The organism is Bradyrhizobium sp. 17 (assembly GCF_023073515.1).
GTDB classification, from domain to species: Bacteria; Pseudomonadota; Alphaproteobacteria; order Rhizobiales; family Xanthobacteraceae; genus Bradyrhizobium; species Bradyrhizobium canariense_D.
In genome coordinates this window covers 1-57,188 of record NZ_JADPJQ010000040.1, presented here as the reverse complement: position 1 = coordinate 57,188, position 57,188 = coordinate 1, and the positions used below count along the sequence as shown (strand labels likewise).

Sequence of the window (57,188 nt, the reverse complement as noted above, 5' to 3'; positions counted from 1 at the left end):
CAGCGCCCGGATGTGGCGCATCGTCTCCAGGCCGTCCATGCCGGGCATGAAGATGTCGAGAAAGAGAAGGTCGAACTGGCCGGCCTCGAACAGCGCAAGTCCCTTGCGGCCGTCTCCGGCGACGGTGATTTGATGACCGGCCCTCTCCAGGAGCAGCCGAATCGTCATCTGCACGGCCGGATCGTCATCCACGATCAGGATGTTGGCCACGTCTGGTATCCTCCCGGGCCGGATGGGGTGTCCCAGCGACCGCAAATCAAACCATCAACTCTGAAATTGTTGCGCGGATTGCATCTGGCCTGCAAGCACTTCGCCATCGATCCCAAGATTGCTCGCAAAAGGCGAACTCGGTTGCGTCAATTTATGCACGGTGACGTGCACAAGCGCTCGCGACAACCGCGCGCCATATGCCTAGTCGGTCAAATATTCCGGATAGTGGCTTCGGATCGTGTCGAGCTCGCTCAACGTGCCCGACAGGTGCTTGCGCAGATGCTGTTGCGCAGCATCGGCGTCGCCGGCCTCGATCGCGCGCGTGATCAGCTTGTGGTGGCGGACGATGTTCTGGGCCTTGCCGGGTGAGGGCAGATGCATCCGGCGCAGCCGGTCGATATGTCCGCTACGGCTGCGCACCAGCGTCCAGAGTTCCTGCTTGCCGGCCGCGGCATAAAGCTGCGCGTGAAAATCATTGTCGCCAGCGATGAAGCTCTCGAAGTCTCCGGCCTTGGCGAATTGCTGCTGGAGCGCGATCGTGTGGTCGAGGCGTATGACCAGGGCTTCGCCGTGCTGCTGCGCGAGCAGCCGGACGATTTCGAGCTCCAGCGCCTGGCGCAGGAAATGGGCCTGCTCGGCCCGACCGACGTCGACGCGGCTGACGACGGTGGCGTGCTGCGGAAACACGTCGACCAGCCCTTCTTCCTCGAGCCGCATCAAGGCGTCGCGGATCGGCGTCGAGCTGACGCCGAATTGTGCGGCGAGATCCGTGCGCGACAGCGGCGAGCCCGGCGGCAATTCGAGCGCGAGAATGGCATTGCGCAGCCGCTCGAATACTTGCGGTGCGGCCTGCCGGGCCCGGTCGAGCCGCGCGCCGGGGCGGGGGGCTACGCGGGGCGCGGGTTCGGCTGGTTCCATGCGAAGCGCTCCGGCCAGCTTGCCTTTGATACACTAATGCATTAGTGCATTAGCAAGATCGCTCGTCAATGGCGGCCGGAGGAAACGAACAACAATGATCAAGCAATTTCAGTGTGGCCTCACGGCCGTCGCCCTGATCGCCGCAGCGGCGCTGACGGCTTCGCCAGCAAAGGCGCAGCAGAAGTCCGAGATCTCGCTGTCTCGCCAGCCCGGCATTTTCTACATGCCGAGCCACATCATGGAAAAGCAGAAGCTGATCGAGAAGCACGCCGCTCAGCTCGGGGTGGCCGGCGTCACCACCAAATGGGTCACCTTCTCCGGCGGCGGTGCGCAGACCGATGCGCTGCTCGCGGGCGGGGTCGACATCCTCAACACCGGCACCGGCAATCTGCTGCTGCTGTGGGACCGCACCCGCGGCGGCGTCAAGGGCATCGTCGCGACCTCGGCGCAGCCGATGACGCTGATCAGCCGCGACGCCAACATCAAGTCGATCAAGGATTTCGGCCCCAACGACAAGATCGCCGTGCCGACCGTAAAAGTCTCGACCCAGGCCATCGTGCTCCAGATCGCCGCCGCCGAAGCCTTTGGTCCCGACCAATGGTCGAAGCTGGACGTCAACACGGTGCAGCTCGGTCATCCCGACGCCTATGCGGCGCTGTCCAACGCCAAGCACGAGGTGCACACCCATTTTTCGATTCCGCCGTTCACCTTCCTCGAGCTGAAGAACGTGCCGGGCGCGCATGTCGTGCTGTCGTCGCCTGACGTGATGGGCGGCCCGCTCAGCCAGGCGCAGTTCTTCACCACCACGAAGTTCGCTGATGCCAACCCGAAAATCATCCAGGCCGTGCGCGATGCGACCAAGGAAGCTCAGGATCTGATCCGCAGCGACACCAGACAGGCGGTCGAGATCTACAAGGAGATCACCGGCGACAAGACCTCGGTGGAAGAGCTGCTCGATCTCCTCCAGGAGCCCGGCATGATGGAGTGGAATCTCGAACCGCAGGGCACGATGAAATTCGCCGCCCATCTGTTCAAGACCGGCACGCTGAAGACTCAGCCCAAGGCCTGGACTGATTATTATCTGCCCGTCGCCCACGATCTGAAGGGCAACTGATGGCGCTGCTCGACGTCAGCTCCGTGACGCTGCGCTACAAGACCTCCAGCGCCGTCGTCACGGCGACCGAACGGGTCAGCTTCACAGTCGACAGGTCCGACCGCTTCGTGCTGCTCGGGCCGTCCGGCTGCGGCAAGTCGACCCTGCTCAAGGCCGTCGGCGGCTACATGGCGCCGAGCGAAGGCCGCATGACCATCAACGACCGCGAGATTCGCGGTCCCGGCGCCGATCGCATGATGATCTTCCAAGAGTTCGACCAGCTGCTGCCTTGGAAAAGCGTGCTGGCCAACGTGATGTTTCCGCTGCTGACCGCGCGAAAATTGTCGCGCAAGGATGCCGATGCGCGGGCGCGGGCCTATATCGAGAAAGTGGGCCTCACCCGCGTGGTCGACGCTTATCCGCACACGCTCTCCGGCGGCATGAAGCAGCGCGTCGCGATCGCGCGCGGCATGGCAATGGAGCCCGACATCCTACTGATGGACGAGCCGTTCGCCGCGCTCGACGCGCTGACGCGGCGAACCTGCCAGGACGAGCTGCTCCAGCTCTGGAGCGAGACCAAATTCACCGTGCTGTTCGTGACCCACTCGATCGCGGAAGCGATCCGCATCGGCAACCGCATCCTGCTGTTGTCGCCGCATCCCGGCCGCGTCAAGGCCGAGGTGGTCGACGTCGACAAGGTCTCCAATGACGATGGCAGTGCCGGCCGGCTGGAGAAGGAGATTCACGATCTCCTGTTCGCCTCCGAAGCAACGGCGCATTGAGGGAGCCTCTCATGGGCGAAGCGAGAATAATGCTGCGTGACGCGCCGGTCGTCGGCAGCGCAGCCGAGGTCGAGCGCAAGCTGAGCGTGCCCGAGCTGTTGTGGAACGACGGCTTTGTCCGCAAGACCGTCATCATCCTGTTCCTCGCGGCGGTCTGGGAGGCCTACGGCCTCGCCCTCGACAATCCCCTGCTGTTTCCGACGCTGCACGACACGATCCTCACGCTCTACGATCGCGTCAAGGACGGCACGATTCCCATGCGGGCCTGGGCTTCGCTAAAAGTGCTGTTCATGGGCTATTCAGCCGGCATCGCGCTCGCCGCGATCTTCACCGTGCTCGCGATCTCCACCCGCATCGGCACCGATTTCCTTGAGACGGTCACGGCGATGTTCAATCCGCTGCCGGCGATCGCGCTGTTGCCGCTCGCTTTGATCTGGTTCGGTCTCGGCAACGGCAGTCTGGTGTTTGTGCTGATCCATTCGGTGCTGTGGCCGGTCGCGCTCAACACCCATTCGGGCTTCAAGAGCGTGTCCAACACGCTGCGCATGGTCGGCCGCAATTACGGCCTTCGGGGATTGCCGTACGTGGCGAAAATCCTCATCCCCGCCGCGTTCGGCTCGATCCTGACCGGCCTCAAGATCGGCTGGGCCTTTGCCTGGCGCACGCTGATCGCGGCCGAGCTGGTGTTCGGCGTGTCGTCGGGGCAGGGCGGGCTCGGCTGGTTCATCTTCGAAAACCGCAACCTGCTCGACATACCTGCGGTCTTCGCCGGCCTCTTGACGGTGATCATCATCGGGCTTTTTGTCGAAAACCTGATCTTCCGCGCCATCGAGCGGAACACCGTGCAGAAATGGGGCACCCAATCATGACCAAGAAGAAACTAACGCCCGACCAGCTCCGCAGCGCGCGCTGGTTCGCACCCGACGATCTCCGCTCGTTCGGCCATCGCTCCCGCACCATGCAGATGGGCTACGCGCCGGAGGAGTGGAAGGACCGCCCGATCATCGCGATCCTCAACACCTGGTCGGACGCGCAGCCCTGCCACATGCACTTCAAGTCGCGCGTTGACGACGTCAAGCGCGGCATCCTGATGGCCGGCGGCCTGCCGCTGGAGCTGCCGGCACTGTCGCTGTCGGAATCGCTGCTCAAGCCGACCACCATGCTCTATCGCAATCTGCTGGCGATGGACGCCGAGGAGCTGTTGCGCAGCCATCCCGTCGACGGCGTGGTGCTGATGGGCGGCTGCGACAAGACCACGCCGGCGCTGCTGCTGGGTGCGACCTCGATGAACATCCCGGCGATCTATCTGCCGGCAGGTCCGATGCTGCGCGGCAATTGGAAGGGCAAGACGCTCGGCTCGGGCTCGGACGGCTGGAAATACTGGGACGAGCGGCGCGCCGGAAAAATCTCCGACAAGGACTGGCTCGACATCGAGGCCGGCATTGCGCGCAGCTACGGCACCTGCATGACCATGGGCACGGCTTCCACCATGACCGCGATTGCAGAGGCGATCGGCATGACGCTGCCGGGCGCGTCCTCGATTCCCGCCGCTGATGCCAACCATATCCGCATGGCCTCGGAATGCGGGCGCCGTATCGTCGAGATGGTCTGGGAAGATCTGACGCCGAAGACAATCCAGACCCGCAAGGCGTTCGAGAACGCGATTGCAGTGGCGATGGCGATGGGCTGTTCGACCAACGCCATCATCCATCTGATCGCGCAGGCCCGCCGCGCCGGTCTCGACATCGGCCTCGACGATTTCGAGATTGCGAGCCGCAAGGTGCCCGTCATCGCCAATGTGCGGCCGAGCGGCGATGCCTATCTGATGGAGGACTTCTTCTATGCCGGCGGCCTGCCGGCGCTGATGGGGCAGATCAAGCCGCATCTGCATCTCGACTGCATCACCGTCACCGGCCTGACGCTGGGCGAGAATATCGCGCATGCCGAGGTCCACAATGACGATGTGATCCGCTCGATCGACAATCCCATCTACAAGGAAGGCGCCCTCGCGGTGCTCAAGGGCAATCTCGCACCCGACGGCTGCGTCATCAAGCCGTCGGCCTGCGCGCCGCGCTTCCTCAAGCACACCGGGCCGGCGCTGGTGTTCGACGACTACCCTTCGATGAAGAAGGCGGTCGACGATCCCGATCTCGACGTCACCGAAGACCACATCCTCATCCTTCGCAACGCCGGGCCGCAGGGCGGGCCGGGCATGCCGGAATGGGGCATGCTGCCGATCCCGACAAAACTCGTGAAGCAGGGCGTGCGCGACATGGTGCGAATCTCGGATGCGCGCATGAGCGGCACCAGCTACGGCGCCTGCATTCTGCACGTCGCCCCCGAATCCTATGTCGGCGGACCGCTCGCGCTGGTGCGGAACGGCGACCGCATCACGCTCGACGTCGCCACCCGCACCATCAATCTCGACGTGTCGGAAGCCGAGCTCGACAAGCGTCGCGCCGCCTGGAAGCAGCCCGAGCGCCGCTTCGAGCGCGGCTATGGCTGGATGTTCACCAAGCACATCAAGCAGGCCAATGACGGCTGCGACTTCGACTTCCTCGAGACCGATTTCGGCGCGCCGATCGGCGAGCCCTCGATTTACTAGAGAGCGTGACATGACCAAACTTGCCGAGGCCACCCGCAACAAGCTCAAATCCGTCTCCACCGCCACCGTCGCAACCGCGTTGTTCAAGCGGGGCCTGCGCATCCAGATGATCCAGGATGTGCACCCGCTCAGTGCCGACCAGCCGACCATGGTCGGTGAAGCCTTCACGCTGCGTTATATGCCGGCGCGCGAGGATCTCAACACCATCGAGGTTTTCAAGGACCGCTCCCATCCGCAGCGCAAGGCAGTCGAGGATTGCCCGGCGGGCCACGTGCTGGTGATGGACAGCCGCAAGGACGCGCGCGCCGCGTCCGCCGGTGCAATCCTGGTCACGCGCTTGATGAAGCGCGGCGTCGCCGGGGTCGTCACCGATGGCGGTTTTCGCGACTCGGCCGAGATCGCCAAGCTCGGTATCCCCGCCTACCACCACCGCCCAAGCGCGCCGACCAATCTGACGCTGCATCACGCCATCGAGATCAACGTGCCGATCGGCTGCGGGGATGCGCCGGTGTTTCCCGGCGACGTCATTCTCGGCGACAGGGACGGCGTGATCGTGATCCCTGCGCATCTCGCTGAGGAGATCGCCAACGAGACCTTCGAGATGACCGCGTTCGAGGACTTCGTCACCGAGGAAGTCAACAAGGGCCGCGGCATTTTCGGTCTCTATCCGGCAACGGACCCACAGACGCTGACCGACTTCGCCGCATGGCGGAAGGCGAACGGAAGGTAAAGGCCGCGCGCCGACACCAAGCATATCAAGAAACAGGCCGGCCGCAGCAAGCGCCGGCCTTAAATCACCCAGGGAGGACTCCATGAATTTCACGCGACGCAACCTCTTGGCCGGCGCCGGCGCTGCGGCCACCTCCGCGCTCCTCGCCCACGCCGCCGGTGCCCAGTCGTTTCCGTTCGCGCCGAACCAGCGCTACCCCGATCCCGCCGTTCAAATCCTCGATCCCAGTTTTGGAAAGTACCGGCTCTATTCCTCGACGCTCGAGCAGGTCGCAACCGGCATGCGCTGGGCGGAAGGCCCCGCCTATTTTCCCGAAGGCGGCTATCTGCTGTTCTCGGACATTCCCAACAACCGGATCATGAAGTTCGACGAGAAGACCGGGCAGACCAGCGTGTTCCGCGCCAACGCGAACTACGCCAACGGCAACGCGCGCGACCGCCAGGGTCGCCTCGTCAGCTGCGAGCACTCGGTGACCCGCCGCATCACCCGCACCGAGAAGGACGGCAAGATCACCGTGCTGGCCGAGAAGTTCGAGGGCAAGCGGCTGAACGCGCCGAACGACATCGTGGTGAAGTCCGACGACAGCATCTGGTTCACCGACCCGCTGTTCGGCATCAACGGCGAGTGGGAGGGCAAGAAGGAAAAGGCCGAGCAAGCCACCACCAACGTCTACCGCATCGCTAAGGACGGCAAGCTCAGCGCTATGCTGACCGACCTCGTCAATCCGAACGGCCTCGCCTTTTCGCCTGACGAGAAGAAGCTCTACGTGGTCGAGTGGAAAGGTACGCCCAACCGCAGCATCTGGAGCTATAGTGTCGGTGACGACGGTTCGCTCAGCGGCAAGACCAAGCTGATCGACGCGGCTGACCAGGCCTCGCTCGACGGTTTTCGCGTCGACCGCGACGGCAATCTCTGGTGCGGCTGGGGCTCCAACGGTGCGCTGCAATCCGAGCCGACCGACATCGCCGGCCGCAAGGTTTATCAGCTCAAGGCCAAGTCGGAGGATCTCGACGGCGTGATGGTGTTCAACGCAGAGGGCAAGCCGCTCGCCTTCATCAAGCTGCCCGAACGCTGCGCCAATCTCTGCTTCGGCGGGCCGAAGAACAATCGCCTGTATATGGCAAGCAGCCACTCGGTGTATGCGCTGTATGTGGAGGCGCATGGGGCCGTGTGAGGCTTCGCCTCTCTCGAGGCCGTAGCCCGGATGGAGCGCAGCGCAATCCGGGGCTGTGATGTCGTCTGCACTAATCCCGGATTTCGCTGCGCTCCATCCGGGCTACGAAGTCACGCCTCCGCCATCCCCGCCGCCCACAGCGCGAACGCATAGACGATCGCGACTTCATCGAGCCGGTTGAAGCGTCCCGATGCGCCGCCGTGGCCGGCGCCCATGTTGGTGCGGAGCAGGACCGGGCCGCCGCCGCTCATGGTCGCGCGCAGGCGCGCGATCCATTTGGCGGGCTCCCAATAGGTGACGCGCGGATCGGTCAACCCGCCCATCGCCAGGATCGCGGGATAGTCTTTCGCCGCGACATTGTCGTAGGGCGAATAGGACAGGATGGTGCGGAAATCCTTCTCGCTCTCGATCGGGTTGCCCCATTCCGGCCATTCCGGCGGCGTCAGCGGCAGCGTGTCGTCGAGCATCGTGTTGAGCACGTCGACGAACGGCACTTCGGCGACGACGCCGGCGAACAATTCGCCGGCGCGGTTCGCCACCGCGCCCATCAGCATGCCGCCGGCCGAACCGCCGTGGCCGACAATGCGCTTTGCACTGGTGTACTTCGCATCGATCAGCGCGCGTGCGCTGGCGGCAAAATCGTCGAACGAATTGGTCTTCTTCTCGCGCTTGCCGTCGAGGTACCAGCCCCAGCCCTTGTCGGCGCCGCCGCGGATATGGGCGATGGCATAGACGAAGCCACGGTCGACCAGCGACAGGCGGTTGGCGCTGAACGAAGCCGGCATCGCCATGCCGTAGGAGCCGTAGCCGTAGAGCAGCAGCGGCGCCGCGCCGTCGAGCGTGAGTCCGCGGCGATGGAGGATCGAGACCGGCACCTCGGCGCCGTCATGCGCTTTCGCCATGATGCGGGTGGTGACGTAGTCGCTCGCATTGTGGCCGGACGGGATCTCCTGCCGCTTGCGAAGGGTGCGCGTGCGCTTGACCATGTCGTAATCGTAGACTTCCGACGGCGTCGTCATCGACGAATAGGCGAAGCGCAAATTGGTCGTCTCGAATTCGTAGGAGCCCATCGTATCCAGCGAATAGGCCGCTTCGTCGAACGCGATCGCGTGCTCCTCGTTCGAGGCGAGGTCGCGGATCACGATGGACGGCAGCGCGTTGGCGCGCTCCAGCCGCACCATGTGGCCGGCATAGAGATCGAGGTCGATGATGTAGATGCCCGGGCGATACGGGATCAGATCGCGCCAGTTCTTGCGCTCGGGTGAGGCGAGCGGCGCGGTGACGATCTTGAAGTCGATGGCATGGTCGGCGTTGGTTAGGATGAAGAGTTCGTCGCCACGGTCGGCCAGCGAATATTGCACGCCTTCCTTGCGTGCCGCGACCAGGCGCGGCGGTGCGTCGGGGTGGGCGAGGTCGATCAGCCGCTGCTCGGAGGTCTCGTGGTCGCCGCCCGCGATCACGCAGAAGCGGCCACTGGTGCTCTCTTGCAGATGGGTGAACCAGCCGGAATCCTGCTCCTCGTAGACCAGCGTGTCGTCGGCTTGCCCAGTGCCGAGCTTATGCCGCCACACCTGCATCGGGCGGTGGTTGTCGTCGAGCTTCACGTAGAAGAACGACGTCGCATCCTTGCTCCAGACCACGCCGCCGTCGGTCTCCTCGACGACGTCGTCGAGGTCCTTGCCGGTCGCCCAGTCGCGCACGCGGATGGAGAAATACTCCGAGCCCTTGGTGTCGGCGCTCCAGGCCTGCAGCCTGTGGTCGTTCGAGTGCCGGCTGCCGCCGAACTTGAAGTATTCATGGTCCTTGGCGAGCGCATCGCCGTCGAGCACGATGTGGCCCTCGCCGCCGTCGCGCGGCATACGGCCGAACAGCTCGTGCTGACCGCCCTCGCGGAATTTGCGGAAATAGGCGAAAGGACCATCCGGCGACGGCACGCTGGAATCGTCCTCCTTGATCCGCCCCCGCATCTCGCGCACCAGCGTTTTCTGGAGCGCCGCGGTATGGCCGAGCAGGCTCTCGGTGTAGCCATTTTCTGCGTCGAGATATTTGCGGATGTCGGGATCGAGCACCGCGGGGTCGCGCAGCACCTCCTGCCATTTCTCGTCCTTCAACCAGGCATATTCATCCGTCACGGTGATCCCGTGTCGCGTGAAGGAATGCGGCCGGCGCGGCGCGAGGGGGGGCAGGGAAGGTGTTTTGGCTTGTGTCACTCGATCCTCATTCAGATGCGTGTTTCACCTTATATCGTCCCGCTTCCGTGAATTGCCAGCGTCGCTGCGGGCGTCGTCGCCGGGTTGTTGACGGGCCGCTTGTATGCTTTAGGGGCCGGGTCTTTAGTCCTGCCGCCGGTCCAGCCTGATGTTGTTCAATTCCTACCCGTTCATCCTGCTGTTCCTGCCGGCCGCGCTGGCTGGCTATTTCTGGCTCGGGCGGCGCAGCAATCTGGCCCCGGTGATCTGGCTGGCGGCGGCCTCGCTCACCTTCTATGCCATTGGCAACTGGCAGTTCGTGGCCCTGTTGCTGCTATCGATCGCCTTCAACTACGGCATAGGCCACCTCCTCATCGTGGCCAAGCTTACTTCGTCGCAACGAAAGGTGGCACTGGCCCTCGGCGTCGCCGGCGATCTTCTCGTACTTGGCATCTTCAAATATGCCGGCTTCGTCACCGAGAACGTCAACGCGCTGGCCGGCACGCACTTTGCGGTCCACATCCTGCTGCCGGTCGGCATCTCCTTCTACACGTTCACCCAGATCGCGTTCCTGGTTGACGCCTGGCGCGGGCAGGTCGCGGCCTACGCGCTGCCACACTATGCGCTGTTCGTGACCTACTTTCCGCATCTGATCGCGGGGCCAATCCTTCACCACAAGGACATGATCCCGCAATTCGAGCGGGAGGAAACCAAGCATCCGCATGCGCATCTGATCCTGTGCGGCCTCATCATCTTCGCAATCGGCCTGTTCAAGAAGACCTGCCTTGCCGACGGCATCCAGCCGCTGGTCGCGCTCGCCTTCGATGCGCGCGCGCCGAGTTTTGATCAGGCCTGGCTCGGTGCACTCGCCTACACGTTCCAGCTCTATTTCGACTTTTCCGGCTATTCCGACATGGCGATCGGGATATCGCTGATGTTCGGCATCTTCCTGCCGGTCAATTTCAACTCGCCCTACAAGGCCACCAGCATCGTCGAGTTCTGGCGCCGCTGGCACATGACGCTGTCGCACTTCCTGCGCGACTATCTCTACATCCCGCTCGGGGGCAACAGGCGCGGGCGCGTGCTGCGCTACATCAACTTGCTGCTCACGATGCTGCTCGGCGGGCTCTGGCATGGCGCGGCCTGGACTTTTGTCATTTGGGGCGCCCTGCATGGCGCCTATCTCTGTATCAATCACGCTTTCAACGCGCTGGTGCCGAATGTTCCGAAGTGGCTCGCGCACCCGACGCGTGTCGCCGGAGCCGTGCTGACATTCCTCGCCGTCGTTGTCGCCTGGGTCTTCTTCCGTGCCGAACGGGTCGATTGGGCAATGCGGATTGTGAATGCGATGGCCGATCCCTCCAACATCGTGTTCGGCCGCGAGGAGATTGCGGCGTCGGTGATGGTCACGATCTATGCCGCGCTGGTGTGGCTGGCGCCGAACACGCAAGGACTCATGGGGTACGACCACGCCAATCGCAGGGTCGGCGACGGCCTGATGTCCGGACGGATGCGGCCGCTGGTCCTCTATGGTGCGTCGCTGGTGCTTGCGTTCGGGATTTTGGGTATCCAGAGCCACAGCGAATTCATCTATTTCCGGTTCTGATGCGCGGCGCGTTCACAAATCCAGGGCGTCTTCTCCTCGCGAGCATCGCGTGCGTGCTGGGCGCGGCTGCGCTCACCTATGTCATCGATCCCCTGCAACTGTTTCGGCCTTCGCGTCTCGTCGCGCCGTTCTATTCCGATGACACGCGCGTGCAGAATGCCGGGCTGATCCGCAGCCAGTCGTTCGATACCGCGTTCATGGGCACCTCGCTCGCGATCCATTTCCGCCAGAGCGACATCGACCATGCCCTCGGCGTGCACTCGCTCAAGCTGGCGATGACCGGCTCCAATTCGTGTCAGCAGGGCTTTGTGCTCGAGCAGGCCATCGACCGCGGCGCGAAGCGCGTGATCTGGGCGATGGACGACTTTATCTTTGTCGATGCTGCCGACATCGAGACCGATCCTTATCTCGCTGCCGATCTCTATCGCGGGACGGCAAAGGGGATCGCGTCCTATCTGTTCAGTGCGGCGATGGCGAAGGAATCCCTGTTCGCATTGCTGCGGTCGGTTCCGCCGCTGCGGGAGCCGCTGACCCGGGCGGCGCCTTTTCTGCCCGTCAAGTTTGCGCTTGAAGACGTCGACGACATTTATGCGTTGCCGCGCGATATCGACGTCGCGCGCGCCTATAATGCGAAAAGGACGCTCGCGGCTTTCGCCTATATCACCGATCCCGTGCGCAGCCGTTTTCTCGGCGAAGGCTATCGTTACGACGCGATGGTCCGGCATTTCGAGCGTGACGCCGTCGGCCTGATCGCGCGCCATCCGGACGTGACCTTCGACATCTACTTCCCGCCCTATTCGATCCTGCAATTCGTCGCGATGCGCGACGCTTCGCCTGCGACGCTGAAAATCGTCACGGACCTCACGGCCGTCATTGCGCAGCGCCTGACGCAGCTTCCCAATGTGCATCTGTACGATTTCCGGGCGATCAAGGACGTGACGCACGACCTCGACAATTACGGCGACGTCATCCACCATTCGCCGGTGATCGATGCGAAGGTGCTGTCGTGGCTGGCGCGTGGGGAGTATCGGGTCGATCCGACGGCGCCACTTGCCTCGCTGGACGCGTTGAAGGCGCAGGTCGCGGCGTATCGGTTCCCGCGCTGACTTCCCCTCTCCCCTTGTGGGAGAGGGTGGCTCGCCGCGTTAGCGGCGAGACGGGTGAGGGGTATCTATCCGCGAGTCCGGCAGTTGCGATTGCGGAGACAACCCCTCATCCGGCGCTTCGCGCCACCTTCTCCCACAAGGGGAGAAGGAAAAAAGAGGCTTACACCGCCACCTCTTCGCCGAGATAGGCAACCGCCGCTTCGAGCCCGCCTTTGCCGTGCGGGATCTTCAGCGCGTTCAGCCCGATCTCGATCACGCCCAACGTGCCGAGCAGCATCGGGGCGTTGACGTGGCCCATATGGGCGATGCGGAAGGCTTGTCCCGAGAGATCGCCGATGCCGGTGCCGAGCACGACGCCGCACTTCTCCTTGCAATAGCGTTGCAGGATTGCCGGATCGTGGCCGTTGCTCATGGTCACCGTGGTCACGGTGTTGGAGCGTTCGCTGGCTTCGGCGACGTTGAAGCCGAGCACCTGGCCTTCCGACCACGCGCCGACCGCGCGGCGTGCGGCCTCGCCGAGCAGGCTGTGACGTCGGAAGGCGTTCTCCAGTCCTTCCTCGTGCAGCAGGTCAATGGCCTGGCGCAGCGCGAACAGCAGATGCACCGGCGCGGTGCCGGCATATTTGCGATAGTGCTCGCTGCCCTCGCGCTCGCTCCAGCTCCAATAGGGCGTGCTCATGTTGGCGGTCTTCTGCACCTCGCGCGCGCGCGCGTTGGCCGCGACGAAGCCGAGGCCGGGCGGCGTCATCAGGCCCTTTTGCGAGCCCGACATCGCGACGTCGATGCCCCATTTGTCCATCTCGAACGGCATGCAGCCGAGCGAGGCCACAGTGTCGACCATGTACAGCGCCGGATGGCCGCTGGCCTTGATCGCCTTGCCGATCGCCTCGATGTCGTTCTGCACGCCTGAGGCGGTGTCGACCTGGACGACGACGACGGCCTTGATGGTGTGCTCCTTGTCGCGGCGCAGGCGCTCCTCGACCTCGTGCGGCCGCACTGCGCGGCGCCAGTCGCCCTTGAGCACCTCGACCTCGGCACCCATCAGCGCCGCGGCATGGCCCCAGCCGATCGCGAACCGTCCGCTTTCGAGCACCAGCACCTTGTCGCCGCGCGACAGCACGTTGCTCAATGCTGCTTCCCAGGCGCCGTGACCGTTGGCGATGTAGATGTAGGACTTGCCCTTGGTGGCAAACAGTTTCGAGATGTCACTGAGCAGGCTCTCGGTCAGATCGGTCATCTGTTTGGAGTAGATGTCGATCGCCGGACGATGCATCGCCCGCAGCACCTCGTCGGGCATATTGGTGGGCCCGGGGATGGCCAGAAATTCCCGGCCCGCGCGAACGGTCATTGCTGTTGGTCCTTGTTGCCTGAGAATAGGATGGTGGGTCGCTGATTCACACTTTTACGCGGCGCCGCGGTGCAAGAAAAGGCCGGAAAACGCAGGTCTGACGTGGGTTATCTCTTAGTCTCGCGGCAGCCCGCATCCTCGGCTTCCTCCACCGAGCAGAACCAGCGCGTGCCCTTGCTGATCTTCATCTTGATCTGCGCATACCAGCGGCTGGTCGGCCGGTGATAGATGCACTCGCCGGCGCTGTTGACGTTGCCCTTGATGGTGCAGTCCGGCGAGGGCGCGACCGGGCCCGAAGCCGAAGCGAGCAGGATCGCATGTGCGCCATCGGGCGGCTTGGTGGCGCCGAGGATGGTGGTCTTCTTGTTGCGCTCGCGCCAGTCCCAGGGCGCGATGAAGGCGCCTTGCCACATGCCGGCTTTTGCCTCCCGCGCGGCGGCATCATCGGCTTCGTAGTCGCGCGAGACGCGGGTGTAGGCCAGCGCCCAGCCTGCGCGCACCAGCCATTTCTGGATATCCTCGCCGCCGACGTCGCAGCGCGCCACGGTGCGGCCGCGCCGGTCGATCGACCGCGCATGGCAGACCCAGGTCTTGCCGTCGGCGTATTTGGCGAGCTCGTCGCGGGCCGCGATGCCGCAGGTCCAGCGCTCGCCCTTGTTGTTGAGGCAGAGCTGGTCGACCGCGGGGGCGTCGATGCCGCCGAGCCTGATCCGCGTGTTGCCGATCACCACCGCGTCGCCGGCGCGGACCTTCGCTGTGCCGGTGATGTCGGCGGCCCGCGCCGGCGATGGCAAGCCGGACAAGGAGAAGCCAAGCAATGACAGCGCAATCAGGGGTTTTCGCAACATGCCGGCCCGCGTGTGATGAAAACTGCGATAGACCTCGCAATTGTGGTCGGCTTTTGTCCGCTCGGCCAGCATATGCCTGGCAATTGGGCTTTCAACTTCCTGTCATCGGGCGAAGTTTAGTAGGGGTGGGTTAGCCGAAGGCGTAACCCACCTCTTTCGTCTCCACGGCGGCAGAAGTGGTGGGTTACGCTTCGCTAACCCACCCTGCGCGACCTCGTCCCCGCGCCATCGCCCGCTCGGCCACCGCCAGCGCCATCAGCACGAACGCCGACGTGACCTCCGGACCGCCCACCAGGATCCGCGTCGGCGTCTTCATCTTGTTCCACTCATAGGCGCGGAACGGGCCGCGGCGGCCGCCTTCGCCGACGCTCGCGACGATCACGTTCAGCGCCGGCGCAAAGGCGCGCGGGTCGGCGCCGAGATGGCCGAGCGCGATCAGGGCGAGCGCTGCGTCGAACACGTTCATTTCGGCGGCCATCAACTCGCCCTTGACGTAGGAGAGCACGCGGTGGCGGATGAAATCGAAATCGCCGTCGGGATCGATGATCGCCTGCGCCGCCAGCGGCAGCGCCAGGAAGGCAGCATAGCAGCGACCGAAATAGGCGCTGTAAAGCTCAGGCAAATAGTAGATATGCGAGCGCGGATTGGCGAAGGCGCCGCTCGCCGCCAGCCGCTTCTGGAAGCCGAGGATGCGATGCACGGTGGCGAGCCGCGCCGGCGTCTCCAATACTTTCCAGCGCGCGAGGTTGCGAAAGCTGACCTCGAGAATGTCGAGATTGAGCGTCGGATCGAGATCATTGCCATAGGGCCGCTCGCCCTTGAGATTGTCGATCCAGGTCGCAACCCCGCCCTCGTAATCGATATTGTCGTTGATCGGCACGGTCACGCGCGGCTCGTTGACGCCGGCGCGCACCTGATAGCCGGCATAGAAATCCAGCAGCGGCTGGTCGAGGATCGGATCGGTGCAGCCGGCCTGCGTCGCCGCGGAGATCGAGCACGCCGTGGTGTCGCAATCCGGCACGTAGACGCCGAAGCCGAGGTCCTGCTTGATCTGGGCGAAGTAGCGTGAGAAGCGCGGATGCGGTGCCGGCGCGAGCGCGGTGATGACGTTGAACCGCGCCCCGTCGATGCCCTCGACCTCTTCGCGGCTGATGTTGACGCAGAAATCGACCATATCGGCAACCGCGCGCTCCGCCGCCATCTTGTCGGAGAGCGAGGCGAGACCGGTCTCAACGTAGCTCAACAGCGCCTCGATGAAGAACGCGTCGTAATAGGCCGAGCGGTGGCGGATCTGCACCGGCTCCCACATCGGTTCGGCAACCCCTCGCCAGGGCGGATTGACGACTGCGCGCGCCGGAGATCGCGCGATGAAGACACGGGCGAGGTTGAACAGCAGCGAGGAGTTCTTGTAGCCGCGCGCGTTGAGACCCGTGAGCGCCATGGTCAGCTCTCGGCCGCGGAAATCGGGATCGCCGATCAGGTTGAACGCGGCGTAGGTCGGCAGAAAGCCATTTTTGCGGTACGAGCCCAGCAGATGCTGCGCGCAGTCGCGGATCACGCCGTCGATCTGCGATTGTTGCGGCATGGCGCCGGTGAACATGGCCGGCGGCGGCTTGGGATGATCCAGCGCGATGCTGTCGACGAGATCGGCGACGGGCTGGCCGACCGCCGCCCAATTGGGCTCGGCCTCGTCGCGGGCGCGCACTAGGGCCTGGCGCAGCCGGGCCAGTTTGCCTTCGTCGCGCAGCTCGGGCAGCCCGGCCCGGCGGAGCAGCACCCGCAATGCGGGATTGCCGAGCGCGGTCTTGTAGAACTTAGGCAGATGCGGATCGCCGCTGGCCGCAACAGACAGTACGGGATCGCAGACGTCGTAAAGCGAGGGGCCGTCCTTCCGCGCCGTCAGCGCCCGGCAGGCGGCGCCGGCAAAATATTGAAAGCTCATGAAATAACCTGGTCGCGGGAATTGGCCGGGGGGCCGGCCGGCGCGCTCCCAGCCGCGCGCCACCCCCTGCAAGTCGTTGAAAAGCTACCCCGATTCGCAGGAAATACAAATGTGATGAGGGTCACAGAAAAAGCCGGCACGAAGCCTGCATAATCAGGCTCCGGAAGGCTACGGGGACGCAAAAAAATCACACATTGGGCAGTAAAAATTAGCTCATGTTTCCAGAGACTTAGCTCAAATTTTCGGCGATCTATTGCGGGGGAGGCGATATCCGGTTAAGGCTTTGTTTGGTGCGGCGCCGCAAATTGCGCGCAATTCGGGGGCACACCCCCGGCCAATCCCTCAAACCCAAAGACGCTATCGCGCTACTCAAACAGTGTGCGCGTGTTTGGCTGGTCTTTGGCACTGACAGGAATGACGCGAGATGAATGTAACGCAGCTCGACATTTCCCGACGCACGATCGCGGTGGCCGCAGCCCTCATCGGCACGGTCTCGCTCGTGATCGGCGCCCATGCTGCCCTCAACATGCGGGCGCTCGATGCCGCCAAGGCCGTCTCGACCGACCAGGTCACCGGCTCGATCGGCCAAGCCTCGCGTCTCGCCCTCGTCATCGGCAATGGACATTACCCCGACGCCAGCGCGCCGCTGACGCAGTCGATCAACGACGCCCGCGCGCTGTCCTCGTCGCTGCGCAAGAACGGTTTTGACGTCGACATGGTGGAAGACGCGACCAAGGACGACATGGTCCGCGCCGTCAATCGCCTGAAGTCCCGGATCAAGCCCGACACCGTCGTCATGCTGTTCTTCGGCGGCTACGGCGTGCAGGCCGGCCGCGAGAGCTACATGCTGCCGGTCGATGCCGTGATCTGGAAGGAAAGCGACGTCCGCCGTCACGGCGTCTCCATCGAGGGCGTGCTCGACATGATGAAGGAGCAGGGCGCCAAGGCCAAGCTCGTCGTGGTCGACGCCTCCCGCCGCAATCCCTATGAGCGCCGCTTCCGCTCCTACAGCCACGGCCTCGCGCCGATCAGCGCGACGGACAATGCGCTGATCCTCTCCTCGGCTTCGCCGGGCAAGGTCGTCGACGACGGCAAGGGCGAGCACAGCGTGCTGGTCAGCGAGTTCCTCAACAACCTCAATACGCAGGGCAGCGCCGAGAGCGTCTTCAACAAGACCCGCCTTGCCATCTCCCGCGCCAGCGAAGGCGACCAGGTCCCGACCGTCTCCTCCTCGCTGCTCGAGGACGTCCATTTCGGCGAAGCCGGCGGCTAGTTTTTCTTAGGTTCTGCGAAGTCTCGTGCCCCGGACGCGGCGCATCATGCAATGATGCGACGCAGAGCCGGGGCCTAGTTTTTAAGCTTATCGCTTGGACGAGAGATGGGTCCGGCTCTGCGCGGCAGCGTCACACGCTGCAGCGCGTCCGGGACACGAGCAATCCTACTTCGCCGCTTCCGTGGCCATCACCGTGCGCACCGGATCTCCTTCGCGCAGCAGCGCGCCGGCGCGGGCGACGACGATATCGCCCTCGTTGAGGCCGTCGCGAATCTCGATATTGCCGCCCGACATCAGTCCGACCTCGACGCGCTTGGTCTCGACGCGGTTGCGGCGGATCACCTGCACGACGGTGCCGGCGGAGGAATACTGCACCGAGGTCAGCGGCACCGCGACGTTGCAGCTCTGGCCCGACTTGATCAGTGCGCGCCCGCTCGCATTCAGCAACAGCCGCTTCTGCGAGGAGATGCCGATATAGACCATGCCCTGCTGGATGTTCGGCTCGACCGTCGGGCCGATGCGGCGCACCTTGCCGTCGATATCGCCGGCGCCGGCGATGCGCACGGTCGCCACCTGGTTGACCGCGAGCTTGCGCATATCGCTGGTCGCGACGAGGGCGACGAGATCGTACTCGCTGCGCGCCACGATCGTGAACAGCGCCTCGCCCTTGGCGGAGGCGAGGTTGCCGATCTGCGCGGTCGACGTCGCGATCACGCCTGCCACGGGGGCGGTGACCTGAAGCGTGCCGCCCTCGGGCAGTGCCAGCCGCGCCAGCACCTGGCCTGCGGTGGTGGTGTCGCCGGCTTCCGCCAGCACCTCTGTCACCTTCAGGCCGGGCCGCTCCGGCCGCACCGAGCTTGCCTCGCGCGCGATGATGGTGCCGGTGCCCTCGACGATGTCGGAGAAACAGGATTTTGCGACCTTCAGCACCGTGACCGCCGGCCCCTTGGGCGCGTCGTCATCGGCGGCGGCAGCGGGCTGGGCCGACAGCAACAGCAGTCCGGCGAGCGCAACGAGATGTCTGGAAACAGAACGCGCAGGCAATGATCGCATGGGTCATTCCGGTTGGGGCCTTGACGGTCTCATCGTTAGCAGAAGCGATCGCTGCGAGCCAAGGGCACGTCAGGGCCGGCCGGATCAGAATGCCGCAGCAGCACGGGCGGCGCGATGCCGCCCGTTGAATTAGTCGCCGCACAAGCAAAGAGGTTCGTCGGCCGCCCAACAAACGCGTCATGCCCGGGCTTGTCCGGGCATCCACGTTCTTTGTGCCGCGTAGCTAGGCGTGGATGGCCGGGACAAGCCCGGCCATGACGACGAGGAGGTACCAGCGCCCGCTCACGGCAGGCTCAAAAACTCCACCCAGTTCGGCTTCTTGCCGGTGGCGTAGGATTTCAGCTTGGTCAGCACCCCGCTGCTCTGGTCGATGGCATAGACCGTCATGCTGTCGGAGAGCTCGCCCACGGCGGCAAGGTAGCGCCCGCCGGGATCGATATGGAAGCCGCGTGGCTGCTTCTCGGTCGGCACGCTGCCGATGGTGGTCAGCTTGCCGGTGGTTGCATCGACCTTGTAGGCGGTGAGCGTGCTGGTGGTGCGCTCGGAGGCGTAGAGGAAACGGCCGTCGGGGGTGATTTGGATGTCGGCTGCCCAGGGCTTTCCGGTAAATCCTTCGGGCAGCGCGCTGGTGCGCTGGATCTCGTCCCATGCGCCGCCCTTGGCCTCATAGGCGAACGCCGCGACGTTGCCGTTTAGCTCGTGCAGGAGATAGACGAACTTGCCGTTGGGGTGGAACACGAAATGCCGGGGTCCCGATTTCTCCGGCACCTTGTGGGCCGGCGGATCGCTCGGCGTGAGCGTGCCGGTCGTGGCATCGAACGTGAAGGCCAGGATCTGGTCGGAGCCGAGATTGGTCGCGAACGCGAAGCGGTTGTCGGGCGAGGGCAGGAAGGCGTGCGCGTTCAGCCCGGTCGGGATCACCTGCTTCGGTTCGCCTGCGACGCCGTTGGCGAGCAGCGGATTCAGCGCGACCTTGTTGCCGCCATAGGAGGCGCTGAACAGGAATTTGCCGCCGCGGTCGATGGCGATGTAGGCCATGCTGTCGGCGAGCGGGCCGTTGCCGATATGGCTGAGCTGGCCGGTCTTCGGATCGATCGCAAAGCTCACCGCGAGAAACGGCTGCGAGCGGACACCGGCGATCAGCACGCGATGGTCGGGCGTGATCGCGAGCGGCGTCGAGGAGCCGGGCTTTTCGACGCCGGTGAAGCCGGCCGTCTGCACGGGCGTCATCTCGCCGCTCTCGGCCATCTTGAACACGCTGATGTCGTTACTGTCGGCATTGCCGACATAGGCGAACGTCTCGGCCATGCCGGCGCGGACTCCAGAAATGAGAGTGAGGAAAGCAAGCGTGGTGGCGATCGCGGCGCGGGGTACGCCGGATCTGATGCGTCGGGTCGATCTCAACATGGGGTCCTCCTGGATGCCGGTGCGGCATTTGTCGTTTTGCCGGCGAGGATAGCGGCAGCCGCCCCGCCGCGCCAAACTCCAATGGGGATCGATCGATGCCGAAATGGTATCGGTGGAGGTCTACCGTATGGCCGCTGTGCGCGAGGGCAGATGGAGCCCGGGCCGGGTGTGGGGCGGCCCGAGCACGGTCCACACGGTGACCGCGAGCAGCGCGCAGGTCAGGATCGTCCAGGCGACGAGTCGTTTCCGCATCAGGCCGAATCCGTCAGTCATATGAAGAGAATGCTCCCGGGGAGCGGGCCTGGCGATCGTGCACTGCAAATCGCGGCGATCCTATGAACTCGTTCACAGGCGAACCGAACCAATGCCGCGCGAGCGCATTGAACCGGCATGCCCCGTGAAAACGATCTCGAAGGTAAGCCCGACATGGGCGGCAAGCATGGCGGTCAGGCCGGCCAGCCCAAGTCGCCGCCGCGCCCGCGTCAGGGCGAGCGCGATGAGGACGTCGTGGCAAAGCGCCACACCGGCCAAACCGATCCCAACTCCGCGCCGACCAAACCAAAATAGCATCTCGCCCGCGCTGCACTCGCACCGGGAACGGCAGCCTCGTCTTGCCGTTACCCTGATCCCGCGGCGGAGCAGATCGAAACGGAGGCTGGCACGTGTTTTGGATTTATTGGGACACCGCCTGGTCGCTCATCATCAGCGGCATCATGTTCGCCACCATCGTCGCCCATCCCGACTCCGAGTTCGTCGAGATCCACGCGGCCAAGCAGGTCAAGTGAGCCCGCGCCGGCCGGTTTGACGGCGCATCATCGCATGCTGCGCCGAGACGGGACGAAGGTTGAGACCTCAAATCATGCTGCCGGGCATGAAGCAGCGGATCATGGCGCGGCCGTTGACGTAATACGGCCAGACCATGGTGCGGCCGACGCGGTTTGGCTCGGTGATCACGGCGTCGTCGGGCACCTCGATCCAGTCGCCCAGGAGTCTCACGCGATAATGTCCGTTGCTGGTGTCCCAGTCGACATCGTCCAGCGCCGTGCCATCGGCATCGGCACAGCAGGGACCGCCGCCCTTGCTGCGCAGGCTCTCGAACCAGCCCTTGAGGGGCGAGTTCGCGTAGCGACCGTCGTCGCGGGCCTGCACGGATGGGCCGATCATGGCGGCAACCGCCACGAGAGTGATCATCCTGAATGCCGCGATCGCCATGTCGCCTCGCTCGATCTCGCGCGCGCACGAACGCAGACGAGGAGCCGCCTGCGCTGCACGCGACGCAATGCTGGCTGGCGCCGCCGACCGGTTCCAGCCGTCTCAGCGGGGCGATAACCGCGAGGGTCGATGTTTGATCCTATTTTCAAGGGCGCGGACTTGTCGAGTCCGCGCCCTGCTTCAGCTCCAACCCGGCAAGCGGTCAGTAGTCCCAGAACACCGGCACCCAACGGAAGGCGTCGCCGTCGGCTGCCACCCGGCCCACGGACGGGAACGGCAGGTGCGTGGCCACCAGCATTTCCCCGGTCTCGGCAAGCTGTCGCAACAGACGGATGCGAACGCGCGCGGCCTCCTCGGGGTCGTGTTCGAACCCGTTAAACCAGTCGGGTTGCTCGAACCCGACGGCAAACACGGCGTCGCCGGCGAATGTCAGCGCATCATCGCCGGACGCCATGCGAACCACGCTATGTCCGGGGGTGTGACCGCCGGTGCGACGGGCGATGACGCCAGGTGCAATCTCGTGCTCGTCATCGAACAGCCTCAGCTGACTGCCGTACTCCTTCAGGAAATGCTTGGCGGTCGATCGAAGCGCGTCCGGAAAGCCTTCCGGCATGGCAGTGCGGGAGAAATCCGGCTTTTCCCAGAACTTGACCTCGGCGGCCGCGACGTGGATCCGCAGGTCCTTGCGCAGCTGCTGCTTCACCCCCTCGACCAGCAGGCCGCCAATGTGGTCCATGTGCAGATGAGTCAGCACCAGATCGGTCACCGCCGAAAGATCGATGCCGGCGGCCGCCAGTCGCCTGATCAACTGCCCGGCGCGCGGCAAGTTCAGGTTCGGATCCGAACCCAGTCCGGCGTCGATGAGGATGGTCTTGCCGCCGCTGCGAACCATGACGGCGTTCAGCGCCCAGTCGAAAGCGTCCTGCGGCAGGAACATGTCGTGCAGCCAGGTCGCCCGCACCGCCGGGTCGGCGTTGTGCGCGAGCATCTTGGTCGGCAGCGGCAGCACGCCGTCGCTGACCACCAGCACGTCGATCTCGCCGATCTTCAGTGCGTAGCGCGACGGAACGAGCTCTTCAGGTCCCGATGACACGGGATATGAGGTGTTGTGCAGATTCATGTTGGTCTCCTGTTTCAAGGTTGAGGCACTTGGTTGGTGTTGACTCTGGCCGGTCCTGGTTGAGCAGGCCGCGCCGCCAGCGAGAGCGCGGCCGTCATCGCTTGGTGAGTTAGAGGCTCGTCACGCGCTCATTGCGCGGTCCAGCCGCCATCGACGGAGATCGTCGTCCCCGTGATCTGGTCGGCCGCGGCCGAGCACAAGAAGGCGACGGTGCCACCGATCTGCTTAGGGGAGGCGAAGTCCAGCGATGGCTGTTTTTCGGAGAGAAGCTCTTCGGCCGCTTGCTTCTGGCTGATGCCTTTCTCCGCCGCGATGTCGCTAATCTGTTTCTCCACGAGCGGCGTGCGCACCCAGCCGGGACAGACCGCGTTGCAAGTGACGCCGCTGCCGGCGGTTTCGAGGCCTACCACCTTGGTGAGGCCGACGAGGCCATGCTTGGCCGCGACATAGGCTGCCTTGTGGGTGGATGCGACGAGACCATGCGTGGAAGCGATGTTGACGATGCGACCCCATCGCTGCTTTTTCATCTGGGGCACGGCCGAAGCGATGCCGTGAAATGCGGCCGACAGGTTGATGTCGAGAATGGCCTTCCACTTGGCGGGCGGAAACTCCTCGACCGGTGCGGTGAACTGGATGCCGGCATTGTTGACGAGGATGTCGAGCCGTCCGAAGTTCTCGATGGCTGCCGCGATCATTCCGCGCACGGCATTGCCATCCGACATGTCGGCGCCGTCATACGCGACGCGGACGCCGTCCTCGTGTTCGATGCCGCTGCGGATCTTCTCGATCTCTCCCGGATCTCCAAAACCGTTCAGGACGATATCGGCGCCGAGCCTGGTCAGCTCTCTTGCGATCCCGAGGCCAATGCCGCTGGTCGATCCGGTGACGATCGCTACTTTGCCTTTCAACATGAAAAACTCCTTTCGATGATGGTTGCCGGCGAGGTCAATCGCGGCGGTGAATGTCGTAGGTGACGATGCCGAGTTCGGAAGGCGGCGGCTCGAGGCGCCGTCCGTCGGCCAACGTGCGGCGGATGTCGTCCCGTCCACTTTGCCAGTGCGCGCGCATCGCTTTCGGTCCGAACTCGTAATCCTTGGAGTGACCTTCGTGGAGCTTGGACTGGTAGATCAGGTGGATGATGTTGTGGGAGCGGTGACGGGCGAGCTCGGCGATGGCGCGCATTTCGGGATCGTTTCTTGCGGCGTCCGGCAATCTGTCGATCGTCCGCTGCAGCGCCTGCCGCATCTCCTGCATCCGTAGCGCCTGGTCGGTGACGGCGCGGGTACGACTGGAATACTGAATGTCCTTCTGCCGGCTCGACACCTCCATCATGTCGTGCGGCACGCGGCCCCGCGCCGACCAGAGATCGATCTGGAACGTCAGCGTGTCTTTCGCATCGCCCGACAGGACGCGAGAGAGAGGCGTGTTGGAGACCACGCCACCATCCCAGTAGTGCTCGGAGTCGATTTCGACGGCGGGAAATCCGGGCGGCAGCGCGCCCGAAGCCATGAAGTGTTTCGGACCGAGCCGCCGCTCGGCTGTGTCGAAATAGGTGAGATTGCCGGTGCGGACGTTGACCGCGCCGACGCTGACACGCACTTCGCCCGAGTTCAGCCGGTCGAAATCGACGAGCTGTTCCAGCGTCCGTTGCAACGGCGCCGTGTCATAGAAGCTGGTCGACGCGTCGCCCGAGAAGGGCGACCACAGGGGCGAGGGGAAGCGCGGCCTGAAGAAGCCGGGCTGGCCTTGGAACAGCGCGCGCATTGCGGCAAGCGTGTTGTGCAGGGAGTTGAAGTCGAACGCGAACGGTAGCGCACCGGCCAGTCCCTCGCCGGCAGGCCATTCCACCGGGGTTGCGCAGATCGTCTCCCAGAACTCGCGCAGCCGTGCCACGCGCTCGTCTTCCGGGGAGCCCGCGATGATCGCGGCGTTGAGCGCGCCGATCGAGATGCCGGCCAGCCAGTTCGGCCGGATCCCGGCCTCGTGCAAGCCTTCGTAGACGCCGGCCTGGTAGGCCCCGAGCGCGCCGCCGCCCTGCAGCACCAGCGCAACGACATCGTAGGGCAGCGGATTGATCGGTCGTGCGGAATCGATTTGTTCGCGTGTCACGTTGAACATGGTGACTACTCCTTGCAATGCGACCTGTTCGGTCAGCCCGCGTGTGTTTCGGTCAGGATTTCAGATCCGGCTCCACGCGATCGCGCCGCCGCGGACCGCTCCAGATAGTCGTGCACCACGGTGCCTAATCCGAGCGTCAGATCGGCAACGATATGCTTGGCCGAGAGCACCTGAAGAACCGGCAGCTCGGCGACCGGTGCGAGCGCGTGGGAGAAGAGATCGAGCGCGGCGGGCCCCGTCCATGCGCCCTTCACCGTCACGTCCTCGAGATGGAAGCGCACCAGTTCGCAAATGCGCGCGGTGCCGTCGACATGCGGAATGATCTTCAACAGAAAATTGGGAGCGATGAGCTTTCGTGCTTCGGTGGAAAGATCGAGGGCGCGATGCTTGTAGCCCATGGTGCCGGTGGCGATGCGCACCGAGCCGTAGTCGAGCGTGCCGACCAGGGTATCGGTCTCGACGGCCAGCTTCGGCTGGGCCAGCTTCTTGGGAAAGCCCCACAGCTCGCGGCCGCCGGCGATCGGCGGATGATCGTTGAGGAACATCTGGTGGACGAAGCTGCCGGTCTGGCCGCGGAACGACACCGGGATGATCTGGCCGCTTTCCGTGTAGTCTCCGAAGCCGGTGGAATCAGGCATGCGAATGAATTCGTAATTCACCACAGGCTCGGTCAGCTCCAGCGGCTCCGGCACGATCCGGCGCAACGCCTCCGGGTCGGTCCGGTACTGGATGATGAAATATTCGCGGTTGATGAAGCGATACGGGCCGGGCGGGAAAGCCGGATTCGTCAGCGGCATCGCGAAGGCGACGTTGCGGATCTGCTGGTTCATGCTGTGGGTTCCTGAATGGTCGGTGCTGTGGCGGGCCGCGCGCCCCGCGGGAGCGCGGCCATCATCACGTGAGGCGTCTAGACTTCGGTCACGCGTTCCGGATCGGCCGACGCGAGCGCCAGGGCGCGCTCCGCCTTCGGCGGATAGATCCAGACGGTGTTGATCTCACGCTTGGTCTTCTTGGCGACATCGCCGACCAGCTCGACCTTGCGCTCCCAGCCGCGTGTGAACAGCGCGCCGGCTTCGCCGAGGTCGAGGCAGGTGACGTAGGCCTTCTGGTGGTAGGGCCTGGTCGGAACGCCGAGCAATTCGGCCGCGGCATTGTTGCCGGCAAAGGCGCCCATCCGCGTGGCGTGCTGGCACGACATCAGTGCGTAATTGCCCTCGTCGTCGCAGGCGGCGCGTGCCGCGTCGCCGGCCGCGAAGACACCCTGCACGCTTGGCACCTGCAAGCAGCGATCGACCAGCAACCGTCCGAAATTGTCGCGCTCGGCGGGAATCTGCGCGGTCAGCGGCGCTGCACGAATGCCCGCCGCCCAAATCACCGTCTCGGTTTCAATGTGCTCACCGCTGGACAAGGTGACGCCGGTGTCGTCAAGCGCGGCGACGCCGGCGCCGAGCCGTGTCTCTACGCCAACCTTGCGCAAGGCTTCCTCGATGACGGGGCGGGCGCCTGCACCCATGTCGGGTGCGATCGCAGTGTTGCGATCGACGATGACGACGCGAGTCTTGGCATCGGGGCCCAGGATTTCGCGCAGCCGCGTCGGCATTTCGGTGGCCGCCTCGATCCCGGTGAAGCCGCCGCCAGCGACGACGACCGTGTCGCGTCCGTTCGCGGCGGGCCGCTCCGCGAGGCCATGCAGATGCTTGTCGAGCGCTACGGCATCGTCGAGCGAATCGACGCTGAAGCCGTGCTCGGCGAGGCCCGGAATGTTCGGACGGAATAGCCGGCTGCCGGTGGTCACGACGAGGCGGTCGTAGGACAGCGTCTTTCGCGGGCCCTTCGCGGGCGTGATCTGCACCGTTCTGGCCTCGGTGTTGATCGTCTCGGCGCTGCCCTGGATGTAGTCGACGTCGATCGCCTCGAGGACGTCGACCAGCGGGGCCGTCACGGTTTCCGGCTTCGACTCGTAGAGCCGCGGACGGACCACCAGCGTCGGCTCCGGTGAAACGAGCGCGATCTGCAGATCTTGCGGCGAGGCGCCCCGGATGTCGCGCAGCCGGGCTGCGGAAAGCGCGGCGTACATGCCGGCGAAGCCGGCCCCGATGATGACGAGTCGCATGGGTTTTCTCCTTGGTTGCTGTTCGAAAGACCGCGCGCGACCGCGCTGCTGCGTTGAGAACAGCGTCCGGCGTCGGCGCGTGGGGTGGGTTGGATCGCTGGCCTCAGGGCGCGATGCAGCGTGCCTGCAGATTCGGCGGCCGGCCGTAACCTAAGACGACGGGCTGAAGCTCACTTCGACTCCAGTCCTGATAGGGAAGGCCGGCGCCATTTCGGATCATGATGGAAACGGGCGGTTGTGCCGGGTGCATGGTGTAAGCCGGAATTTCCACTTCCTCGCCCGTCGCCGACGTGAAGCGAACGGCCAGCGAGAGTCCGTACAGGGTTGCGGTCGCGAGGCTTCGGCGGCGTGAGGCAATCAGCCGTCGGCTGACGAAGTTTTTCCAGGTCATCTTTGGTCTCCCTCGATTGGTCTGGACATGGAGATGATGTAGCTGACCCGATTTGCCGTTGCCCCAGCGCGATTGCCGTCGCTGTCGAGAGATTGCTGCTAACGCATACGCCTGCGCCAATCGCTCGGCGTCTCGCCCGTCAGCTTCTTGAATGCTGCGGCGAAGGCCGTTTGCGAGGAGTAACCAAGCGCCGCGGCGACCGAGACGATCGATTCGTCGCTCTCCCGCAAGATGTTCATGGCCTGCTCGAGCCGGTGCTGACGCAGCCAGGCATGCGGCGATAGCCCGGTGCTCTCCTTGAAGGACCGGCAGAAATGGAAGCGCGACAGTCCGGCATCGGACGCCAGCGCATCGAGCGAGACATCCGCTTCGCTATCGCAGCGCAATCGTTCGATCGCACGGAGCAGGACCTTCGGCGCCAGCCCGCCCATGGTCGGCTGGAACGTGGTTGGCGAGCCTGCATGCGCAGCCAAAAGGCGCGTGGCCAGAAGATCCGTGAGCTGATGCCGGAACAGCGCATCAAGGACGCCATGGCCCCCCAGCGAATCCGCGGCGCTCAGGAGCAGTCGGGACGTGATGGTGTCGGGATGCGCCGTTCGCTCAATCAATTCGGCGGTCCCGGCGGTCCCGGCCTCGCCAGCGACGCGCTGCAGCGTTGCGTCGGGAAGGTAAAGCTGCACGACGTCGACGGGCTTCGGAATGTCCCATCGGGAGCTCGACCCTTCCGGAACGATGTTCACGACCCCCGGACGAAACGTGCCGATCGCGATCGATTTTCCCGAGCGCCGCTCCATGCGCTGCATCACGCCTTTATGCGCCATGATCACGTGGTGGCGCATGGGCTCGACGACGTCGTGCAGCGCATCATGTTTCCAATGCGCGATCCCCGCGCCGGAGGAGTCCAAGGCCATGCGAAACGGCTCGGTTCTGAGCACGCGCGCCATCTCCGCGTCGGCGGCGCGCCGCTCGGACGTCGAGCGATCGTCAGGCTGTACGTCGGGTGCGGGCGGCAAGCCCTTGTGCGAGGGATTGCGCATGAGTGCAGTGTTCCCGGTCATGATGTGGCTCCTGCTGATCAGCTCGGGCTTTCGATCAGTCGTCCGTATTTGTACGGAACGGCGCGTGTTCTAGGCGCCGTGGCTGCCGGGCGTATTTCCTGAACCCGCCATGTTTTGTCCGATCCTGCTCCAAGCCGGCCGGCGCTTTCGCGAACGCACGGCGGGCGGGAGTGGACAGAGATGTTGATGACAAAGCGTGCGGCAGTGCGCCGCTAGGCCGCGGCCGCCTGCGCCGACAACAGCTGCTTCAGTTTCGCGGCCGGCACGGCCGGGCTGAACAGCCAGCCCTGCATCTGGCTGCATCCGAGCTGGAGCAGCACCGCGCGCTGCGCTTCGGTCTCGACGCCTTCCGCGGTCGTCGCCATGTGACGGGCGGCGGCCATGTGCACCACCGCCTGCACGATCGGCGAGGAATCTTCCGACTGACCGATGTCGCTGATGAAGCTGCGGTCGATCTTGATCTTGTCGAACGGGAAACGATGCAAATAGCTCAGCGACGAATAACCAGTGCCGAAATCGTCGAGCGCGATGCGCACGCCGAGCTCGCGCAGCTGCTGCAGGATCGTCAGCGCCTCCTGGTCGTCGCGGATCAGGACCGTCTCGGTGATCTCGAGCTCGAGCCGTCCGGGCGCGAGACCCGACTCGGCGAGTGCGGCTGCGACCTTCAGCGCCAGCGTCCGCGAGCGGAACTGCACCGGTGAGACGTTGACCGCGATGTGGATGTCGCCGGGCCAGGAGGCCGCCTCGAGGCAGGCCTGCCTCAGCACCCATTCGCCGATCTCGCCGATCAATCCGGTCTCTTCCGCAACCGGGATGAAGTCGGCGGGCGAGACCATGCCGCGTTCCGGATGGTGCCAGCGCAGCAGCGCTTCGCAGCCGGTGACGACATTGGCCGCGAGATCGACCAGCGGCTGGTAGTGCACCTCGAACTCGCCGCGGGCCAGCGCCTGCCGCAGATCGAACTCGAGCTGGCGGCGCAGCCGCGCCTTGGCGTCGTGTTCGGGCGCGAAGATACGGAACGTGCGGCGGCCCTCGGATTTCGCCGCATACATCGCGAGATCGGCGCGCTTGAGCAGATCGTCGAGATTGTCGCCGTGGTCGGGGGCGATCGCGATGCCGATGCTGGCATCGGTCGGGATTTCCTGGCCGTTGCAGTCCACGGGGGCGCGCAGCGCCTTCAGGATCTGCTCGGCGAGGGCGGTCAGTTCGGCCTCGTCGCGGCTGCCGGCCTTGACGATGGCGAATTCGTCGCCGCCCAGCCGTGCGACCATGTCGCTGCCGCTGACGCAGGCGCGCAGGCGGTTCGCGACCTGGCGCAGCAGCTCGTCGCCGACCTCGTGGCCCAGCGAATCGTTGACGCCCTTGAACTCGTCGACGTCGATATAGAGGATCGCGAACGGCTTGCCCTGGGCAAGCTCGGCGACGCGCCGCTCCAGATGGCCGCGCATCAGCACGCGGTTGGGCAGGTCGGTGAGGGCGTCGTAATGCGCCATATGCGCGATGCGCTCGTCGGCGCGGATGCGCTCGGTGACGTCGTCATGGGTCGCGAGCCAGCCGCCGCCGGCGCCGGGCTGGTTCTTGATCTCGATCAGGCGGCCATCGGAGGTCTCGACTATCGCGCTGTGGGTCTGGCCGACGCTGCCCAGAATGCCGTCGCAATAGGAATCGACGTCGCCGTCGAACGAGCCGGTGTCATGGCGATGCTGAATCACGTCGCGGAAATACGCGCCGGGCTTCACCAATTCGGCCGACAGCCCGTACATCTCGATGTAGCGGCGGTTGCAGACGATCAGCCGCTGGTCCTGGTCGAACATCAGCAAGCCCTGCGTCATCGTGTTCATCGCGGTGTCGAGCTGCTGCTTCTCCACGGCGAGCCGGCGCGTCATCTGGCGGAAGATGGAATAAAGCGTCAGCACGAGCAGGCCGATCGACAGCACGGCGACGGTCACGAAGAATTTGGTCTGCGTGTGCCATGTTGCCAGCGTCGCATCCAGCGACTTGGTCGCAACCACCACCAGCGGCTCGCCGGTCAGGAGGCGTGCGGCGACGATGCGATCCTTGCCGTCGATCGGGCTTGCGAGCTGGGTCGTGACGAAGGTGCGCTCGAACACCGCCATCTGCTCGCGCGTGCCGTTGCGGAAATTCTGCCCGATCATCGCCTCCACATGCGGAATGCGCGCCAGCAGCTGGCCGTTCTGGTGGTGCATCGCGATCGAGGAATCCTCGCCGAGCCCGCTCGAGGCGAAGAAGGATTCGAGCTGGTCGGGCGTGATCGCGCGCGAGACCAGCCCAAGGAATTCGCCGTGGGGACCGGAGACGCGGCGCGCGAACACGATCGCCGGTCCGCTGCCCAACCGTCCCGGCACGACCTCGATCTCTTCCTGCGACGCCGGATCGTTCTTGAGGCGATTGAAATAGCCGCGGTCGGCAACTGAAACATCGGCGACCGGCCAGCGCCGCGACGAGTTGATCAGCACGCCCTTGGCGTCGAACACGTTGGCGCCGGCGACGTCCGACCAGCCGCTGGCTTTGGCGCGCAGCGCCTCGTGCACAGCGAGCGTGCCCATCTCGCTGCGGAAGACGTCGGCGGAGTCGATACCATGGCTTTCGAGCTCGGCGATGATGCTCTTCTGCAGCACCGCGAAGTCCTCGAACTCGCGGTCGAAATGGCGCGCGAGCAACCGGACCGCGCTCTCCACGCTGTCGCGGCCGCTTTCGATCGCATTCTGCCGGAAGCGGTCGACGGTGAGCGCGGTGCCGATCGCCATTGCGGCCATCAGCACGAAGCCCCCTGCGATCAGCCATGTCAGCGGCGCGCCGCGCCAACGGCGCAGCAACGCGCGCATGCGCGCGCTCCATCGGATCGATGTGCCCATGCAGCCCTCCCGTGGGATGCAAGATGCGGCAAAACCGACAAGACCACGTTACCAGTGAGGGTTAGGAAAACATGAATCGGAATGGAATCAGAGGGTTGGTTCCATCGCTTGTCTGAAGGTGCGGGGCCATGGTTCCCTCAGCGTCGGATTTCCCATCGCAACGCTTCCGCATTGGTCTTGGCGAACATCGCCGGCACGTCGAAGGTCCCGGTCTTGAGATCATAGCGGCAGCGCCAGTCGGCCAATCCCTTCACGGCGACGTTCTTCGGGTGCTTGTCCATTTCGCCCGAGATCACAAGGTAACGGTTGTCCGGCCAGTGCACGCCAAGCCCGCGATAGGCCTCTTCGGTGCCTTTCACGAGATTGGCCGAGATGTGGTAGTCGAGCTTCATCTTCCCCGTGTCCGGCCGGCTGTGGAAATAGGCCCAGGCCAGATCGCTGAACGAGGTCTTCGTCACGCTGACGAAGGCGCCTTTGTCGACATGGTAGAGATAGAGGTCCTGCTCGCCGGAGCCGGTCTTCTGCATCCGCACCAGCCATTGCGAGTCGGGGGTGAAGCGGAAGCCGGCGCCGTAGCCCTGCTCGGGCTTCAGCTCCGTCATCTGGTCGCCACGCCTCGCCCAGGCCTGCCATTTGACGTCGAAATCTCCGCTGTCCTTCATGTACTGCTCGATCTTGGTGGCTTTGTCGGGCGAGGTGAAGGCTAGATCGGCATCGTCAGTGAGAGCGAAGCCAGACGGCGGGCCGGAAGCGGCGAGCGCCGGAGTTGCGGCCAGGATGAGGGCAACCACCAGCCATTGTGCGGGACGGCAAAATGCGGTCACGGAAAAAATTCCTCAAGAAAAATGCCGCGATGCGGCCTCGATCATTTGACGCCGGCGGGGGTGCGCCGGTTCATCCCGGCGTGCCGGCGCATCATCCCATCGACCGTCTTGCTGCCGTGGCCAAAACGGCGCACCTTGCCGGCTCGATTGATTTGCTAGGTTCTTCCTGATCAAGGTTCGTTTCCGATGGTGACCGCGACCAAGGCCTTCATTGCATTCTGTCTGCTCGCGGTGGGCGGCACCGTGCTGGTGATCGGCCCCACCGAGCTGCGTCGCATGCTGCCGATCGGGGCCAAGACCGATTCCGTGGTCGCCGCCAAGCCGGAGGCCAAGGTCGAACAGAAGGTCGAACCCAAGCCGGAACTCAAGCCGGAACTCAAGCCGGAAGAGCCCAAGCTGGCCGCAAGCGCGCCGCCGGTGCCGGCCGCGTCCCCCGCTGAAACGAAGGCGGGTGCGCTGGCCGAGACGCAAAAGCAGGTCACGGCCGCGCTTGCCGATCTTGCACCGGTCAAGCCGCCGCCGGCGATTGCGGATACCGGCCCCCGCTTCGACGTTGCACGCGTCGACGATCACGGCGAGGCGGCGGTGATCGCGGGCCGGGCGACGCCGGGTGCCAAGGTCGAGCTGCTGCGCGACGGCAAGCCGATCGACACAGTCGTGGCGGATGCGTCGGGCCAATTCGTGATGACGCCGCCGCAGCTTCCCGCCGGTTCCTACGAGCTGACCTTGCGGGCGAAATCGCCTGACGGCACCGTCACGCAATCCGGCCGCAGCATGCCGGTCGTCATCGCCGAAGCCGCACCGCCGCCCGCTCGCCCTGCACCGGTCGCGCGGCAAGAGGCGAAACAAGAGGCGAAGGCCGAGAAGCCCGACGACAAGTCGGATGTCGTGGCATCGGTGTCGGACAGGCCCGCAGCCCGGCCGAGATTGATGGGCGCACCGAAACCGAAGGGCGGATCGGGGGTCATGGCGCGGGCGCCCGCGGCCACGACCGTTGCATCGGCCTCGCCGGCGGACGCCGTCAGCGGAGCAGCGGCGGAAACAGGCGGCAGCCGGGTGATCTCTCGCGGCGACAGCCTGTGGGCGCTCAGCCGGCTCGCTTACGGCGACGGCGCCCGCTTTGCGGTGATCTACAACGCCAACCGCGCCAAGATCCACAATCCCAATTTGATCTATCCCGGCCAAACCTTCGTGCTGCCGCAAAAGGCGGAGTAACACCGCATCGGCTCTGCCGGGGCGCGTTGCGACGCTTTGCCCTGTACGCTTCCGGAACATTTGGTTCCCTCGCGCGTCATGGTGATGCGACGCGATGTGCGCTTGGCGCCGGAGGAGGGCCAAGGTGGACAGGTCAGTGGTCATGTCGAGATCACGCTTGGCACTCAGGCCAAGGCTGGGGCTGGCGCTATCAGGCGTAACCCTCGTGATTCTGGCCGTGCTGTTGCCAGGTCGCGCCGAGGCGCAGTTCGGCTTCCGCGGCGGCCCGCTCGGTGTTGCGCGCTTTGCCGTCGGCCACATGATCGGCATGGCTCGCTTGCGCCATGCCCGCATGGCGGTGCGGGGCAGCCGATACCGCTCCGCAGCGTTGAGGTCGCAAGATCCTCGCGGCGCAGAGCGCGGCCAGCCTGCGAATCCATACGTGCTCCGTGCGGCGATGACCGCGCAAGCTGCGCTGTCGGGCTGGCGTGGCGGCCGTCGTCCGCAGGGCTGGTGGCGCCATCCCGACGGCAGCTACGGCTGGGTCGGCCCGGTGTTCTGGCCATTCGCGCATGACGATCTCACCACCGCGATCATCCTCGGCGATACGACCAGCCTCTCGCTCTACGGCTATGGCGACATCTATGCCGCGATCTTCGCGCCCTATGCGGCCACCGAGCTTGCGGCCTACACCACGCCGCAGGGCCGGCGCGGACGGCGGGTCCCGACCGCAGAGACTGTCTGCGATGCCAGCGACACCGGCGGCCTGCCGGTCGATCGCATCGCCGCTGCCGTGCAGCCGAATGAATTGCAGCGCACAGCGCTCGACGAGCTCGCCACCGCGTGGGCATCCGCGCGCGACACCATCCGCGCCGCCTGTCCGACGCAGGTCCCCGCGATGGCCATCGAGCGCCTCGGCCTGATGCGCGAGCGCATCGAGGCCATGATCAAGGCAACGGACGCCGTCGCACCTTCGCTCGCAAAATTCCTCGACCTCCTCGACGACGACCAGAAGGCCAAGCTCGATGGCCTGGCCAAGGAGCGCCGCGCCGCGCTCGCGTCGATCCAGCAAAAGAATCCCGAGGCGGCGTCGGCCTGCCAGGCGGACAGCGATCCCCGCTACGACGAGAAGCTGCAGCGCCAATACGAGCAGCTCGTGCAGCAGCAATGGCCCGCGGCCGAGATCGCCTCCACGCTCAAGCTCGACGACACCGCCCGCGCCCGCCTCGACGTGCTCCAGGACACCACACTGCGCACCATGGAAACGCTCAGCGCCTGTCCGTCACAGGCCCCACCGACACCACAGGCACGCCTCACCGCCGTGAAGGCGCGGCTGCAGACGATGCTGCAAGCGGTGAACGGCGTCAGTGACGCGCTCGACGATTTCGAAGCTGACTTAAGCGACGAGCAGAAGGCCGGCTTCGAGGCGATCGGGCCGAAGCGCGGGGTGTGATCAACCGCACCGCCTCCAGCCAATTCCGTGCCCGCGTAAGTCATTGATCTTGCAGGCCCCTGCTACTGTGCATGGGGTTGTTTTCGCAGTTTTTTGTTGTGGCTACCCTCTTCGCCTTGCCGCGGCGGCATCCACCACGCTCTCCACCTCCTCGCGCCACGACAGGATCTCCATCGCGAGCACGGGGTGGTTGAAGCCCTTGAGCACGAGATCGTCGAGCGCGCGGGCTTCGACCCAGGGCTCGACCATGCCGTAGACGCGGCGGCTGACGACGACCTGGCCGGCCTTGGCTTCGTCGCAGAGGCGGGAGGAGAGATTGGTGACGCTGCCGATCGCGGCATATTCCAGCCGCTGCTCGAAGCCGATCTGGCCGAGCGTGGCGTAGCCCATGGCGACGCCGACGCCGAAGCCGAGCGAGTGGCCGCGGTTCTTCCATTTCTCGGTCAGCTTGCCGATCGTGTCGCGCATCTCGACCGCCATCTTCACGGCGCGCTTGGTATGGTCGGCGAACTGAATCGGCGCATTGAACAGGATCATCACGCCGTCGCCGGCAAAGCGGTCGAGCGTGCCTTCATAGCGGTGGATCAGCTCGCCGAGCGCGGCGTGATATTCGCGCAGCACGTTCATCGCCTCTTCCGGCTCGGTCGCCTCGGTGAACGAGGTGAAGCCGCGCAAATCGCAGAACACGACGGTGACCTCGCGGCGATGGCTGTCGAGCAGCGCATCGTGGCCGTCGGACGAGGCGATCAGTTGCGCGACTTGCGGCGCGAGGAAACGTTCGAGCCGCTTGATGCGGCCGATCTCCCCCAACTGCTTCTCGACCCGCTCTTCCAGCGAGCGATTCCAGTTGCGCAGCTGCTCGGTCTGCTCCTGGAGCTTTGCGGCCTGCTGCTGCACGGTTTCGTGCGCAGCCGCGAGTTCGCGGCCCTTGTGGTCGACCTCGGTGAACAGCCGCGCATTGCGCATCGCCAGCACGGCCTGGTTGGCGAACGTGCGCATCAGGCCGATGATGCTGGCAGCGAACTCGCCGCTGGCGCGGCGCAGCACCACCAGCGAGCCGAGCGTGCCCTGCTGGTCCACCAGCGGCACCACCAGCACCGAATGGAAGCCGGCCTCGACCGCGACGTCGCGCAGCGGCTGCTCGGAGGCCTGGTCGAGATCGGCGATCGCGATCGGTTCGCCGCTCCCGGCCGCATCGCTCAGGATATCCTGGCCTTCGTCGATGGTGACATGGGCGCCGTCGGCGGATTTGTCGATGCCGTTGGCCTCGACCAGATTGAAGCGGCGCATCTCAGCGTCATAGCCGTAGATCAGCACCGCATCGGCATGGGTGATCTCGATCGCGCGCGCCGCGATCGTCGGCAGCACGGCGTTGAGATCGAGCGAGGCGGCGACCGCGCGGCCGACCTCTTCCAGCACCTTGAGCTCGTTGATCGACTGCGCGAGATCGCGGGTGCGCTCCTCGACCTTGGTCTCCAGGTCCGAATAGGTCTCCTGGATCTGGTCGGCCATGCGGTTGAACTGGCCGGCGAGATCTTCCAGCTCGTCCGCGGTGTGCACCTCGATGCGATGGCTGAAATCGCCTTCGCCGAGCTTGTGCGCGCCGTCGCGCAGCGCCGTGATCGGAATGATCATGCGGCGCGCCAGAAGCGTGCCGGCAAGGATTGCGACCAGCAGGCCCATGCCGATCAAAAGCGCAATGCGCACCAGCTGGTCGCGAATCGGCATCAAGGCCTGCGTGGCCGGCTGCTCGAAAATCACGCTCCAGCCGAGCTTCGGCACGGTGCTCGCGGCGCTCATCACCGCATGGCCGTTGAAGTCGGTGCCCGAATTGTCGGGCTCGTGGCCCGGTGCGACCGCGGCCGCAACCTGCGGCAGCTTCGACAAATCCTTACCGATCTCGGGGCCTTTCGAGGACGTCGCCAGCACGCGGCCGCGCGGATCAACCACATAGGCGAAGGCGGCTTTGCCGACCTGGGCGTCGATGAGGTACTCGGAGAGAAAGCTGAGGTCGAGCTCGGCCACGGTGACGCCGGCGTTGAAACCGGAATGCGCCACCGAGATCGACATGAACGGCGTCCGGTCGGAGAACCAGGCCGGCGCGTAGCTGACGCCGCGGGCGACGGTGTCGGTGAAGCGCATGTCGCGGGAGAGGTCGGCATTGCTGCCGGTCGTGGTCGACTGGCGCGAGACGCGCAGCACCTCGCGGCCGTCGCCGTTGAGCTGGAACAGCTGAGTGACGACCGAGACCTGGTGCAGCAGTTGGGCGTAGTCGGCGCGGCGCTTCTCGAGTGTGTCCTGGCTCGCCCGCGTCACCCAGCTGATCTGGCGCTCGAGTTCCGAGATCGACTGCTCGATCCGCCGCGCGGCAGCCTGCGCCTTGTCCTCGAGACCGTCGGTCAGCTGTGTCTTGGTGGCGCGGTAGGAGATCCAGCTCTCCATCGCGCCGTTGACGGCAAGCACGAACACGACGAGGCCGACGAGAGAGACGACGTATTTGGCGAACAGGCCCTCGCGCAGAAACCGTGTCTTGTCGTTCGCTCCTGCCATCCCGATCCTCTCGCGCCGCCATCGGCGCCGGCGCTACGGGCCGCACGGACCCTGCGAGCCTTCTAGCACAATTTGGTCCCAGGGGACTGTGAAGGGACTGGTCAAGGGACGGCCGAGCACCCGGCGTGGTTACCGGCCTCGGTTACTCCCTTGGATGCTGGCAGGCGGAAGCATGGTGAATTGTCGCAGTCTCATCCGTTTGGAGGAAGCCGCGGCCGGGGACGCCGATGTAAGGGGATCGCCTTGGCAAGGGAGGGCTGGAGTCCAGCGCTTTGGTCCTGCAATCATCGATTAAAGAGCTGCCGCAGCACGTCGTTCATCGGCTGGCTGTCCTGCTGCGCCGCCGGCGGGTCCTCCAGGGCGGGGGACGCCGGCGAGGCTTGCGGCATCAGTGCGGATGGCGCTGCAGGCAGGCTGCGGCTGCGGCCGGTGGCAGTCCCGGTCCCGGTGCCGTTTCCCGCGCCACCGGAAAGTCCCTGCTGGATCAGATTGCCGAGCGCCTCCCCCAGGGGGCCGCCGAGCAAATTGTTCTGTCCGGCGGGCTGCTGGCTTTGCGGATTGGCAGTGCCGGCGGCATTACCGCCACCCGGCGCGGTGGCTCCCCCGAGACCAAGGCTGCCCAAAATATTGCCGAGCCCGGCCCCATCAGCGCCGAACAGCCCCCTGCCCATCTCGCGCAGCTTGGCATAGGCGGCGTCCGGATTGTCCAGCATGCCGGCCATGTCGGGATAGATTCGCGGCTGCGACCAGGTGCCCTGGATCATCACGGGAATGCCGAAGCCGACCGGCTCGGCGGCGCGGCCCTGGCCTTCGGTCGTCATCACCAGTTTCGGCTCGACGCGAAAGCCCATCATCTTGGTGTCGAGTGCGATCGTGCCGGCACCGGTCACGCGGACGAGCGGTCCGGTCAAGTTGAGATCGGTGGTCACCGCCTGGCCCTTGTCGATCCGGAACGACGCCGAGAGCTGCGACAAATCCGTGCTCTGCTCCCGACTGCTGTCTCCGTTTTCCTGCCAGCCGGACAGCGTGCCCGATGTCAGCGAGCGGATCATCTGTGCGACGTTGATGCCGCGAATGGCGCCGTCCTGGAAATTGACGAAGGCCGTGCCCTGCATGTTCGCCATCAGCGCGCGCTGGCTGCTGCCGGCGCTGCGCAGCGCGAGCTTGGCCTGCAGCTTGCCGTCGATCCGGTCGAATTCGGCGAGGCCCTGCAGCAGCGGCAGCGCGCGCACGCCGGCGAGGTCGGAATGCATGGCAAAGCTCGGCGCGCCGCTGGTCGCATCCAGGATCAATTCGCCCGTAACCTGGCCGCCATAGGCGCCGAGATTGGCGGTGCCGGCCTTCAGCACGCCGCCGGCGAGTTTTGCATCGACCGCCAGCGGCGCGAGGCGTGCCTCGCCGATCACCGCCTCATGCGCGGAGATCCTGATCTGCGCATCGACATAGTTGAGCCCGGAGACGTCGATCGGCGCATCGCTCCAGGGCTGCCCGGACGCGCCTTCCGGCGATTTCGCCAGCGGGATCGCGAGCCGCTGGAAGTCGAGATCGAGCTTGACGAGAGGCTTGCTCGCGATATCGACCGAGGCCCAGCCATTGAACGCGCCATCGCCGAGCGTGCCATTCAGGCCGTTGATCATCACGACATCGCCGCTCAGCCGCATCTCGGCATGGCCCGCGAGCCGGGACTTCAGCACGTCCGGCATGTCGATGGCGAAATCCACCGGAATGGTCGGTCGGTCGGCCGGCGGCGCTGGCGTGGTCGCCTTGATGTCGAATTTGGTCGGATGCTCGCCGACCCGTGCGGTGCCGGTGATGTTGAACTTGCGGTCGCGGCCGACGATCGCATCGGCATTGACGGCGCTGATGCGGCTCTCGACGCGATCGCGCACGCGCGCGAATGCGATCTCGCCATCGGTGACCTTGATGCGATCGATGGCGGCGCCGTCGAGATCGAGCGCGACCGGCTTCGACGTGCCGCCGGCATTCGGCAGGCGCTCACGCAGCAGCGGCTGGTAGAGCACGGGATGGGTGACGACGAGCTCGCTGATCTTCGGGCGGCCCGACCAGACGCTTGAGAGCGACATGTCGGCCCGCACGCTGTCGATGGACAGGCGCGTGATGCCGCTGCGGTCCTTGGGGTCGGCAAGCGTGAGGTCGTTCAGCGTCACGTTCAGCGTCGGCCACAAACTGATTCTAGTGGTGCCGTCGACCGACAGGCGATAGCCGGTCGCGCTCTCGACACGCGAGGCAATCGTCGAACTCAGGAAGCCCGAGGGGATCCCGACCACCAGCAGGAGTGCGATCACGATGACGATTGCGGCCACCGCCGCGCCGGCGAATTTCACGGCTCTCATATCGACTTTCCAGCGGCGGACGATCGGCGTCGAATCCGGCACATGACCGTCATTTGCACCCGTCCTTGGCTCCTGAGTTTATCCCGGGACGGGAAGCGGCTCCAAGCACGTAAAAATAGTCTGGGGTGCTGCAAAGTTATGTGACTTATGGCACACTTCCCGGGCGCGGTTTTACGCGATCTTGATGTTGATGGTTCCAAGCGATTTGCCAACGAAATTCACAAGGATATTGAAATGAGCAAGCAGGCCGAATTTGCGGTCATCCTCAAGATGAATGCGATGTTCGCCGATCTCGGCGCAGACGAACTCCAGCGGCTGGCGAATCTCTGCCACACCCAGCATCTGGGGAATGGCGAGGTGCTGTTCCAGAAGGGCGACCCAGGCGATGCGCTGTTCGGCGTGCGCCGAGGCCAGGTCCGTATCGAGACCGGCGCCTCCGACGGCAGCCGCCTGACGCTGAACTTCATGGGGCCCGGCGACCTGTTCGGCGAGGTTGCGGTGCTGGATGGCCAGAGCCGCACTGCGGACGCCACCGCGGGCGAAGCCAGCGAGCTGTTCGTGCTGCGGCGCGAAGACTTTCTCGCCTTCCTCGAACGCGAGCCGAAAGTCGGGATCAAGATCATCGCGCTGCTCTGCCAGCGCATCCGCTGGCAGAGCGAGCGCATGGAAGAGTCCATGCTCCAGCCGCTGCCGGTTCGCCTCGCGCGGCGCCTCTGCGCGCTCGCCGCCGATTTCGGCTCGGAGGTGCACATCTCGCAGGAGCAACTCGGCGTCTTCGTCGGCGCCGCCCGCGAGAGCGTCAACCGCCAGCTTCAGGCCTGGCGCAAGGAAGCGATCCTCGATCTCCAGCGCGGCCGCATCCTGCTGCGGAACATGACCAAGCTGACGGCGATCGCGCGCAACGAGTAGGGGGGCCGTTAGGCTGGGTCGCTATCGGGGCGAAGGAGTTCGTCAGAAGAGTCTCAACTCGCGACCCACGCTTTAACGACCTCGATCGGCACAGCACGACCGGTACGTCTGAATGCCTGGTAGCGAAGACGATCCTCCGCTATGTCGGGTTCTCGGATGGCGCTCGCTGAACTGCCTCGTGTGCTTGACGCTGGTGCACATCTACTCCGCCGCAGGGTGCACGATGTTCTTCGGCCGCGGCCTCGCTTCGGCCGGCGCAGCTCCGTGATGACTTGCGCCCTCCGCATCTTCGCTGTGCACGACCAGCCGCTTGGCGAAGCGCCAGATCAGGGCGCCGAGATCGTCCATCACCATGAACATCGCGGGCACGAACACCAGCGACAGGATGGTCGAGAAGATCAGGCCACCGATCACCGCGAGCGCCATCGGCGAGCGGAACTCGCCGCCCGCGCCGACCGCGAGCGCGCTGGGCATCATGCCCGCGGCCATCGCGATCGTGGTCATCACGATCGGGCGAGCGCGTTTCATGCCTGCGTCGATCATGGCTTCTTCGCGCGGTGTGCCGGCGTGAATGGATTCGATGGCGAATTCCACCAGCATGATCGCGTTCTTGGTGACGATACCCATCAGCATCAGGATGCCGATCCACACCGGTGTCGTGAGCTGCTTGCCGGTGATCAGCAGGGCCGCGATCGCGCCGCCGATCGAGAGCGGCAGCGAGAACAGAATGGTGATCGGCTGCAGGAAGGTGCCGAACAGCAGCACCAGAACGGCGTAGACCATCATCAGGCCCGCCGTGATCGCGGTGGCAAAGCCTTCGGACAGTTCGTTCAGGCTTTCGGCGTCGCCGGAGGGGGAGACCTTCACGCCCTTCGGTCGGCTCTTCATGACCGGCAGATCGTAGATCTTCTTGGTGGCGTCGCCGAGCGCGGCGGAGCCGACGAGATCGGCCGCGACGGTCGCCTGTCGCTCGCGATCGTAACGGTTGATGCTGGTCGGACCCTGGTCGAGCTTGACGTCGGCGATGACGGACAGCGGCACGCCGCCCTTCTCGCCGTGCTCGCCGAGCGGCACGCGCAACTGTTCGAGCGTCTTCAGATTGCCGCGCGCGGCATCCTCGAGCTGCACTCGGATCGGCACCAGACGGTCGCCAACGTCGAACTTGGCAAGCGCGGGGCCGACGTCGCCGATGGTGGCGACGCGGATGGTCTGCGATAGGCTTTCGGTCGAGACGCCGAGCCGTGCGGCGAGATCGGCGCGCGGTTCGACGCGCAGCTCGGGCCGCTCCAGCGTGGTTTCCGAGATCACGTTGGAGATGGTGGGAATCCGCTTCATCTGCGTCGCGAGTTCGCTGGCGACGTTGTTGACGATGTTGGCGTCTGCGCCGGTCACGACCAGCGAGATGGCGCGCAGGCCGTTCTCGTCGAGGAACCAGAAGCGGATGTCTGGAATGTTCTCCAGCTCCTGGCTGATCGAGAATTCGAGCTCGCGCTGGGTGATGTCGCGGCTGTCCTTGGGCGTGTAATTGATGATCAAGGCGGCGCGCCGGACTTCCTGGGTCCCCGGTGGAACGCGGCCGCCGTCGACGAAGATGCTCTTCACCTCGGGCCGCTTGCGCAGGCGCGCCACGATGTCTTCGGTGACTTTTTCGGTGTAGGCGAGCTGCGTGCCCGGCGGCAGCTCGAGCGCAACCAACGAGCGCGAGCTGTCCTGCGCCGGCAGGAAACCCTGCGGCAGCAGCGTAATGCTCCAGATCGAGGCGGCGAAGACGCCGAAGCCGACCAGCACCGTAATGAAATAGTGCTTCACCGACCAGGCCACGAGCCTGTGATAGGACCGCAGCACGCGGCCGGGCGGCGGCTCTTGGTGATTGCTATGTTTGAGGAAGTAGGCGGCGAGCACCGGCGTGACGAAGCGCGCCGCGAGCAGCGAGAAGAACACCTGTACCGAGACGGTGATGCCGAACTGCTTGAAGAACTGTCCGGCGATGCCCGACATGAAGCTCGCGGGCGCGAAGATTGCGATGATCGTCAGCGAGATCGCGATCACCGCGAGGCCGATCTCGTCGGCGGCTTCCAGGGCGGCACGATAGGGCGACTTGCCCATGTTCATGTGCCTGACGATGTTCTCGATCTCGACGATGGCGTCGTCGACCAGAATACCCGTCGACAGCGTGATGGCGAGGAAGCTGACGAGGTTGAGCGAGAAGCCGAGCAGGTCCATCGCCCAGAATGCCGGGAAGATCGACAACGGCAGCGAGATCGCGGCGATGATGGTGGCGCGCAGGTCGCGCAGGAACAACAGCACGATGACGACGGCGAGGATGGCGCCTTCGAACAGGGTCGAGATCGCCGCGTGGTAATTGCCATTGGTATATTCGACCGAGGTGTCGATCACCTTCAGGTCGACGTCGGGATAAGTGGCCTTGAGCGTGTCGATGCGCTTCTGCACGGCCTCGGCGACCTTCACGTCGCTGGCACCCTTGGAGCGCTTGATGCCGAGCGCGACGATCGGCTCGCCGTTGAAGCGGGCGAAGGTACGGCGGTCTGCGATGGTGTCGGTGACGGTGCCGAGATCGTCGAGCCGGACCTCGCCGCCGCCGAACAGCGGAATCATGGTGCCGGCGAGATCGCTCAGCGTCTTGGCGCCGGCGAGGGTGCGGATCGCCTGGTCGTTCTTGCCGATCTCGGCGCGGCCGCCGGCGACGTCGACATTGGTGCCGCGCAGGCTCTGGCTGACGTTGACGGCCGTCAGCCCCATCGACTGCAGGCGGTCGGGATCGAGCGAGACCAGGATCTCGCGCTCGACACCGCCGATGCGCTCGACCTGGGCGACGCCGCGCACGCCTTGCAGCGCGCGCTTGACCACGTCGTCGACGAAATAGGAGAGCTGCTCCGGCGTCTTGCCGGGCGAGATCGCGGCATAGGTGACGATCGGCAGGCCGATGACATCGACGCGCTGGATCAGCGGCTCGGTGACGTTCTGCGGCAGGTTCGAGCGCACGCGCGTCACCGCGTCCTTGACGTCGTTGAGCGCGCGGTCGGTGTTGGTTTCCAGCGCGAACTGGATTGTCGTCACCGACAGGCCGTCGGTGATCTGCGAGGTGATGTGCCTGACCCCTTCGACACCGGAGACGGCGTCTTCAACCGTCTTGGTGACCTGGGATTCGAGCTCGGCGGGTGCCGCGCCGAACTGCGATACCGCGACCGAGATCACGGGAATGTCGGCCGAGGGTAGCCGCGTCACCGCGAGCTTGGTGAAGGACACCCAGCCGAGGATCAGGAGGATGATGGAAAATACGACCGACGGCAGCGGATTGCGGATCGACCATGCCGAGATATTGAGAGCCATCAGCGTACCCGCGTGCGATCGAGTTCATCAGCGAACATGGTCTTGATCTGGTCGCCGTCATGCAGCGAAGAGCCGGCGTCGGCGACGACGATCTCGCCGACATTGAGGCCTTCCAGGATTTCCGTCGCGCTGTCCGAAGACAGCCCGACCCGTACCTTGCGCGTCTCGACAATGTTGCTCTTGACGACCTGCACGGTGAGATGGTCGATCGCGGTCTTGGGAACCGCGACGCCGCAGCTTCGCTTGGCGTCGATCGAGGCGCGGGCGAACACGCCGACTTTCAGCGAGGGATTGTTGGTGACGCTGATGCGCACGCGGCCGAGCTGGGTGGCGCGATCGATTTCGGGCGCGACTAGCCTGACCCGCCCGATCAAATCGGGCGCGTCGTCGCGGCTGATGCGCACGGTCGCGCCGGAGCTGAGCTTGGCCATGTGCACCGCGGGCACCTGCGCGTCCAGTTCGATCTCGTTGTTGACGGCGATACGGAACATCGGGCCGGCCTGCGGCGAGGCCGGCGCGCCGACGATGGTGCGGACCTCGGTGACGAGGCCCGGCGCAGAGGCCTTCAGCGAGACCGGACCTTGCGGGCCGGGCCGCGGCGGCTGGCCCGGAATCTGGGGCGGTGCGGTCAGGCGCGCCAGCTCCTGATTGTCGGTGACGAGGGTGCCTTCGGTGACGAAGAGGTCGGTGACCCTGGATCCCTCCTGGTCGGCGACGACCACGGCTTCGCGGCGCGGCACGAAGAAGCCGGTCACCCGGACCAGGTCGGAGAAGCAGGCATTGGTCGACTTGGTCACGATGACCAGCGCCTCGCTCGGCGTTTCCTTGGGCTCGGCGCGGTGCCGGTGCTCGAACAGATAATAGCCGACGCCGAGCGCGACGACGAAGATCACCGTTCCGGCTGGCTTGAGATATTGGGAGAGGTTCATTGCCGGATCGTCCTGGCCTGGCTCACGGCCATCCGCGCGCGGCCCATGGAGAGCGTTTCCCTGAAATAAAGCAGCGTCCCGCAAGGCTGCGGGACGCGCGCTGGGAGCGAGACTTTACACCACATCACGACTTGTCACTTCAAAGGATTACGTCGTGGTCACTTCGATGCGGTAGTCTTGTTTTCCATGTTGACGACCTGCACGCGACGATTGACTTCCGCCATCGGCTGGGCCGGGTCCTTCAGCTTGCTCTTGCCGTAGCCGACCGTGACGAGGTCGGTCGCGGAGATGCTGTATTTGTCGACCAAATAGCGCTTGATCGAATCCGCGCGGCGCTCCGACAGATCCTGATTATAGCTCTCGCTTCCGGCGGCGTCAGTATGGCCGGCGACCACGAAGGTCGAGCCTTTCAGGTCGGGGCTGGTCAGCGCGCGGCCGAGCGCCTGGACCGAGGCAAGCGATTTGGCGCTGATATTGGCCGAGTTGTAGTCGAACGTGATTTCCAGATCGATGTTCGGCTTGTCCTTGGCCGCCGACGCGATTTCTTCACGCTCGGTCGACGACAGCGACCGTGTCGAGCGGCCGCGCACGGACTGGATCAGCTTGGTCTCCGTGGCACTCGGTGCGGGATCGGCCTGCGGAGCGATCGAGAGGCCGCGGGTCAGCGGCTTCTTCGGCGGCGGCGCCAGCGCGCGGACGATCTCGTCCTCGGTGACGTTCTTGCTGTTGCCGTCGTCGGCTGCGAATGCCAGCGGGATCGTCAGCGACAGCGCGGCGCCGACGGTGATGATGGACAGGATTGCGGTAAGTCCCTTTGCAGCCAATCTCATAGCCAGTCCCTCCTGCGCAGCCAGCTGGTGCGGTTCGAAAATCCTGCAATAAGCCTCCCGAAAGGACGGCCTGCGGCATCCGTTCGATTAGTCTTCGCCGGGCCGTCGCGGGTTCGAGGCACATCGGCCCCGATTCAAAAAAATATCAACGCACTCCGTAGCTTGCGAATTCCTGAACAATGTTCGGGTCCATCGCCTTGGCATTGGCGATGTCGAGCGCGCCCTCTTGGGCCGAGCCGTTGCGCTGCTTGGCGATCCCGCGTCCGAACAGCGAGGAGGTCAAGCGCGGATTGATCCTCAGGGCGGCCTCGAAATCGGCGATGGCGTTCTTGACCGCCCCCGATTTCAGATTGACGAGCCCCCGGCTGTCCAGCGCGTCGACGAAGTTCGGTCGCAGCCGCAGGGCCTCGTTGCAATCCTTCAGCGCGCCCTGGAGGTCGCCGACCACGGTGCGGGTCCAGCAGCGATTGTTCAGCGCCTCGACGTCCTTCGGGTTGATCCGGAGCGTCTCGTCAAAATCCTTGATGGCCAGGCTGTAGGCGCCCTTGCTGGCATAGACCTGACCGCGCCGGTAAAGCGCGTTCACGTCATCCGGATTGGCCGCGATCTTGGCGGTCAGCCCCTTGATGGTGGGGTCCTCGGCCAGGGCGGCCGCACTCGGCCCGCTCTCCATGGTCGGAGCGGTGGCGGGATCGGCCGGAATCACAGGCGGAGGCGGCGGCGGTGCCGGCGGCAAGGCAGCCTCGACCTGCGGCTTCGGTGACGGAGCGGGCGCAGCCACCGTCTCGGCCGGTTTCGGCGGCGGAGGCGGTGAAGGTGCGGGTGGAGTCGGCGGCGGGTTGTTGGCGACGACCGGCGGCGGGGGAGGCGCAGGTGGCGGCGTGGTGGTCGGGCGCGACCCGCCGGCCCCTGGAATGAAGGAGAAATCCTCGGCCAGCGACGAGGATATCCACGGCACCTGCTCGCCCCGGGAGGCGCGGGTGACGCCCATCTTGGTGCGGTTCAGCGTCTCCTCGGCCATCAGGTCGGGGACGCGGATTTCCTTGAGGAGTTCCTGGACGAACAGGCTGTGCTCGCCGCCGGCGTCCGAGACCACCGAGGCCAGTGCCGCCGAATACATCACCAGCGTGCCGTTCGGCGCGATGACGGGCGTGAGGCCGGCCGAGAAGCTGCGGAACCGGCGCTCGAACGGGTTGCGCCTGGAGGCATCGACCAGCGCGATCTTGACGCCGGCGCCGCGGGTGTTGAGCTCGCCGAGCACGGTTTCGAGGCTGATGCCGTCGCGCCGCACGTCGGATTCGGTCCAGATCTGCGCATCGATCGGCAGCAAATAGCTCTGCCGCGCGGACTGGATGCCGAAGCCGCTGAAGAACACCAGTGCCACCGACCCCGGCTTGATCTTGCCGTAGAGCTTGTCGAAGGCGCGGCGCATGCCGTCGCCGGTCAGGTTCTCACCGATCTCGACGGAAAAGCCGTCGCGCTTGAGCTCGTCGGCGACGTCGCGCGCGTCGTTGAGCGGTTCCTTCAGGGGAGCGTCGGCGTCCGGATATTTGGCATTGCCGATGACCAGCGCAAAGCGATCGCCGGCCGCAAGTGACGGAGCGGTCGGGATGAGCGACACGAGCAAGGATAGAACGAAAAGCAGGCGAATTTTCATAATTAGCGCGATCCAGCCAAAAAGGCGCCGTTTCCAGCTTGCGCCGCGGCGACCTTAACTTACGCAATGTGCATTATCAAACCGGGGGAGGGGGGCGTCAACCGCTTGCGGATTCGGCGCTATCGCGACAATTGACCGCGACGCATGGGCATGTTGCGGGGGAATAAACGGGCGGTCATGATTGCACGCGATGCATTCTGGTTGTCATGCTGGTTGTCATTGCGGCTGCAAATTAGGGCAGCCATGGCGACAACAATGTGATTGGTCTCACATTGCGGACGGGCCTCCTTCAACCTGCGGTGTTTGACCTTTGCGGTGGACGATGGCTTGGTGCGGTCGATCGCCCCTGAAGGTGCATCCACAAAAAGAGCAAGATCAAACTATGGGAAACGCCTCCGAAATCTACGCACTGCGCTACGCGACGATGTCGCCGCGCACGCCCCACATGAACTTCCTCGCGCCCGACCCGCATGACAGCGCGGCGCAGGATCTCGACTATTTCGTCTGGCTGATCCGCGGCAACGGCCGCGACATCCTGGTCGATACCGGCTTCAATGCCGAGGAAGCGTCCGCGCGGGCGCGCAAGCTGACGCTCAATCCGGTCGACGCGCTGGAGCGCTTTGGTGTCGCGGCAGCGAGCATTCGCGACATCATCGTGACGCATCTGCATTACGACCATGCCGGCAATCTCGACCGCTTCCCGAACGCCCGCTTCCATCTCCAGGAGCGCGAGATGGCCTACGCGACGGGGCGCTGCATGTGCAACGGACTGCTGCGACATCCGTTCTCGGTCGAGCACGTCACCCAGATGGTCCGCCATGTCTATGGCGAGCGCGTCAATTTCTATTCCGGCGACGGCGAGGTCGCGCCCGGCGTCACCTTGCACCGCGTCGGCGGCCATTCCGACGGCTTGCAGGTGGTCAGAGTCGAGACCGCGCGCGGACCGGTGGTGCTGGCGTCCGATGCCGCGCATTATTACGCCAATCTCCAGCGCAGAAGCCCATTCCCGATCGTCTACAATGTCGGCGACATGGCGGTTGGCTGGGAGACCATCGAGCGCCTCGCCGGCCATCCTGACCGGTTCATTCCCGGCCATGATCCGATCGTGACGGAGATCTATCCGCGCGCCAGCGACAAGGTCGATGTCTGGGCGCTGCATTTGCCGCCGTCGCGATCATTTGCGAAGTGATCAATACGCCTGCTTGGCGTCGGCCTCTTCGCTGGTCTGGATCAAATCGAGGCTCTGTTCGATCTTGCCGAGCAGCGTCGATAGCTGTTTGCGCTCCTGCGCGGTGAGGCAGGCGAGGATCTCGTCTTCCCGCCGCAGCAATTGCGGAAACAGCTCCTCGTAGAGCGTGCGGCCTTTCCTGGTCAGTCGCAGACGGAATTCGCGGCGGTCGGCTTCGTTCTCGACGCGCTCGATCAAACCCTGATGCAGCAACATGGTCACCGCGCGGCTGATCGTGGATTTGTGCGTGCGGGTGCATTGCGCGACGTACTGCGCGCTGCAGGCATCGTTGCGGAAGCCGAGCGTCGCGATCACGCGCCAGGCGGGGATGTCGAGGCCGTGACGCTCCTGATATTCGACGGCGAGTGCGGAACTCACCTCCGCGGCGAGCCGGTTGAGGCGGAACGGCACGAACCTGAACAGGTCGAGCCGTGTTTTTGGCCGCGGTGAAGCCTCATCGGCCTCGCGTGTCTTCAGCGCGATGTCGCTGGATGTCCTCGCCAAGGAGAGCGCTCCGAATTCCAGTTGACGGCCGGCCGGCTCCGGTCCAAAATAGTTGCACGTGAGACTATTAGCAGATCAGGCCTCTCCTGACCAGAGCCGAGGTTAGCGCATGGCGAAGGCCAATACGCATCAGGCCAAAACCCAGTTCGGCTATCGCCGCCACCCCGATCAGGATCGTCCCGGCCAGAGCTCGGCCGAGCATCCCGTGGTGATCGTGGGCGCTGGCCCGGTCGGGCTGTCGCTTGCGATCGACCTTGCCCAACGCGGCCAGCGCGTCGTTCTTCTGGATGACGCCGACCGCATCGGAGAGGGCTCCCGCGCGATCTGCTTCTCGAAACGCTCGCTGGAATATTGGGACCGGCTCGGCGTCGGCGACCGCATGGTCGACAAGGGCGTGGTCTGGAGCGTCGGCCGCATCTTCCACGGCGAGCAGCAGCTCTACCAGTTCAATCTACTGCCGGAGGACGGTCACAAGCGGCCGGCCTTCATCAATCTCCAGCAATATTACGCCGAAGCCTATCTGGTCGACCGCATCAGCGAGCTGCCCGAGATCAATCTGCGCTGGCGCAACAAGGTGACGGCGCTGGAGAGCCGCAACGCTTCCGTCGCGCTGACGATCGAGACGCCGGAGGGCGCCTATCGCCTGCACGCGCAATATGTCGTCGCCTGCGACGGCGCGCGCTCGTCGCTGCGGCAGATGGTGGGCGCCGACTTCGCCGGACAGGTGTTCGAGGACCAGTTCCTGATCGCCGATGTCAAGATGACCGCGGAATTCCCGACCGAGCGCTGGTTCTGGTTCGATCCGCCGTTTCATGCGGGACGTTCGGCGCTGCTGCACCGACAGCCCGACGATGTCTGGCGCATCGACCTTCAGCTCAATCGCTATGCCGACCCCGTCGTCGAGAAGAAGCCCGAGAACGTGCGGCCGCGGATTGCGCGCATGCTCGGCCACGACAAGTTCGAGTTCGAGTGGATCTCGCTTTACAAATTCCAGTGCCGGCGGATGGATCGCTTCGTCCATGGCCGCGTGATCTTTGCAGGCGATTCCGCGCACCAGGTCTCGCCCTTCGGCGCGCGCGGCGCCAATTCGGGACTCGAGGACGCCGAGAATCTCTCCTGGAAGCTCGACCGCGTGCTGCGCGGCGCCTCACCCGCGAGCCTGCTCGAGAGCTATCACGTCGAGCGCAGTCTGGCGGCCGACGAGAACATCCGCGAATCCACCCGCTCGACCGATTTCATGGCGCCGAACTCGCATCAGGAAGCGCGGCTGCGCAAGGCGGTGCTGTCGCTGGCCAAGGAAACGGAATTCGGCAAGCGCATGGTCAATGGCGGGCGGCTCTCGGTGCCGTGCAGCTATGACTCGCCGCTGTCATCGCCGGATGCGGATGCGTGGCGCGGTGGCCCGCTCCCGGGTTGTTCGATGCTCGATGCTCCCGTTACGACGCGCGCGGGCGAGCAAGCCTATTTGACGGATGCATTCCGCAAGGGTGGAACAGACTTCACCTTGCTGTCGTTCGGCAACGGCGCGGCGATCGATGCGCCTGTTGGTGTGAAGGACATCTGCATCGGCGGTGAGGACGGGCTCGCAGATCCGGCAGGGCTCACTGCAAAGCGCTATGATGCGGAACCAGGCTCAGCCTACCTATTAAGGCCGGACGGTTACGTTGCGGCGCGCTTCCGCCACCCCACGCGCGCTGGCGTCGCGGCAGCGCTGTCACGGGCGCAGGGCTTGAATCAAGAATTTGCTTGAATTGAGGATTCGCATGCCGCTCTCCACCAGCTCCAACTTCGCGCGACCCGACGACGCCTTTCGCGCCATTGTGGAGGCGCATCGTGGCTTCACCGACGAGCAGAGCGCGGACTTCGACGCGGCGCTGGTGCTGATCCTCGCCAACCATATCGGCGATATCGTCGTGCTGCGGGAGGCGATTCTCCTCGCCAAGCGGCGCATGATCGACGGCCAGCAGCAGCAACAGCAACAACAATAGCCCCAAAGACTTGAAGGATGAATTGATGGCGAAGAACTTCGCATCCACCGGCGACCTCTCCGAGAAGAAGATCACCTTCTCCGAGATTGGCACCGATCTCTACGCCTTCACCGCGGAGGGCGATCCGAACACCGCGATCATCGTCGGCGACGACGGCTGCCTGGTGTTCGACGCGCAATCGACGCCGGCGATGGCCAACAAGGTGATCGAGCGCGTCCGTGCCGTCACCGACAAACCGATCAAATATGTCGTGCTGTCGCATTATCACGCCGTGCGCGTGCTCGGCGCCTCCGCCTACAAGGCGCAGGGCATCGTCGCCTCGCAGGAGACCTATCGCCTCATCGAGGAGCGTGGCCAGCAGGATTGGGATTCCGAGTACGGCCGCTTCCCGCGCCTGTTTCAGGACGCATCGAGCATACCCGGCCTGACCTGGCCGACGCTGACCTTCGAAGGCGAGATGTCGATCTATCTGGGCAAGCGCGAGGTACGCCTGATGCAGCTTGGCGCCGGCCATACCTCGGGCGACATCGTCGCCTGGGTGCCGGATGCCGAGGTGATGTTCTCCGGTGACCTGATCGAATACCACTCGGCCTGCTATTGTGGCGACGCACACCTGCGCGAATGGCCGCTGACGCTGAACGAGATCCGCAACTTCAATCCCAAGGCGATCGCGCCGGGCCGCGGCGATGCGTTGAAGGGTGTCGCCACGGTGCGCGAAGCCATCGCGATGACGCGCGACTTCGTCACCTCGCTCTACGGCGCCGCCGAAATCTCGGTCGCCAAGGGCCGCACGCTGAAGGAATCGATGGCCGCGACGCGCGAGGTCATGGATCCGAAATTTTCGAGCTTCGCCATCTACGAGCACTGTCTGCCGTTCAACGTATCTCGCGCCTATGACGAGGCGTCGGGGATCGACGACCCCGTGATCTGGACCGACAAGCGCGACCAGGAGATGTGGGCCGCCCTGCAAGGAGGAGGATCATCATGAACATCAACACCTCGCCCGATCAGATCATTCGCAGCACGGCCCAGGTCACGCCGGGCTACATGTCCGGCTTCGGCAACAGTTTCGAGACCGAAGCGCTGCCGGGCGCGCTGCCGATCGGACGCAACTCGCCGCAGCGCTGTGCCTACGGCCTCTATGCCGAGCAGCTCTCCGGCTCGCCCTTCACGGCGCCGCGCGGCAGCAACGAGCGCTCATGGCTCTATCGCATTCGCCCGTCGGTGAAACACTCGGGTCGTTTCGAGAAGGTCGACGGCGGCCTGTGGCGTTCGGCACCGTGCCACGAAAACGACCTGCCGATCGCGCAATTGCGCTGGGATCCGGCGCCGATCCCGAAGGAGGACATGACCTTCCTTCAGGGCGTGCAGACCATGACCACCGCCGGTGACGTCAACACCCAGGCCGGCATGGCCGCCCACGTCTATCTCATCACCAAATCGATGGTGGACCAGCACTTCTACAATGCCGACGGCGAGCTGATGTTCGTGCTGCAGCAGGGCAATCTTCGCATCGTCACGGAGTTCGGCCGCATCGACGCCGAGCCCGGCGAGATCGTGGTGATCCCGCGCGGCGTCAAGTTCCGGGTGGAGATTCCGAGCGGACCGGCGCGTGGCTATCTCTGCGAAAACTACGGCGGCGCCTTCACGCTGCCGGAGCGCGGACCGATCGGCGCCAACTGCCTCGCCAATGCCCGCGACTTCCTGACGCCGGTCGCGCACTACGAGGACAAGGACACACCGACCGAGCTTTACGTGAAATGGGGCGGATCGTTGTTCAGGACGCAGTTGCCCCACTCGCCGATCGACGTCGTCGCCTGGCACGGCAATTATGCGCCGTATAAATATGATCTGCGCACCTTCTCGCCGGTCGGCGCGATCGGCTTCGATCATCCCGATCCCTCGATCTTCACCGTGCTGACCTCGCCGTCGGAGACCGCGGGCACGGCGAATATCGACTTCGTGATCTTCCCCGAGCGCTGGATGGTCGCCGACAACACCTTCCGCCCGCCGTGGTATCACATGAACATCATGAGCGAGTTCATGGGCCTGATCTACGGCGTGTACGACGCCAAGCCGCAAGGTTTTGTGCCGGGCGGCATGAGTTTGCACAATTGCATGCTGCCGCACGGCCCCGATCGCGATGCCTTCGAGCACGCCAGCAACGGCGAGCTGAAGCCGGTCAAGCTGACCGGCACCATGGCCTTCATGTTCGAGACCCGCTACGCGCAGCGCGTCACCGCGCACGCCGCGAATTCCGCGACGTTGCAGCATGACTACGCGGATTGCTGGAAGGGCCTCGCGAAGCGGTTCGATCCGAGCAAGCCGTAAGCTTCTTACCCTCTCCCCTTGTGGGAGAGGGTGGCTCGCCGCATAGCGGCGAGACGGGTGAGGGGTTCTATCCGCGCGTGAACCTCTCCTTCGGACTCGCGGACAGATACCCCTCATCCGGCGCTTCGCGCCACCTTCTCCCACAAGGGGAGAAGGGAAAGACCGAGCCAAGTGATGCCCCATCCCAACGACCCCAGCCTCCGCTCCTTCATCGGCGTCGATCCCGCCTCCGATTTTCCGATCCAGAACCTGCCTTATGGTGTGTTCTCGACCGCGGCCAATCCGACGCCGCGCGTCGGCGTGGCGATCGGCGACTATGTGCTCGATCTCTGGGAGCTTGAGCAGGACTCGCGGCTCGACGTGGGGCCGCTCGGCGTGTTCTCGACGCCGTCGCTCAATGCTTTCATGGCCTTGGGGCCAAAGGTCTGGACGAAGACGCGGGCGCGGATCAGCGAACTCCTGCGCGCCGATCATCCCGAGCTGCGCGACAACGAGGAGTTGCGCAAGCAGGCCTTGGTGCCGATACGCGACGCAAGATTGCATCTGCCGTTTGCGGTCTCCGGCTACACCGATTTCTATTCGTCGAAAGAACACGCCACCAATGTCGGCGTCATGTTCCGTGGCAAGGACAATGCACTGCAGCCGAATTGGCTGCATATGCCGATCGCTTACAACGGCCGTGCCTCGACTGTCGTGGTCTCCGGCACGAAGGTGAAGCGCCCGCGCGGGCAGCTCAAGCCGCCGAATGTGGAGGCGCCGAGCTTCGGACCGTGCAAGCGGCTCGATTTCGAGCTGGAGATGGGCGTGGTGGTCGGCCAGCCGTCGCCAATGGGCGGCATGCTCACGGAGCCGCAAGCCGAGGAGATGATCTTCGGCTTCGTGCTGCTCAACGACTGGAGCGCGCGCGATATCCAGCAATGGGAATATGTGCCGCTCGGGCCGTTCCTCGCCAAGGCGTTCGCGACCTCGATCAGTCCGTGGGTGGTGACGCGCGAGGCGCTGGAGCCATTCCGCCTCAACGGGCCGCAGCAGGAGCCGGTGCCGCTCGACTACCTCAAGCAGGGCAAGCCGCAGAACTACGATCTCGAACTCGACGTCTCCTTGCGCGCCGCCGGAGCCAACGCGCCCGCCGGCATCAGCCGCACCAATTTCAAATACATGTACTGGTCGTCGGTGCAGCAGCTGATGCACCACGCCTCCTCCGGCTGCGCCATGAATGTCGGCGATCTCCTCGGCAGCGGCACCATTTCCGGTCCGGAGAAGAACCAGCGCGGCAGCCTGCTGGAGATCAGCTGGAACGGCACCGAGCCGATCGAATTGCCCGGCGGCGCCAAGCGGTCGTTCCTGGAAGACGGCGACAGCCTCGTCATGCGCGGCTGGTGCCAGGGCGAAGGCTATCGCGTTGGTTTTGGCGAGGTCGAGGGGACGATTTTGCCGGCGGAGTGATTGCTGGGAAGCGATGCGACCTCTATCCACATTCTCCGTCATTGCGAGCGTAGCGAAGCAATCCAGAGTCTTTCCGCAGTGGCAGTCTGGATTGCTTCGTCGCAAGGGCTCCTCGCAATGACATGGTGAGAGTCTACCGCTTCTCCGGCGGCACCTCACGTAACCGCGCGCAATGCGTCGCGACGTCCTCCAGACTGTACTTCAGATGCACCCGCTTGTCCGACGGCGCCTGGTTGGTCGTGCACACGCCCGGTCGCCATTCCTGCGTGGGCCTGATCGGGCGCGGCGCAAAACCGCCGCCGCAGTTCGGGCAGACGTTGGAGAGTTTCGTCTCCACGCAGTCCGCACAGAACGTGCATTCATAGGAACAGATCCGCGCATCGGTTGCGTTCGGGGGCAGATCGCGGTCGCAATATTCGCAGTTCGGTCGAAGCTGGAGGGCCATGGCTCAATCTCCGCAGATTGGCCGGGATCATCGCAGATCGCGCGCGCAGCGCGAATGCCGGATTTCCCTCGATTTCAGCCGGGCTTGATTTCCTTCAGCGGCAGACGCGTGCTTTCCTTCAGCCTGTCGAGCACGATCGAGGAGCGCACATGCGCGACGCTCTGGTGCGGCATCAGCACGTCGTTGACGAGGTTGGAGAGGCCCTTGAGGTCGTGCAGCACGGCCTTGAGCACGTAGTCGGCGTCGCCTGTCAGCGAGTAGGCCTCCTGGATCTCGTCGATGCGGTTGACCAGAGTCCGAAACCGCTTGGAATTGTCCGGCGAGTGGGTCGCCAGCGTCACCTGGATGAAGGCGACCACGCCGAAGCCGAGCGCCTCGCTGGAGAGATCGGCATGATAGCCCGCAATGACCTTCTCCTCTTCCAGCCGCATCCGTCGCCGCGAGCATTGCGAGGCCGAGAGCCCGGCGAGGTCGGCGAGCTCCTGGTTGGTGAGACGGCCGTCGTCCTGGAGCGCGCCCAGGATCTTGAGGTCGAAGGCATCCACCAAAGTCATGCGCGTTTCACCCACTTCATGCACAAACTGTGCATATGTTAATCAAAAGCCGTCTCATTTGCACGCCCCTTGCGCGTCCCATGAAGGATAGTTCCTCTCAGCAGCAATTTGGGAGAACACCATGGGTCCGTTTCCGCACGATGCACCGCCGGCCACGATCAGCGCCGAGAATCCGATGGGCACCGACGGGTTCGAGTTCGTCGAATATGCGCATCCCAATCCGCAAGAGCTGCACGCCTTGTTCAAGCTGATGGGCTATGTGCCCGTCGCGCGGCACAGAACGAAGAAGATCACGGTTTATCGCCAGGGCGACATCAATTACCTCGTCAACGAGGAGCCCGGCACCCAGGGTCACGATTTCGTCGCCGCGCACGGCCGCTGTGCGCCGTCGATGGCGTTTCGCGTCGTCGATGCGAAGAAGGCCTATGACCGCGCGATTTCGCTCGGTGCCGAACCTGCCGATGCGTCCTCCGCGCAGAAGACGCTCGACGTCCCCGCGATCAAGGGCATCGGCGGCAGCCTGCTCTATTTCGCTGATCGCTATGGCGCCAAGGGATCGGCCTATGACAGCGAGTTCGAATGGCTGGGTGCGCGCGATCCGCGTCCTGCCGGCGCCGGCCTGTTCTATCTCGATCACCTCACCCACAACGTCCACCGCGGCCGCATGGACGTGTGGACGGGCTTCTACGAGAAGCTCTTCAATTTCCGCCAGATCCGCTTCTTCGACATCGAGGGCCGCGCCTCGGGCCTGTTCTCGCGCGCGCTGACCAGCCCCGACGGCAAGATCCGGATTCCGATCAACGAGGACGCCGGCGATTCCGGGCAGATCGAGGAATATCTCAATATCTATCGCGGCGAGGGCATCCAGCACATCGCCTGCGGCTGCCGCGACATCTACCGCACCATCGAGGACTTGCGCGAGGCCGGTCTGCCCTTCATGCCAGCGCCGCCCGCGACCTATTTCGAGCGGATCGACGCGCGGTTGCCGAAGCATGGCGAGGACATCGCGCGGCTGCAGAAGAACGGCATCCTGATCGACGGCGAAGGCGTGGTCGACGGCGGCCAGACCAAGGTGCTGCTGCAGATCTTCTCGGCCAACGCGATCGGCCCGATCTTCTTCGAGTTCATCCAGCGCAAGGGCGACGACGGTTTCGGCGAAGGCAATTTCAAGGCGCTGTTCGAATCGATCGAGGAGGACCAGATCCGGCGCGGGGTGCTGAAGGTGGATGCGGCGTAGGCGGCCGTTGTCTGGAACGCGGTGGCATTAAGTGCCGCCGTCGTCCTGGCGAAAGCCAGGACCAATTACCCCAGGGAGCGGTCATTGGGCGAACTGGTAACTCCGAGTCTTCGTCAAACCGCGTTGGTGGCTATGGGTCTTGGCCCCCGTGCGCAATTGCGCACTAGGGTCTGTACCTAATTAGCGAGTTCTGATTCCCTGGTGCCAAGTTGATTCGGCACGGGGGACTTCG

At 64.8% G+C, this 57,188-nt stretch carries 49 protein-coding genes (1 of these 49 running past the window's edge); 21 read left to right on the top strand and 28 right to left on the bottom strand.

Annotation, left to right across the window (positions count from 1 at the left end):
* Positions 1 to 210: the 5' end (the start) of a response regulator gene (locus IVB13_RS07850; RefSeq protein WP_018456631.1), read on the bottom strand. Its footprint begins 219 nt before the window's first position; 210 of the gene's 429 nt are visible here — the first part of the coding sequence; it begins with the start codon at positions 208 to 210; its stop codon lies off the left edge, out of view.
* A 201-nt stretch (positions 211 to 411) separates the two neighbouring features.
* Complete coding sequence (locus tag IVB13_RS07845; protein ID WP_018456630.1) at positions 412 to 1,128, bottom strand: GntR family transcriptional regulator; 717 nt, start codon at positions 1,126 to 1,128, stop codon at positions 412 to 414.
* Between the two features lie 94 nt (positions 1,129 to 1,222).
* Here IVB13_RS07845 and IVB13_RS07840 point away from each other — a divergent pair, with 94 nt between their 5' ends.
* The 6 genes from IVB13_RS07840 to IVB13_RS07815 all read left to right on the top strand — a co-directional run bounded on the left by IVB13_RS07840 (position 1,223) and on the right by IVB13_RS07815 (position 7,512).
* Positions 1,223 to 2,242 (top strand): ABC transporter substrate-binding protein, encoded by a 1,020-nt coding sequence (locus IVB13_RS07840; protein WP_018456629.1) that lies wholly within the window; start codon positions 1,223 to 1,225, stop codon positions 2,240 to 2,242.
* On the top strand, positions 2,242 to 3,003 hold the full coding sequence (locus IVB13_RS07835) for an ABC transporter ATP-binding protein (RefSeq protein ID WP_018456628.1): 762 nt from the start codon (positions 2,242 to 2,244) through the stop codon (positions 3,001 to 3,003). The genes IVB13_RS07840 and IVB13_RS07835 overlap by 1 nt, the downstream gene beginning before the upstream one ends.
* An 11-nt stretch (positions 3,004 to 3,014) precedes the next feature.
* Positions 3,015 to 3,872, top strand: coding sequence for an ABC transporter permease (locus tag IVB13_RS07830; protein WP_085348860.1), 858 nt, complete (start codon positions 3,015 to 3,017; stop codon positions 3,870 to 3,872).
* Positions 3,869 to 5,608 (top strand): L-arabinonate dehydratase, encoded by a 1,740-nt coding sequence (gene araD / locus IVB13_RS07825; RefSeq protein WP_018456626.1) that lies wholly within the window; start codon positions 3,869 to 3,871, stop codon positions 5,606 to 5,608. Before IVB13_RS07830 ends, araD begins: the two co-directional genes overlap by 4 nt.
* 10 nt (positions 5,609 to 5,618) lie before the next feature.
* Entirely contained in the window at positions 5,619 to 6,338 is a 720-nt protein-coding gene (locus tag IVB13_RS07820) for a ribonuclease activity regulator RraA (RefSeq protein WP_018456625.1), read from the top strand.
* An 82-nt stretch (positions 6,339 to 6,420) separates the two neighbouring features.
* Complete coding sequence (locus IVB13_RS07815) at positions 6,421 to 7,512, top strand: SMP-30/gluconolactonase/LRE family protein (RefSeq protein WP_018456624.1); 1,092 nt, start codon at positions 6,421 to 6,423, stop codon at positions 7,510 to 7,512.
* Positions 7,513 to 7,622: 110 nt separating this feature from the next.
* On the opposite strand, the gene IVB13_RS07810 is transcribed toward IVB13_RS07815, so the two are convergent.
* Positions 7,623 to 9,722, bottom strand: a complete 2,100-nt coding sequence (locus tag IVB13_RS07810; protein ID WP_026233212.1) for a S9 family peptidase — start codon at positions 9,720 to 9,722, stop codon at positions 7,623 to 7,625.
* 148 nt (positions 9,723 to 9,870) lie between these two features.
* Here IVB13_RS07810 and IVB13_RS07805 point away from each other — a divergent pair, with 148 nt between their 5' ends.
* Both IVB13_RS07805 and IVB13_RS07800 read left to right on the top strand, forming a co-directional pair.
* Positions 9,871 to 11,307, top strand: coding sequence for an MBOAT family O-acyltransferase (locus IVB13_RS07805; RefSeq protein WP_018456622.1), 1,437 nt, complete (start codon positions 9,871 to 9,873; stop codon positions 11,305 to 11,307).
* Positions 11,307 to 12,413 carry a hypothetical protein gene (locus tag IVB13_RS07800; protein WP_018456621.1) on the top strand — a complete coding sequence of 369 codons (1,107 nt, stop codon included), beginning with the start codon at positions 11,307 to 11,309 and terminating at the stop codon, positions 12,411 to 12,413. Before IVB13_RS07805 ends, IVB13_RS07800 begins: the two co-directional genes overlap by 1 nt.
* A 160-nt stretch (positions 12,414 to 12,573) precedes the next feature.
* On the opposite strand, the gene IVB13_RS07795 is transcribed toward IVB13_RS07800, so the two are convergent.
* The 3 genes from IVB13_RS07795 to IVB13_RS07785 all read right to left on the bottom strand — a co-directional run bounded on the left by IVB13_RS07795 (position 12,574) and on the right by IVB13_RS07785 (position 16,551).
* Complete coding sequence (locus IVB13_RS07795) at positions 12,574 to 13,761, bottom strand: aminotransferase class V-fold PLP-dependent enzyme (protein WP_018456620.1); 1,188 nt, start codon at positions 13,759 to 13,761, stop codon at positions 12,574 to 12,576.
* A 107-nt stretch (positions 13,762 to 13,868) separates the two neighbouring features.
* On the bottom strand, positions 13,869 to 14,609 hold the full coding sequence (locus IVB13_RS07790) for a thermonuclease family protein (RefSeq protein WP_026233211.1): 741 nt from the start codon (positions 14,607 to 14,609) through the stop codon (positions 13,869 to 13,871).
* A gap of 184 nt (positions 14,610 to 14,793) precedes the next feature.
* On the bottom strand, positions 14,794 to 16,551 hold the full coding sequence (locus IVB13_RS07785; protein WP_247488197.1) for a hypothetical protein: 1,758 nt from the start codon (positions 16,549 to 16,551) through the stop codon (positions 14,794 to 14,796).
* Positions 16,552 to 16,975: 424 nt separating this feature from the next.
* Here IVB13_RS07785 and IVB13_RS07780 point away from each other — a divergent pair, with 424 nt between their 5' ends.
* Entirely contained in the window at positions 16,976 to 17,824 is an 849-nt protein-coding gene (locus tag IVB13_RS07780) for a caspase family protein (RefSeq protein ID WP_018456617.1), read from the top strand.
* A 165-nt stretch (positions 17,825 to 17,989) separates the two neighbouring features.
* Here the strand turns inward: IVB13_RS07780 and IVB13_RS07775 are convergent, their stop codons facing one another.
* The 3 genes from IVB13_RS07775 to IVB13_RS40145 all read right to left on the bottom strand — a co-directional run bounded on the left by IVB13_RS07775 (position 17,990) and on the right by IVB13_RS40145 (position 20,536).
* Complete coding sequence (locus IVB13_RS07775; RefSeq protein ID WP_026233210.1) at positions 17,990 to 18,877, bottom strand: HlyD family efflux transporter periplasmic adaptor subunit; 888 nt, start codon at positions 18,875 to 18,877, stop codon at positions 17,990 to 17,992.
* Between the two features lie 282 nt (positions 18,878 to 19,159).
* Complete coding sequence (locus IVB13_RS07770) at positions 19,160 to 20,284, bottom strand: beta-propeller fold lactonase family protein (protein WP_247488195.1); 1,125 nt, start codon at positions 20,282 to 20,284, stop codon at positions 19,160 to 19,162.
* A gap of 120 nt (positions 20,285 to 20,404) precedes the next feature.
* A complete protein-coding gene (locus IVB13_RS40145; protein ID WP_256465316.1) occupies positions 20,405 to 20,536 on the bottom strand; it encodes a hypothetical protein in 132 nt (43 codons plus the stop codon).
* Positions 20,537 to 20,674: 138 nt separating this feature from the next.
* On the opposite strand from IVB13_RS40145, the gene IVB13_RS07765 reads away from it, so the two are divergent.
* Positions 20,675 to 20,851 (top strand): hypothetical protein, encoded by a 177-nt coding sequence (locus IVB13_RS07765; protein WP_157642977.1) that lies wholly within the window; start codon positions 20,675 to 20,677, stop codon positions 20,849 to 20,851.
* 95 nt (positions 20,852 to 20,946) lie between these two features.
* Positions 20,947 to 21,069, top strand: a complete 123-nt coding sequence (locus tag IVB13_RS40140; RefSeq protein WP_018456612.1) for a hypothetical protein — start codon at positions 20,947 to 20,949, stop codon at positions 21,067 to 21,069.
* A gap of 67 nt (positions 21,070 to 21,136) precedes the next feature.
* Here IVB13_RS40140 and IVB13_RS07760 read toward each other — a convergent pair whose 3' ends face one another.
* The 10 genes from IVB13_RS07760 to IVB13_RS07715 form a co-directional block, all read right to left on the bottom strand.
* A complete protein-coding gene (locus IVB13_RS07760) occupies positions 21,137 to 21,496 on the bottom strand; it encodes a hypothetical protein (RefSeq protein ID WP_018456611.1) in 360 nt (119 codons plus the stop codon).
* Between the two features lie 202 nt (positions 21,497 to 21,698).
* A complete protein-coding gene (locus IVB13_RS07755) occupies positions 21,699 to 22,616 on the bottom strand; it encodes an MBL fold metallo-hydrolase (RefSeq protein WP_018456610.1) in 918 nt (305 codons plus the stop codon).
* Between the two features lie 128 nt (positions 22,617 to 22,744).
* Positions 22,745 to 23,527 (bottom strand): 3-hydroxybutyrate dehydrogenase, encoded by a 783-nt coding sequence (locus IVB13_RS07750; protein WP_018456609.1) that lies wholly within the window; start codon positions 23,525 to 23,527, stop codon positions 22,745 to 22,747.
* A gap of 34 nt (positions 23,528 to 23,561) precedes the next feature.
* The gene (locus tag IVB13_RS07745; protein WP_018456608.1) at positions 23,562 to 24,734 is read right to left on the bottom strand and encodes a patatin-like phospholipase family protein; all 1,173 of its coding nucleotides are present in this window, start codon (positions 24,732 to 24,734) and stop codon (positions 23,562 to 23,564) included.
* A 32-nt stretch (positions 24,735 to 24,766) separates the two neighbouring features.
* Positions 24,767 to 25,564 (bottom strand): acetoacetate decarboxylase, encoded by a 798-nt coding sequence (locus IVB13_RS07740; RefSeq protein WP_018456607.1) that lies wholly within the window; start codon positions 25,562 to 25,564, stop codon positions 24,767 to 24,769.
* Positions 25,565 to 25,641: 77 nt separating this feature from the next.
* Complete coding sequence (locus tag IVB13_RS07735) at positions 25,642 to 26,847, bottom strand: NAD(P)/FAD-dependent oxidoreductase (RefSeq protein ID WP_018456606.1); 1,206 nt, start codon at positions 26,845 to 26,847, stop codon at positions 25,642 to 25,644.
* A 103-nt stretch (positions 26,848 to 26,950) separates the two neighbouring features.
* Positions 26,951 to 27,238, bottom strand: coding sequence for a hypothetical protein (locus IVB13_RS07730; protein WP_018456605.1), 288 nt, complete (start codon positions 27,236 to 27,238; stop codon positions 26,951 to 26,953).
* A gap of 98 nt (positions 27,239 to 27,336) precedes the next feature.
* Positions 27,337 to 28,296: an AraC family transcriptional regulator gene (locus IVB13_RS07725; RefSeq protein WP_162496292.1), complete on the bottom strand. Its 960-nt coding sequence runs from the start codon at positions 28,294 to 28,296 to the stop codon at positions 27,337 to 27,339.
* A 212-nt stretch (positions 28,297 to 28,508) separates the two neighbouring features.
* A complete protein-coding gene (locus tag IVB13_RS07720) occupies positions 28,509 to 31,172 on the bottom strand; it encodes an EAL domain-containing protein (protein WP_085384019.1) in 2,664 nt (887 codons plus the stop codon).
* 137 nt (positions 31,173 to 31,309) lie between these two features.
* A complete protein-coding gene (locus IVB13_RS07715; RefSeq protein ID WP_026233205.1) occupies positions 31,310 to 31,996 on the bottom strand; it encodes a hypothetical protein in 687 nt (228 codons plus the stop codon).
* 186 nt (positions 31,997 to 32,182) lie between these two features.
* On the opposite strand from IVB13_RS07715, the gene IVB13_RS07710 reads away from it, so the two are divergent.
* Positions 32,183 to 33,211 (top strand): LysM peptidoglycan-binding domain-containing protein, encoded by a 1,029-nt coding sequence (locus IVB13_RS07710; protein WP_018456601.1) that lies wholly within the window; start codon positions 32,183 to 32,185, stop codon positions 33,209 to 33,211.
* 142 nt (positions 33,212 to 33,353) lie between these two features.
* Positions 33,354 to 34,643, top strand: coding sequence for a Spy/CpxP family protein refolding chaperone (locus tag IVB13_RS07705; RefSeq protein ID WP_247488193.1), 1,290 nt, complete (start codon positions 33,354 to 33,356; stop codon positions 34,641 to 34,643).
* 102 nt (positions 34,644 to 34,745) lie between these two features.
* On the opposite strand, the gene IVB13_RS07700 is transcribed toward IVB13_RS07705, so the two are convergent.
* Together IVB13_RS07700 and IVB13_RS07695 are read right to left on the bottom strand one after the other, a co-directional pair.
* Positions 34,746 to 37,193 (bottom strand): adenylate/guanylate cyclase domain-containing protein, encoded by a 2,448-nt coding sequence (locus IVB13_RS07700; protein WP_247488192.1) that lies wholly within the window; start codon positions 37,191 to 37,193, stop codon positions 34,746 to 34,748.
* A 284-nt stretch (positions 37,194 to 37,477) separates the two neighbouring features.
* A complete protein-coding gene (locus IVB13_RS07695) occupies positions 37,478 to 39,547 on the bottom strand; it encodes an AsmA family protein (RefSeq protein WP_026233203.1) in 2,070 nt (689 codons plus the stop codon).
* 234 nt (positions 39,548 to 39,781) lie between these two features.
* Here IVB13_RS07695 and IVB13_RS07690 point away from each other — a divergent pair, with 234 nt between their 5' ends.
* Positions 39,782 to 40,456, top strand: coding sequence for a Crp/Fnr family transcriptional regulator (locus tag IVB13_RS07690; protein WP_018456597.1), 675 nt, complete (start codon positions 39,782 to 39,784; stop codon positions 40,454 to 40,456).
* A gap of 201 nt (positions 40,457 to 40,657) precedes the next feature.
* Here IVB13_RS07690 and IVB13_RS07685 read toward each other — a convergent pair whose 3' ends face one another.
* The 4 genes from IVB13_RS07685 to IVB13_RS07670 form a co-directional block, all read right to left on the bottom strand.
* Positions 40,658 to 43,807 carry an efflux RND transporter permease subunit gene (locus IVB13_RS07685; RefSeq protein ID WP_018456596.1) on the bottom strand — a complete coding sequence of 1,050 codons (3,150 nt, stop codon included), beginning with the start codon at positions 43,805 to 43,807 and terminating at the stop codon, positions 40,658 to 40,660.
* Positions 43,807 to 44,736 (bottom strand): efflux RND transporter periplasmic adaptor subunit, encoded by a 930-nt coding sequence (locus IVB13_RS07680; RefSeq protein WP_018456595.1) that lies wholly within the window; start codon positions 44,734 to 44,736, stop codon positions 43,807 to 43,809. The genes IVB13_RS07685 and IVB13_RS07680 overlap by 1 nt, the downstream gene beginning before the upstream one ends.
* Positions 44,737 to 44,894: 158 nt before the next feature.
* Positions 44,895 to 45,566, bottom strand: a complete 672-nt coding sequence (locus tag IVB13_RS07675) for an OmpA family protein (RefSeq protein WP_026233202.1) — start codon at positions 45,564 to 45,566, stop codon at positions 44,895 to 44,897.
* Between the two features lie 145 nt (positions 45,567 to 45,711).
* Positions 45,712 to 47,223: a caspase family protein gene (locus IVB13_RS07670; RefSeq protein WP_018456593.1), complete on the bottom strand. Its 1,512-nt coding sequence runs from the start codon at positions 47,221 to 47,223 to the stop codon at positions 45,712 to 45,714.
* A gap of 382 nt (positions 47,224 to 47,605) precedes the next feature.
* Here IVB13_RS07670 and IVB13_RS07665 point away from each other — a divergent pair, with 382 nt between their 5' ends.
* Positions 47,606 to 48,412 carry an N-acyl homoserine lactonase family protein gene (locus tag IVB13_RS07665; protein ID WP_018456592.1) on the top strand — a complete coding sequence of 269 codons (807 nt, stop codon included), beginning with the start codon at positions 47,606 to 47,608 and terminating at the stop codon, positions 48,410 to 48,412.
* Here the strand turns inward: IVB13_RS07665 and IVB13_RS07660 are convergent, their stop codons facing one another.
* Positions 48,413 to 48,955, bottom strand: a complete 543-nt coding sequence (locus IVB13_RS07660) for a MarR family transcriptional regulator (protein ID WP_018456591.1) — start codon at positions 48,953 to 48,955, stop codon at positions 48,413 to 48,415.
* 109 nt (positions 48,956 to 49,064) lie between these two features.
* Between IVB13_RS07660 and IVB13_RS07655 the strand changes: the two genes are divergently transcribed.
* The 5 genes from IVB13_RS07655 (at position 49,065) to fahA (ending at position 54,720) form a co-directional block, all read left to right on the top strand.
* Positions 49,065 to 50,705, top strand: a complete 1,641-nt coding sequence (locus tag IVB13_RS07655; protein WP_247298120.1) for an FAD-dependent oxidoreductase — start codon at positions 49,065 to 49,067, stop codon at positions 50,703 to 50,705.
* A gap of 13 nt (positions 50,706 to 50,718) precedes the next feature.
* Positions 50,719 to 50,943 (top strand): DUF2783 domain-containing protein, encoded by a 225-nt coding sequence (locus tag IVB13_RS07650; RefSeq protein WP_018456589.1) that lies wholly within the window; start codon positions 50,719 to 50,721, stop codon positions 50,941 to 50,943.
* Between the two features lie 25 nt (positions 50,944 to 50,968).
* Positions 50,969 to 51,931, top strand: a complete 963-nt coding sequence (locus IVB13_RS07645; RefSeq protein WP_018456588.1) for an MBL fold metallo-hydrolase — start codon at positions 50,969 to 50,971, stop codon at positions 51,929 to 51,931.
* Positions 51,928 to 53,274: a homogentisate 1,2-dioxygenase gene (gene hmgA, locus IVB13_RS07640; RefSeq protein ID WP_018456587.1), complete on the top strand. Its 1,347-nt coding sequence runs from the start codon at positions 51,928 to 51,930 to the stop codon at positions 53,272 to 53,274. The genes IVB13_RS07645 and hmgA overlap by 4 nt, the downstream gene beginning before the upstream one ends.
* 174 nt (positions 53,275 to 53,448) lie before the next feature.
* Positions 53,449 to 54,720, top strand: coding sequence for a fumarylacetoacetase (gene fahA / locus IVB13_RS07635; RefSeq protein ID WP_026233201.1), 1,272 nt, complete (start codon positions 53,449 to 53,451; stop codon positions 54,718 to 54,720).
* Between the two features lie 133 nt (positions 54,721 to 54,853).
* Here fahA and IVB13_RS07630 read toward each other — a convergent pair whose 3' ends face one another.
* Both IVB13_RS07630 and IVB13_RS07625 read right to left on the bottom strand, forming a co-directional pair.
* Entirely contained in the window at positions 54,854 to 55,165 is a 312-nt protein-coding gene (locus IVB13_RS07630; protein WP_018456585.1) for a DUF1272 domain-containing protein, read from the bottom strand.
* A 74-nt stretch (positions 55,166 to 55,239) separates the two neighbouring features.
* Positions 55,240 to 55,719 (bottom strand): Lrp/AsnC family transcriptional regulator, encoded by a 480-nt coding sequence (locus tag IVB13_RS07625; RefSeq protein WP_018456584.1) that lies wholly within the window; start codon positions 55,717 to 55,719, stop codon positions 55,240 to 55,242.
* Positions 55,720 to 55,840: 121 nt separating this feature from the next.
* Here IVB13_RS07625 and hppD point away from each other — a divergent pair, with 121 nt between their 5' ends.
* Positions 55,841 to 56,956 (top strand): 4-hydroxyphenylpyruvate dioxygenase, encoded by a 1,116-nt coding sequence (hppD, locus tag IVB13_RS07620; protein WP_247298118.1) that lies wholly within the window; start codon positions 55,841 to 55,843, stop codon positions 56,954 to 56,956.
* The last annotated feature ends 232 nt before the right edge of the window (positions 56,957 to 57,188 follow it).

Bases quoted from the DNA above. Each gene is read 5' to 3' on its own strand.
- IVB13_RS07630 (WP_018456585.1), bottom strand. From the start codon at position 55,165: ATGGCCCTCCAGCTTCGACCGAACTGCGAATATTGCGACCGCGATCTG.
- IVB13_RS07725 (WP_162496292.1), bottom strand. From the start codon at position 28,296: ATGACCGGGAACACTGCACTCATGCGCAATCCCTCGCACAAGGGCTTG.
- IVB13_RS07840 (WP_018456629.1), top strand. From the start codon at position 1,223: ATGATCAAGCAATTTCAGTGTGGCCTCACGGCCGTCGCCCTGATCGCC.
- IVB13_RS07745 (WP_018456608.1), bottom strand. From the start codon at position 24,734: ATGTTCAACGTGACACGCGAACAAATCGATTCCGCACGACCGATCAAT.
- IVB13_RS07665 (WP_018456592.1), top strand. From the start codon at position 47,606: ATGGGAAACGCCTCCGAAATCTACGCACTGCGCTACGCGACGATGTCG.
- IVB13_RS07795 (WP_018456620.1), bottom strand. From the start codon at position 13,761: ATGACCGTTCGCGCGGGCCGGGAATTTCTGGCCATCCCCGGGCCCACC.
- IVB13_RS07655 (WP_247298120.1), top strand. From the start codon at position 49,065: ATGGCGAAGGCCAATACGCATCAGGCCAAAACCCAGTTCGGCTATCGC.
- IVB13_RS07765 (WP_157642977.1), top strand. From the start codon at position 20,675: ATGCCCCGTGAAAACGATCTCGAAGGTAAGCCCGACATGGGCGGCAAG.
- IVB13_RS07650 (WP_018456589.1), top strand. From the start codon at position 50,719: ATGCCGCTCTCCACCAGCTCCAACTTCGCGCGACCCGACGACGCCTTT.
- IVB13_RS07675 (WP_026233202.1), bottom strand. From the start codon at position 45,566: ATGAGATTGGCTGCAAAGGGACTTACCGCAATCCTGTCCATCATCACC.
- IVB13_RS07705 (WP_247488193.1), top strand. From the start codon at position 33,354: ATGTCGAGATCACGCTTGGCACTCAGGCCAAGGCTGGGGCTGGCGCTA.
- IVB13_RS07690 (WP_018456597.1), top strand. From the start codon at position 39,782: ATGAGCAAGCAGGCCGAATTTGCGGTCATCCTCAAGATGAATGCGATG.
- IVB13_RS07680 (WP_018456595.1), bottom strand. From the start codon at position 44,736: ATGAACCTCTCCCAATATCTCAAGCCAGCCGGAACGGTGATCTTCGTC.
- IVB13_RS07645 (WP_018456588.1), top strand. From the start codon at position 50,969: ATGGCGAAGAACTTCGCATCCACCGGCGACCTCTCCGAGAAGAAGATC.
- IVB13_RS07770 (WP_247488195.1), bottom strand. From the start codon at position 20,284: ATGTTGAGATCGACCCGACGCATCAGATCCGGCGTACCCCGCGCCGCG.
- hmgA (WP_018456587.1), top strand. From the start codon at position 51,928: ATGAACATCAACACCTCGCCCGATCAGATCATTCGCAGCACGGCCCAG.
- IVB13_RS07720 (WP_085384019.1), bottom strand. From the start codon at position 31,172: ATGGGCACATCGATCCGATGGAGCGCGCGCATGCGCGCGTTGCTGCGC.
- IVB13_RS07780 (WP_018456617.1), top strand. From the start codon at position 16,976: ATGAATGTAACGCAGCTCGACATTTCCCGACGCACGATCGCGGTGGCC.
- IVB13_RS07835 (WP_018456628.1), top strand. From the start codon at position 2,242: ATGGCGCTGCTCGACGTCAGCTCCGTGACGCTGCGCTACAAGACCTCC.
- IVB13_RS07700 (WP_247488192.1), bottom strand. From the start codon at position 37,193: ATGGCAGGAGCGAACGACAAGACACGGTTTCTGCGCGAGGGCCTGTTC.
- IVB13_RS07815 (WP_018456624.1), top strand. From the start codon at position 6,421: ATGAATTTCACGCGACGCAACCTCTTGGCCGGCGCCGGCGCTGCGGCC.
- IVB13_RS07735 (WP_018456606.1), bottom strand. From the start codon at position 26,847: ATGCGACTCGTCATCATCGGGGCCGGCTTCGCCGGCATGTACGCCGCG.
- IVB13_RS07800 (WP_018456621.1), top strand. From the start codon at position 11,307: ATGCGCGGCGCGTTCACAAATCCAGGGCGTCTTCTCCTCGCGAGCATC.
- IVB13_RS40145 (WP_256465316.1), bottom strand. From the start codon at position 20,536: ATGCGGAAACGACTCGTCGCCTGGACGATCCTGACCTGCGCGCTGCTC.
- IVB13_RS07750 (WP_018456609.1), bottom strand. From the start codon at position 23,527: ATGTTGAAAGGCAAAGTAGCGATCGTCACCGGATCGACCAGCGGCATT.
- IVB13_RS07790 (WP_026233211.1), bottom strand. From the start codon at position 14,609: ATGTTGCGAAAACCCCTGATTGCGCTGTCATTGCTTGGCTTCTCCTTG.
- IVB13_RS07730 (WP_018456605.1), bottom strand. From the start codon at position 27,238: ATGACCTGGAAAAACTTCGTCAGCCGACGGCTGATTGCCTCACGCCGC.
- IVB13_RS07710 (WP_018456601.1), top strand. From the start codon at position 32,183: ATGGTGACCGCGACCAAGGCCTTCATTGCATTCTGTCTGCTCGCGGTG.
- IVB13_RS07775 (WP_026233210.1), bottom strand. From the start codon at position 18,877: ATGCGATCATTGCCTGCGCGTTCTGTTTCCAGACATCTCGTTGCGCTC.
- IVB13_RS07830 (WP_085348860.1), top strand. From the start codon at position 3,015: ATGGGCGAAGCGAGAATAATGCTGCGTGACGCGCCGGTCGTCGGCAGC.
- IVB13_RS07685 (WP_018456596.1), bottom strand. From the start codon at position 43,807: ATGGCTCTCAATATCTCGGCATGGTCGATCCGCAATCCGCTGCCGTCG.
- IVB13_RS07760 (WP_018456611.1), bottom strand. From the start codon at position 21,496: ATGGCGATCGCGGCATTCAGGATGATCACTCTCGTGGCGGTTGCCGCC.
- hppD (WP_247298118.1), top strand. From the start codon at position 55,841: ATGGGTCCGTTTCCGCACGATGCACCGCCGGCCACGATCAGCGCCGAG.
- IVB13_RS07785 (WP_247488197.1), bottom strand. From the start codon at position 16,551: ATGAGCTTTCAATATTTTGCCGGCGCCGCCTGCCGGGCGCTGACGGCG.
- IVB13_RS07670 (WP_018456593.1), bottom strand. From the start codon at position 47,223: ATGAAAATTCGCCTGCTTTTCGTTCTATCCTTGCTCGTGTCGCTCATC.
- IVB13_RS07845 (WP_018456630.1), bottom strand. From the start codon at position 1,128: ATGGAACCAGCCGAACCCGCGCCCCGCGTAGCCCCCCGCCCCGGCGCG.
- IVB13_RS07740 (WP_018456607.1), bottom strand. From the start codon at position 25,564: ATGAACCAGCAGATCCGCAACGTCGCCTTCGCGATGCCGCTGACGAAT.
- IVB13_RS07755 (WP_018456610.1), bottom strand. From the start codon at position 22,616: ATGAATCTGCACAACACCTCATATCCCGTGTCATCGGGACCTGAAGAG.
- fahA (WP_026233201.1), top strand. From the start codon at position 53,449: ATGCCCCATCCCAACGACCCCAGCCTCCGCTCCTTCATCGGCGTCGAT.
- IVB13_RS07820 (WP_018456625.1), top strand. From the start codon at position 5,619: ATGACCAAACTTGCCGAGGCCACCCGCAACAAGCTCAAATCCGTCTCC.
- IVB13_RS07625 (WP_018456584.1), bottom strand. From the start codon at position 55,719: ATGACTTTGGTGGATGCCTTCGACCTCAAGATCCTGGGCGCGCTCCAG.
- IVB13_RS07695 (WP_026233203.1), bottom strand. From the start codon at position 39,547: ATGAGAGCCGTGAAATTCGCCGGCGCGGCGGTGGCCGCAATCGTCATC.
- araD (WP_018456626.1), top strand. From the start codon at position 3,869: ATGACCAAGAAGAAACTAACGCCCGACCAGCTCCGCAGCGCGCGCTGG.
- IVB13_RS07805 (WP_018456622.1), top strand. From the start codon at position 9,871: ATGTTGTTCAATTCCTACCCGTTCATCCTGCTGTTCCTGCCGGCCGCG.